56 protein-coding genes, 2 tRNA genes and 1 other RNA gene (2 of these 59 only partly in view) are annotated in these 55,574 nt (G+C 68.6%); 23 read left to right on the top strand and 36 right to left on the bottom strand.

The features are described from left to right. The 5 genes from AC2DGY_RS07130 to AC2DGY_RS07110 all read right to left on the bottom strand — a co-directional run. Positions 1-911 carry the 5' portion of a sugar ABC transporter ATP-binding protein gene (locus AC2DGY_RS07130; RefSeq protein WP_484509000.1) on the bottom strand. The gene continues 616 nt to the left of window position 1, outside the view, so the window shows 911 of its 1,527 coding nt (coding positions 1-911); the start codon lies at positions 909-911; its stop codon lies beyond the left edge, outside the window. A gap of 58 nt (positions 912-969) precedes the next feature. Then, the gene (locus tag AC2DGY_RS07125; protein WP_484508999.1) at positions 970-2,139 is read right to left on the bottom strand and encodes a substrate-binding domain-containing protein; all 1,170 of its coding nucleotides are present in this window, start codon (positions 2,137-2,139) and stop codon (positions 970-972) included. A gap of 91 nt (positions 2,140-2,230) precedes the next feature. Continuing rightward, positions 2,231-3,202, bottom strand: coding sequence for an ABC transporter permease (locus AC2DGY_RS07120; protein ID WP_484508998.1), 972 nt, complete (start codon positions 3,200-3,202; stop codon positions 2,231-2,233). Further along, the gene (locus AC2DGY_RS07115; RefSeq protein WP_484508997.1) at positions 3,199-4,137 is read right to left on the bottom strand and encodes an isoaspartyl peptidase/L-asparaginase; all 939 of its coding nucleotides are present in this window, start codon (positions 4,135-4,137) and stop codon (positions 3,199-3,201) included. The genes AC2DGY_RS07120 and AC2DGY_RS07115 overlap by 4 nt, the downstream gene beginning before the upstream one ends. Position 4,138: 1 nt before the next feature. Next, complete coding sequence (locus AC2DGY_RS07110) at positions 4,139-5,245, bottom strand: LLM class flavin-dependent oxidoreductase (RefSeq protein ID WP_484508996.1); 1,107 nt, start codon at positions 5,243-5,245, stop codon at positions 4,139-4,141. Between the two features lie 182 nt (positions 5,246-5,427). Here AC2DGY_RS07110 and AC2DGY_RS07105 point away from each other — a divergent pair, with 182 nt between their 5' ends. Continuing rightward, complete coding sequence (locus AC2DGY_RS07105) at positions 5,428-6,186, top strand: FadR/GntR family transcriptional regulator (RefSeq protein ID WP_484508995.1); 759 nt, start codon at positions 5,428-5,430, stop codon at positions 6,184-6,186. Positions 6,187-6,233: 47 nt separating this feature from the next. Here the strand turns inward: AC2DGY_RS07105 and AC2DGY_RS07100 are convergent. The 7 genes from AC2DGY_RS07100 to AC2DGY_RS07070 all read right to left on the bottom strand — a co-directional run bounded on the left by AC2DGY_RS07100 (position 6,234) and on the right by AC2DGY_RS07070 (position 14,324). Continuing rightward, a tRNA-Gln gene (locus AC2DGY_RS07100) sits at positions 6,234-6,305 on the bottom strand. A gap of 69 nt (positions 6,306-6,374) precedes the next feature. Continuing rightward, positions 6,375-7,892 (bottom strand): glutamate--tRNA ligase, encoded by a 1,518-nt coding sequence (gltX, locus tag AC2DGY_RS07095; protein ID WP_484508994.1) that lies wholly within the window; start codon positions 7,890-7,892, stop codon positions 6,375-6,377. Positions 7,893-8,463: 571 nt separating this feature from the next. Next, on the bottom strand, positions 8,464-9,723 hold the full coding sequence (locus AC2DGY_RS07090; protein WP_484508993.1) for an MFS transporter: 1,260 nt from the start codon (positions 9,721-9,723) through the stop codon (positions 8,464-8,466). Continuing rightward, on the bottom strand, positions 9,716-10,480 hold the full coding sequence (locus tag AC2DGY_RS07085) for a fumarylacetoacetate hydrolase family protein (protein ID WP_484508992.1): 765 nt from the start codon (positions 10,478-10,480) through the stop codon (positions 9,716-9,718). The genes AC2DGY_RS07090 and AC2DGY_RS07085 overlap by 8 nt, the downstream gene beginning before the upstream one ends. Positions 10,481-10,563: 83 nt before the next feature. Then, positions 10,564-11,670: a branched-chain amino acid aminotransferase gene (locus AC2DGY_RS07080; RefSeq protein WP_484508991.1), complete on the bottom strand. Its 1,107-nt coding sequence runs from the start codon at positions 11,668-11,670 to the stop codon at positions 10,564-10,566. Between the two features lie 52 nt (positions 11,671-11,722). Then, positions 11,723-12,775 (bottom strand): 3-isopropylmalate dehydrogenase, encoded by a 1,053-nt coding sequence (locus AC2DGY_RS07075; protein ID WP_484508990.1) that lies wholly within the window; start codon positions 12,773-12,775, stop codon positions 11,723-11,725. A gap of 25 nt (positions 12,776-12,800) precedes the next feature. After that, positions 12,801-14,324, bottom strand: coding sequence for an MFS transporter (locus tag AC2DGY_RS07070; RefSeq protein WP_484508989.1), 1,524 nt, complete (start codon positions 14,322-14,324; stop codon positions 12,801-12,803). A 90-nt stretch (positions 14,325-14,414) separates the two neighbouring features. Here AC2DGY_RS07070 and AC2DGY_RS07065 point away from each other — a divergent pair, with 90 nt between their 5' ends. Beyond that, complete coding sequence (locus AC2DGY_RS07065; RefSeq protein ID WP_484508988.1) at positions 14,415-14,966, top strand: TetR/AcrR family transcriptional regulator; 552 nt, start codon at positions 14,415-14,417, stop codon at positions 14,964-14,966. Positions 14,967-14,972: 6 nt separating this feature from the next. Here AC2DGY_RS07065 and serA read toward each other — a convergent pair whose 3' ends face one another. The 10 genes from serA to AC2DGY_RS07015 all read right to left on the bottom strand — a co-directional run bounded on the left by serA (position 14,973) and on the right by AC2DGY_RS07015 (position 25,642). Next, positions 14,973-16,577 carry a phosphoglycerate dehydrogenase gene (gene serA, locus AC2DGY_RS07060; RefSeq protein WP_484508987.1) on the bottom strand — a complete coding sequence of 535 codons (1,605 nt, stop codon included), beginning with the start codon at positions 16,575-16,577 and terminating at the stop codon, positions 14,973-14,975. A gap of 131 nt (positions 16,578-16,708) precedes the next feature. Then, positions 16,709-17,053: a bacitracin resistance protein gene (locus tag AC2DGY_RS07055; RefSeq protein ID WP_484508986.1), complete on the bottom strand. Its 345-nt coding sequence runs from the start codon at positions 17,051-17,053 to the stop codon at positions 16,709-16,711. After that, positions 17,050-17,553: a DNA polymerase III subunit gamma/tau gene (locus AC2DGY_RS07050; protein ID WP_484508985.1), complete on the bottom strand. Its 504-nt coding sequence runs from the start codon at positions 17,551-17,553 to the stop codon at positions 17,050-17,052. Before AC2DGY_RS07050 ends, AC2DGY_RS07055 begins: the two co-directional genes overlap by 4 nt. Before the next feature lie 60 nt (positions 17,554-17,613). Next, the gene (locus AC2DGY_RS07045) at positions 17,614-18,228 is read right to left on the bottom strand and encodes a cyclodeaminase/cyclohydrolase family protein (protein WP_484508984.1); all 615 of its coding nucleotides are present in this window, start codon (positions 18,226-18,228) and stop codon (positions 17,614-17,616) included. 72 nt (positions 18,229-18,300) lie between these two features. After that, positions 18,301-19,326 carry a ketol-acid reductoisomerase gene (ilvC, locus tag AC2DGY_RS07040; RefSeq protein WP_484508983.1) on the bottom strand — a complete coding sequence of 342 codons (1,026 nt, stop codon included), beginning with the start codon at positions 19,324-19,326 and terminating at the stop codon, positions 18,301-18,303. A 36-nt stretch (positions 19,327-19,362) separates the two neighbouring features. Further along, entirely contained in the window at positions 19,363-19,872 is a 510-nt protein-coding gene (ilvN, locus tag AC2DGY_RS07035; RefSeq protein WP_484508982.1) for an acetolactate synthase small subunit, read from the bottom strand. 4 nt (positions 19,873-19,876) lie between these two features. Further along, positions 19,877-21,679: an acetolactate synthase large subunit gene (locus AC2DGY_RS07030; protein WP_484508981.1), complete on the bottom strand. Its 1,803-nt coding sequence runs from the start codon at positions 21,677-21,679 to the stop codon at positions 19,877-19,879. A gap of 40 nt (positions 21,680-21,719) precedes the next feature. Continuing rightward, complete coding sequence (ilvD, locus tag AC2DGY_RS07025) at positions 21,720-23,420, bottom strand: dihydroxy-acid dehydratase (RefSeq protein ID WP_484508980.1); 1,701 nt, start codon at positions 23,418-23,420, stop codon at positions 21,720-21,722. 9 nt (positions 23,421-23,429) lie between these two features. Continuing rightward, positions 23,430-24,212, bottom strand: coding sequence for a trehalose-phosphatase (gene otsB, locus AC2DGY_RS07020; RefSeq protein WP_484508979.1), 783 nt, complete (start codon positions 24,210-24,212; stop codon positions 23,430-23,432). Next, positions 24,209-25,642: an alpha,alpha-trehalose-phosphate synthase (UDP-forming) gene (locus tag AC2DGY_RS07015; protein WP_484508978.1), complete on the bottom strand. Its 1,434-nt coding sequence runs from the start codon at positions 25,640-25,642 to the stop codon at positions 24,209-24,211. The genes otsB and AC2DGY_RS07015 overlap by 4 nt, the downstream gene beginning before the upstream one ends. Positions 25,643-25,755: 113 nt before the next feature. Here AC2DGY_RS07015 and AC2DGY_RS07010 point away from each other — a divergent pair, with 113 nt between their 5' ends. Both AC2DGY_RS07010 and AC2DGY_RS07005 read left to right on the top strand, forming a co-directional pair. Then, on the top strand, positions 25,756-26,010 hold the full coding sequence (locus AC2DGY_RS07010; RefSeq protein WP_484508977.1) for a hypothetical protein: 255 nt from the start codon (positions 25,756-25,758) through the stop codon (positions 26,008-26,010). 71 nt (positions 26,011-26,081) lie between these two features. Further along, positions 26,082-26,960 (top strand): AraC family transcriptional regulator, encoded by an 879-nt coding sequence (locus AC2DGY_RS07005; protein WP_484509984.1) that lies wholly within the window; start codon positions 26,082-26,084, stop codon positions 26,958-26,960. Positions 26,961-26,967: 7 nt separating this feature from the next. Here AC2DGY_RS07005 and AC2DGY_RS07000 read toward each other — a convergent pair whose 3' ends face one another. Then, complete coding sequence (locus tag AC2DGY_RS07000) at positions 26,968-27,765, bottom strand: class I SAM-dependent methyltransferase (protein WP_484508976.1); 798 nt, start codon at positions 27,763-27,765, stop codon at positions 26,968-26,970. A 216-nt stretch (positions 27,766-27,981) separates the two neighbouring features. Here AC2DGY_RS07000 and AC2DGY_RS06995 point away from each other — a divergent pair, with 216 nt between their 5' ends. The 5 genes from AC2DGY_RS06995 (at position 27,982) to AC2DGY_RS06975 (ending at position 34,602) form a co-directional block, all read left to right on the top strand. Further along, the gene (locus AC2DGY_RS06995; protein ID WP_484508975.1) at positions 27,982-29,676 is read left to right on the top strand and encodes a catalase; all 1,695 of its coding nucleotides are present in this window, start codon (positions 27,982-27,984) and stop codon (positions 29,674-29,676) included. 246 nt (positions 29,677-29,922) lie between these two features. Then, the gene (locus AC2DGY_RS06990; RefSeq protein WP_484508974.1) at positions 29,923-31,644 is read left to right on the top strand and encodes a glycosyltransferase family 2 protein; all 1,722 of its coding nucleotides are present in this window, start codon (positions 29,923-29,925) and stop codon (positions 31,642-31,644) included. Further along, complete coding sequence (locus tag AC2DGY_RS06985; protein ID WP_484508973.1) at positions 31,641-32,372, top strand: HlyD family efflux transporter periplasmic adaptor subunit; 732 nt, start codon at positions 31,641-31,643, stop codon at positions 32,370-32,372. Before AC2DGY_RS06990 ends, AC2DGY_RS06985 begins: the two co-directional genes overlap by 4 nt. Then, positions 32,369-34,375, top strand: coding sequence for a glycosyl hydrolase (locus AC2DGY_RS06980; RefSeq protein ID WP_484508972.1), 2,007 nt, complete (start codon positions 32,369-32,371; stop codon positions 34,373-34,375). The genes AC2DGY_RS06985 and AC2DGY_RS06980 overlap by 4 nt, the downstream gene beginning before the upstream one ends. 80 nt (positions 34,376-34,455) lie before the next feature. Next, positions 34,456-34,602 (top strand): hypothetical protein, encoded by a 147-nt coding sequence (locus tag AC2DGY_RS06975; RefSeq protein WP_484508971.1) that lies wholly within the window; start codon positions 34,456-34,458, stop codon positions 34,600-34,602. Positions 34,603-34,678: 76 nt separating this feature from the next. Here the strand turns inward: AC2DGY_RS06975 and AC2DGY_RS06970 are convergent. Beyond that, positions 34,679-34,751, bottom strand: a tRNA-Lys gene (locus tag AC2DGY_RS06970). 105 nt (positions 34,752-34,856) lie between these two features. Here AC2DGY_RS06970 and AC2DGY_RS06965 point away from each other — a divergent pair. Both AC2DGY_RS06965 and AC2DGY_RS06960 read left to right on the top strand, forming a co-directional pair. Continuing rightward, entirely contained in the window at positions 34,857-35,699 is an 843-nt protein-coding gene (locus AC2DGY_RS06965) for an inositol monophosphatase family protein (protein ID WP_484508970.1), read from the top strand. Continuing rightward, positions 35,696-36,265 carry a hypothetical protein gene (locus AC2DGY_RS06960; RefSeq protein WP_484508969.1) on the top strand — a complete coding sequence of 190 codons (570 nt, stop codon included), beginning with the start codon at positions 35,696-35,698 and terminating at the stop codon, positions 36,263-36,265. The genes AC2DGY_RS06965 and AC2DGY_RS06960 overlap by 4 nt, the downstream gene beginning before the upstream one ends. 7 nt (positions 36,266-36,272) lie before the next feature. Here AC2DGY_RS06960 and AC2DGY_RS06955 read toward each other — a convergent pair whose 3' ends face one another. Beyond that, complete coding sequence (locus AC2DGY_RS06955) at positions 36,273-36,983, bottom strand: TetR/AcrR family transcriptional regulator (protein ID WP_484508968.1); 711 nt, start codon at positions 36,981-36,983, stop codon at positions 36,273-36,275. 108 nt (positions 36,984-37,091) lie between these two features. Here AC2DGY_RS06955 and AC2DGY_RS06950 point away from each other — a divergent pair, with 108 nt between their 5' ends. Then, positions 37,092-38,546, top strand: coding sequence for an MFS transporter (locus tag AC2DGY_RS06950; RefSeq protein WP_484508967.1), 1,455 nt, complete (start codon positions 37,092-37,094; stop codon positions 38,544-38,546). Positions 38,547-38,575: 29 nt separating this feature from the next. Then, on the top strand, positions 38,576-39,151 hold the full coding sequence (locus AC2DGY_RS06945) for a ribonuclease H family protein (RefSeq protein WP_484508966.1): 576 nt from the start codon (positions 38,576-38,578) through the stop codon (positions 39,149-39,151). A 30-nt stretch (positions 39,152-39,181) separates the two neighbouring features. Here AC2DGY_RS06945 and AC2DGY_RS06940 read toward each other — a convergent pair whose 3' ends face one another. After that, complete coding sequence (locus AC2DGY_RS06940; protein ID WP_484508965.1) at positions 39,182-39,319, bottom strand: hypothetical protein; 138 nt, start codon at positions 39,317-39,319, stop codon at positions 39,182-39,184. Positions 39,320-39,558: 239 nt separating this feature from the next. Here AC2DGY_RS06940 and AC2DGY_RS06935 point away from each other — a divergent pair, with 239 nt between their 5' ends. Together AC2DGY_RS06935 and AC2DGY_RS06930 are read left to right on the top strand one after the other, a co-directional pair. Further along, positions 39,559-39,987 carry a MarR family transcriptional regulator gene (locus AC2DGY_RS06935; protein ID WP_484508964.1) on the top strand — a complete coding sequence of 143 codons (429 nt, stop codon included), beginning with the start codon at positions 39,559-39,561 and terminating at the stop codon, positions 39,985-39,987. Next, the gene (locus AC2DGY_RS06930) at positions 39,984-40,964 is read left to right on the top strand and encodes a zinc-binding dehydrogenase (RefSeq protein ID WP_484508963.1); all 981 of its coding nucleotides are present in this window, start codon (positions 39,984-39,986) and stop codon (positions 40,962-40,964) included. Before AC2DGY_RS06935 ends, AC2DGY_RS06930 begins: the two co-directional genes overlap by 4 nt. A 114-nt stretch (positions 40,965-41,078) precedes the next feature. On the opposite strand, the gene AC2DGY_RS06925 is transcribed toward AC2DGY_RS06930, so the two are convergent. Continuing rightward, on the bottom strand, positions 41,079-41,294 hold the full coding sequence (locus AC2DGY_RS06925; protein ID WP_484508962.1) for a putative acetyltransferase: 216 nt from the start codon (positions 41,292-41,294) through the stop codon (positions 41,079-41,081). After that, the gene (locus AC2DGY_RS06920) at positions 41,291-42,769 is read right to left on the bottom strand and encodes an SDR family NAD(P)-dependent oxidoreductase (RefSeq protein WP_484508961.1); all 1,479 of its coding nucleotides are present in this window, start codon (positions 42,767-42,769) and stop codon (positions 41,291-41,293) included. The genes AC2DGY_RS06925 and AC2DGY_RS06920 overlap by 4 nt, the downstream gene beginning before the upstream one ends. 48 nt (positions 42,770-42,817) lie before the next feature. Between AC2DGY_RS06920 and AC2DGY_RS06915 the strand changes: the two genes are divergently transcribed. After that, positions 42,818-43,231 (top strand): NUDIX hydrolase, encoded by a 414-nt coding sequence (locus AC2DGY_RS06915; protein WP_484508960.1) that lies wholly within the window; start codon positions 42,818-42,820, stop codon positions 43,229-43,231. A gap of 126 nt (positions 43,232-43,357) precedes the next feature. On the opposite strand, the gene AC2DGY_RS06910 is transcribed toward AC2DGY_RS06915, so the two are convergent. The 4 genes from AC2DGY_RS06910 to AC2DGY_RS06895 all read right to left on the bottom strand — a co-directional run bounded on the left by AC2DGY_RS06910 (position 43,358) and on the right by AC2DGY_RS06895 (position 45,564). Continuing rightward, positions 43,358-43,627: a hypothetical protein gene (locus tag AC2DGY_RS06910; RefSeq protein WP_484508959.1), complete on the bottom strand. Its 270-nt coding sequence runs from the start codon at positions 43,625-43,627 to the stop codon at positions 43,358-43,360. 125 nt (positions 43,628-43,752) lie between these two features. Further along, entirely contained in the window at positions 43,753-44,553 is an 801-nt protein-coding gene (locus tag AC2DGY_RS06905; RefSeq protein ID WP_484508958.1) for a M23 family metallopeptidase, read from the bottom strand. Further along, positions 44,550-44,900, bottom strand: a complete 351-nt coding sequence (locus tag AC2DGY_RS06900) for a hypothetical protein (protein ID WP_484508957.1) — start codon at positions 44,898-44,900, stop codon at positions 44,550-44,552. Before AC2DGY_RS06900 ends, AC2DGY_RS06905 begins: the two co-directional genes overlap by 4 nt. Before the next feature lie 328 nt (positions 44,901-45,228). Then, positions 45,229-45,564, bottom strand: a complete 336-nt coding sequence (locus AC2DGY_RS06895) for a hypothetical protein (protein ID WP_484508956.1) — start codon at positions 45,562-45,564, stop codon at positions 45,229-45,231. Between the two features lie 100 nt (positions 45,565-45,664). Here AC2DGY_RS06895 and AC2DGY_RS06890 point away from each other — a divergent pair, with 100 nt between their 5' ends. The 4 genes from AC2DGY_RS06890 to AC2DGY_RS06875 all read left to right on the top strand — a co-directional run bounded on the left by AC2DGY_RS06890 (position 45,665) and on the right by AC2DGY_RS06875 (position 49,153). Continuing rightward, positions 45,665-46,231: a hypothetical protein gene (locus AC2DGY_RS06890; RefSeq protein ID WP_484508955.1), complete on the top strand. Its 567-nt coding sequence runs from the start codon at positions 45,665-45,667 to the stop codon at positions 46,229-46,231. Between the two features lie 183 nt (positions 46,232-46,414). After that, positions 46,415-47,479: a hypothetical protein gene (locus AC2DGY_RS06885; RefSeq protein WP_484508954.1), complete on the top strand. Its 1,065-nt coding sequence runs from the start codon at positions 46,415-46,417 to the stop codon at positions 47,477-47,479. Positions 47,480-47,596: 117 nt separating this feature from the next. Next, entirely contained in the window at positions 47,597-48,118 is a 522-nt protein-coding gene (locus tag AC2DGY_RS06880; RefSeq protein ID WP_484508953.1) for a hypothetical protein, read from the top strand. A 126-nt stretch (positions 48,119-48,244) separates the two neighbouring features. Beyond that, positions 48,245-49,153, top strand: coding sequence for an oxygenase MpaB family protein (locus tag AC2DGY_RS06875; RefSeq protein ID WP_484508952.1), 909 nt, complete (start codon positions 48,245-48,247; stop codon positions 49,151-49,153). Positions 49,154-49,320: 167 nt separating this feature from the next. On the opposite strand, the gene AC2DGY_RS06870 is transcribed toward AC2DGY_RS06875, so the two are convergent. Further along, positions 49,321-49,734: a hypothetical protein gene (locus tag AC2DGY_RS06870; RefSeq protein WP_484508951.1), complete on the bottom strand. Its 414-nt coding sequence runs from the start codon at positions 49,732-49,734 to the stop codon at positions 49,321-49,323. Positions 49,735-49,934: 200 nt separating this feature from the next. Between AC2DGY_RS06870 and AC2DGY_RS06865 the strand changes: the two genes are divergently transcribed. Continuing rightward, entirely contained in the window at positions 49,935-51,638 is a 1,704-nt protein-coding gene (locus AC2DGY_RS06865) for a hypothetical protein (protein WP_484508950.1), read from the top strand. 155 nt (positions 51,639-51,793) lie between these two features. On the opposite strand, the gene AC2DGY_RS06860 is transcribed toward AC2DGY_RS06865, so the two are convergent. Beyond that, the gene (locus tag AC2DGY_RS06860; protein ID WP_484508949.1) at positions 51,794-52,360 is read right to left on the bottom strand and encodes a hypothetical protein; all 567 of its coding nucleotides are present in this window, start codon (positions 52,358-52,360) and stop codon (positions 51,794-51,796) included. A gap of 542 nt (positions 52,361-52,902) precedes the next feature. Between AC2DGY_RS06860 and AC2DGY_RS06855 the strand changes: the two genes are divergently transcribed. Next, the gene (locus AC2DGY_RS06855) at positions 52,903-53,856 is read left to right on the top strand and encodes a tyrosine-type recombinase/integrase (protein WP_484508948.1); all 954 of its coding nucleotides are present in this window, start codon (positions 52,903-52,905) and stop codon (positions 53,854-53,856) included. 124 nt (positions 53,857-53,980) lie between these two features. Here AC2DGY_RS06855 and ssrA read toward each other — a convergent pair. Further along, positions 53,981-54,349: a transfer-messenger RNA gene (gene ssrA, locus AC2DGY_RS06850) on the bottom strand. 169 nt (positions 54,350-54,518) lie between these two features. Here ssrA and AC2DGY_RS06845 point away from each other — a divergent pair. Then, complete coding sequence (locus AC2DGY_RS06845; protein WP_484508947.1) at positions 54,519-55,169, top strand: SIMPL domain-containing protein; 651 nt, start codon at positions 54,519-54,521, stop codon at positions 55,167-55,169. 3 nt (positions 55,170-55,172) lie between these two features. On the opposite strand, the gene smpB is transcribed toward AC2DGY_RS06845, so the two are convergent. Beyond that, positions 55,173-55,574: the 3' portion of an SsrA-binding protein SmpB gene (smpB, locus tag AC2DGY_RS06840; protein ID WP_135067402.1), read on the bottom strand. 75 nt of this gene lie beyond the right edge of the window; 402 of the gene's 477 nt are visible here — the last part of the coding sequence; its start codon lies off the right edge, out of view — the gene reads right to left on this strand; it ends in the stop codon at positions 55,173-55,175.

The following is a 55,574-nucleotide window of genomic DNA, read 5'->3' as shown; positions in this document are numbered from 1 at the left end:
AAAAGGCCCCGTGCGAGACGGGACCGACCCGACCCCTGCAGCCCGGCGACGCCGACGATCTCGCCCGCGCGCAAGGTCAGATCCACCGGCGCGGCCAGCCCCGCGATCTCCAGCCCCCGCGCCTCGAGGATGGGCGCGCCGGGCGACACCGTCGCCGTCGGGAACAGCTGGGTGATCTCGCGCCCGACCATCATGGAGATCAGATCGTCGGCGGTCGTTTCCGCGAGTTCGCCCTCACCGCTGTTTCGGCCGTCCTTCAGCACCGCGTACGTCGTGCAGAGCGAGAAGACCTCCTCGATGCGGTGACTCACGTACAACACCGCGACGCCCTCGGAGGCCAGTTTGCGGATGACACGGAGGAGCGAGGCCAGCTCCTCGCCGGAGAGCACGGCGGACGGTTCATCCAGCGCCAGCACGGTGACGTCACTGGCCAACGCCTTCGCGATCTCCACCAGCTGGGCCTCTGCCACGCCGAGCGTCTCGACCAGGGCACGAGGCGAGACCTTCGCGTGCACCCGCTCCAGGAGTTCCGCACTTCGGGCGTTCATCTCCGCGCGCCCCAGAACCCCCATCCGATGCCGCTCGCTCCCCAGGAAGATGTTCTCGGCGACCGTCAGCGAGGGAATCAGGGAGAACTCCTGGTGGACGATGGCGATGCCCAGGTCGCGGGCGTTCTTCGGCGAGTGCCGGCGAGGGTCCACTTCCTGACCGAAGACGCGGATCTCGCCCGCGTCCGGCCGAACGACGCCGGTGAGGATTTTCAAGAGCGTGGATTTCCCCGCCCCGTTCTCACCCATCAGGGCGGCCACCTCACCCGGCGCGACCCGCAGCGAGACGTCGTCCAGCGCGCGGACAATGCCGTAAGCCTTCGAGATGCCTCGCAACTCGATGGCGTGTCCAGTCCCGGTCATGTTCTCTCGTTCCCGAGCGACCGGCGGGAGACGGTGGTCTCCCGCCGGTCGCCACGAATCACTTGCCGAATCCGGCGTCCAGGTAGACGCTGTCGTCGGCGACCTTCGGGCCGACGAAGTCATCGTTGAAGTCCGGCTCGTACCAGGTCTTCGCCTCCGACTCGTCGTACGGCGCCGTGCCCTCCATGACGTCGATCACGTCGGTGTACTTGGCCACCGGCTCACCCGCGAGAACCTGGAATACGGTGTTCACGCACTCCTGCGCGGCAGCGGCCGGGAAGGGCGCGACGAAGAACTCCAGGTCCTCCTCGATGGCGAGCCGGAGGAAGCCGTTGGTCGGGTTGGTGCCGCCGATGAGCGGCAGCTCGACACCGGCCTCCTGATAGGCCTCGATCACGGCGGGTCCCATCTCGAGGCCACCGACCCACACCGCGTCCACGTCCGGCGTCTGGGCGATGACCGTGCGCATCACGTCCATCGCCTCGGCAGCCGACCAGTTGGCGTACTGCTCGCTCACGATGTCGATCCCGGGATACTGCGAGAACGCGGCTTCTGCCCCCGACTTCCAGAACTCGGCGGCGTCGGCCCCGGCGATGCCGTGCAGCATCACGACCTTGCCTTCGCCGTCCAGCCGCTTGGCCATCTCGTCGGCGGTGCTGAATCCCATCATGGGGATGTCGCGGCTGACCTCGGCGGTGTACGCCTCGCTCTGCACACCCGCGAGGCACGTGACGACGGGGATGCCTGCTTCGGTCGCCCTCTCGACGGCGGAGACAAGTCCCGCCCGGGAGAGCGAGGTGAGCAGAATGGCGTCGACGTCCGCGGCGATCGCGTCCTCGACGCCCTTCACCTGGTTCTCGGTGACGAAGTCCCACGGGACGTACATCAGGTTGCCGACCTTGCCGGACTTCTCGAACGCGTCTCTCATCACGGCGTCGAAGGTGGTGCCCCAACCGTTGGTCGGACCCTGAACCACCGCGGCGATGTCATAGGGAGCATCCGCGACGAAGGCGCTCGTGTCCACCGTGACCCCCGCCGCCGCAGTCACCTGCGCCGAGTAGGCGTCCTCGAGCACGGGACGACCGTTCTCGTCCATCTCGAACTCCACGGCGCCGGCGGGTTCGGCCGGTGCCTGCTGGGCGTTGCAGCCCCCCAGTCCCAGAGCCGTCGCCCCGATCGCGGTTATCGCCAGCCACTTTCGAGCGGCCGTCCATCGCATGTCTGTCATGAGTATCTCCTCGTGATCAAGAGAGCCGGGCGACTCTCCGAGTGGTGCAGGGGGAAGGGGCAACGAGGTCGCCGGCTGGCAGAGCGCCGTTTCATCGGCGGCGCTCGGGGAGGTGGAGCGTGAGGGCGAGGATCAGCACTACGCCCTTGAGGACGTTCTGGAGTGCGGGCGGGAGGCCGAGCACGACGATGAGGGTGAACAGCGCGCTGAGCACCAGCACGCCACCCAGCGCTGCGACGAACGACCCTTCGCCCCCCTTGAACCTCGCTCCGCCGAGGAGAGCGGCGGTGATGGAGTCCAGCTCCATCCCCACGCCGATGTTGCGGTCGATGTACCCGCTGAACCCGGTCTGCAGGGCGCCGGCGACGACCGCCAGAACGGCCGCCAGCGTGAAGGCCAGCCACTGCAGCCTGCCGACAGCGACTCCGGAGAGGGCCGCCATCCGGGGGCTCGCCCCGGAGAAGACGAGGTCGCGGCCGGATGCCGTCCTGCTCGTCCAGAAGGCCGCGAGGACGGACACGATGATCCAGATGAGGAAGATCATCGGCACCGGGCCGAGCGAACCGCGGGCGAAATCGATCAGCCCCTGAGGGGATTCTCCGCTCAGCGCCCCTCGCGTCCACAGCAGCTTCGCGCCCTCGAGAACCATGACCATGCCGAATGTCGCCACGAACGCAGGAACCCCCCGCCGCACGACGAGCCAGGAGTTGGCGCTGCCGACCACGATCGCGATGCCCAGCGCGAACGCGATCCCGGTGCCGATGTCGGGCGTGTTGGTCAGGGCGACACCGGTGATCCCCACCATCGCCGCGACCGACAGGTCGACGCCGCGCACCATGAGCACGAGCATCTGGCCCACTGTGAGGAGACCGAGGATGGCGGCCCGCCGGAGCGTGCTGCCGATGTTCACCGGTGCGAAGAAGTTGGGCGCAAGAATCGCCGCGACGATCAAGATCAGCGCCAGCGCGATGAAGATCCCCTTGCCGGAGAGCGCTGCCTCGACACCGCGCCGCACGGGGGCCAGTCGCTCAGCCGCTGAGGGGGCTGTCCGTGTGGCGCTCATCGATCGCCTCCGGACGGACGGCCGGCTCTGCCGAGCCGGGCGGAGACCCCGGCGCTGCGCACCACGACCGGGAAGCTTGCGCCGTTGTGGGCGGTGACGACCTGCCCGCCGACCGCGTCGACGGCGACGATGGCGCAGGTCGTTGTTCCAGAAGTCATCATCGCCTCCAGTTGCTGCTGCACGGCGGCGGCGAGTCCCACCTCACGCGCTCGGGCCGCCACCGACCGTGCGAGGCCACGGCCCAGCGCCGCCTCGCCCGAACCCGAGCACAGGACGCCGAACCGGTCATCGGTCCAGAAACCCGCGCCGGCAACGCAGGCGTCGCCGACCCGTCCCGGGAGCTTCCCGAGCAACCCACCCGTGCTGGAGGCGCTGGCGATCCGGCCTGCGTCGTCGACCGTGATGCAGCCGACGGTCTCGCTGGGGACGCGGCCGGTGAAGACGCTGCGGGTCGGATCGGCTGTGTAGGCCTCGAGCGCGAGGCGCTGCTCTTCCGTCACGAGATCGTCCGCCGGCATCCCCAGCGCGGCGGCGTACTCGGCCGCCTGGCCACCCACCAGCAGGACCGCGTTCTCCTCCCGCATCAGGCGGTAGGCGAGGCGGGCGGGATGACGGAGCCCCGGCACGGCGCCGACGCCGACGGCCGCTCCCGTCGCACCGCACGACACGGCGCCATCGGTCTCCACGGTGCCGGCCCGCGTCAGCACGGACCCGTAACCGCAGTTGAAGGCTTCGTCGTCTTCGAGGACGGCGACGGCGGCGAGGGCTGCTTCGATGCCGCCGTCGAATCGCTGATCCTGGGCCGCGGCGCCGGCGCTCTCCAGAGCACGGTAGGTCGGGTCGGAGGGCTCCATGTCGACCCCGCCGTGGGTGACCACGATCGGCAGCGCGAGCGCGGTGAGCTGCTCCGTGACGATGATGCGCGAACGATCCATGTCAGCCACCCACCCGCGCGGCAGCCCGGGCATTCGCCATCCGGGGCACGACGTGATTCATGAACGTGGCAGGTCCGGTGCGGAAGTCGGGGAACGACAGCACCGCGTTGGAGACCCCTGCCTCGTCCTCGAGCGCGCCCAGATAGGCCGCGACACGGTCGTACGATCCCACGAGGTGCGGGTGGAAGAAGCACGGACGCTGCACGACGGCCGCGCGGGTGGGATGGTCGAATTCGATCTGCTCGATCTCCTGCTGCGTCGCGAAGCGGCCGACCGCATGGCCCTGCTTATCGGTCGCGGCGGCGTTCTTGAGCCCGCCGGCGGCGTGATGATCGGTGTACCGCATGTACTCGTGGGCCTCCGCGAGAGCCTCGTCATCCGTCGCGGCGGTGATCACGCCGTACAGCGAGGCGCTGTCCACCGTGCGGCCGGCGACCGCCGCGGCCTCGAGCAGGTCGCGGCGCGCAGCGCCGACGGCGCTGAGGTCGCCCATGATGAAGTTCATGTCGGCCAGCTGGGCCGACAGGTCCAGTGAATTGCGTGACTGCCCCGGCACGATCACCTTCACTCCGTGCGCCGGGGTGGGCTGGACGAGGCAGTCGTCGAGACGGAAGAATTCGCCGTCCAGGGTCATCCTGCCGTCGGACCACAGACCGCGGAGCACGGTGATGTACTCCCGGGCGTACCGGTAGCGGTCGTGATGGTAGTTCTCCGGCCACAGCCCCATCTGCGCGTACTCGGCCTGATTCCACCCGGCCACGATGTTCAGGGAGAACCTGCCGCCGCTGGCATCGTCGAGCGTGGCGGCCATCCGCGCTGCCATCGCCGGGTGAATCGTGGGGGCAGCGACCGAGCCCCACAGCTCGAGCGTCGTGGTGGCTTCGACCAAGCCCGCGACCAGCCCGATCGGATCGACGCTGTAATCCCAGAAGCCGCTTCCATCGCCGTAGCCGCGGAACTTCGTCATGGCGAGCACGAACGAGAATCCGCGCTCCTCCGCGTCGACGGCGACCGATCGGTTCAGCTCATACGTCGGCTGGAAGGTCGGCGAGGCGCTGGAGAGGATGTAGCCGTCGTTCGTCGTCGGCATGAAGATTCCGAATCGCACGTCTCGCCTCTCTCCGGGCAGCGCCGGCACGCACCGACTCTCAGAAGATAGGTCTGTTGTCAGACATCTGGCAAGTCGGCACCGTTGGTTTTACACAGTCGTAACGCGGCGGCCGTCACCCCGCCAGCTCGCGCATTCCACGTCATGCGGGTCTTTCGGATGGCCGGTGTAGCATGTGCCGCGTGATCTCCACCGGGCAGTTGCGAGACGGACGTGCCCTCCCGGAGATGATCGCCGATCGCCTGCTCGAGGCGGTGGCGGACGGCCAGCTGAAGCCCGGCGAGCAGTTGCCGATGGAGACCGAACTGGCGCGTCAGATGGGCGTCGGTCGCACCTCTCTGCGAGAGGCCATTCAGAAATTGCGGGCGATGGGTGTGCTCGAAGTCCGTAAGGGCCGGGGCACCTTCGTCGTTGAAAGCACCCGTCTCGAACCCGTGCATGCCTTCGTCCACTGGTCGATCGAGAACGAGTTCGAGGTGACGGAGCTGCTGGAGGCCCGCATGTCCCTGGAGACGACGGCGGCCGGGCTCGCCGCCGAACGGGCGAGCGCGGGCGACCTCGCACGGCTTCGAAAAGCGTCGGCACGGCACATCGCGGCGCGCAGCATCGACACCCTCATCACGACCGACGAGGCGTTCCACGTCGCTTTGATCGACAGTGGCCGCAATGCGCTCATCGCGAAGCTCTACGCGATGCTCGTGCCCGGTCTACGGGACTTCCGCCGCATGTCACTGGCGATCCCCGCCTCCGCCGAGCGCTCCCGCGCCACGCACGAAGACATCGTCCGCGCCGTCGCATCGCGGGACGTGCGCGCCGCGCGGCAGGCGACGGCTGAGCACCTGTGGCCGCTCTACTCGTCGGTGACGAGAGCTGCCAACCGGGGGCAGCGACGCGGAGAAGCACATGCCAGTACCGACCGGACCGTGTGGTTCCTAGACTGATTCGCCGGGGCGGGTGCAGAGGAGCGCCGCTCGCACAGAGAATCTTGCTGGGGTACCTGGACTCGAACCAAGAACAACGGTACCAGAAACCGCCGTGTTGCCAATTACACCATACCCCACCGGTTCACAACCGAAGCCGTGCCGACGATCCAGTCTAGACGACCGCGGGACCCTCGCCAAACCGGCGGCTACCTCCCGAGGTGCCGGACCAGGGCCTCCAGGCGCCGGATGCTGGCCGCCTTGCCGAGGAGTTCCATCGACTCGAACAGGGGCGGCGACACGCGACGGCCGGTGAGCGCCACCCGCGGCGGGCCGAAGGCGACGCGCGGCTTGAGCCCCAGTTCCTCGACCAGCGCGGTGGACAGTGCCTGCTGCACGGCGGCGGCGGTGAACTCCGCCTCGGGAACGAGCTCGAGTGCGCCGACGGAGGCGACGAGCACCTCTGCCGCGTTCGCGGGCAGCGACTTGAGGGCGTCCTCTTCGTAGGAGACGTCGTCGACGAAGAGGAATCCCAGCATGCCGGGCACCTGTCCGAGCAGCTGGACGCGCTCCTGCACGAGGGGCGCGGCGGCGTCGATGAGCGCCTGCTGGTCGGGCGTGGGCGGAACCTGCACGAGACCCGCCTCAGCCAGGTAGTGCACGATGCGCTCCGCGAAATCAGCGGGCTCCAGCATCCGGATGTGGTCGCCGTTGATCGACTCGGCCTTGGTCTGGTCGAACCGCGCCGGGTTCGGGTTGACGTCGGCGATGTCGAAGGCGGCGACGAGCTCCTCGAGCGAGAAGACGTCGCGGTCCGGCGCGATCGACCAGCCCAGGAGGGCGAGGTAGTTCAGCAGCCCCTCGTGGACGAAGCCCTTCTCGCGCTGAAGGAACAGGTCGGCCTTGGGGTCGCGCTTGGACAGCTTCTTGTTGCCGGTCTCCCCCAGCACGAGCGGCATGTGGCCGAACCGCGGGATGACCTGGGTGACACCCGCGTCGATGAGCGCGCCGTACAGCGCGAGCTGGCGCGCGGTCGAGGGCATGAGGTCTTCACCGCGGATCACGTGCGTGATGCCCATGAGCGCGTCATCCACCGGATTCACGAAGGTGTAGAGCGGCACTCCCCCGGCCCGCACGATCACGAAGTCGGGGAACGTGCCGGCGGGGAACGTCACCTCGCCCCGGATGAGGTCGACATAGGTGAGGTCTTCGTCGGGCACCCGGAGGCGCCAGGCCGGCTCGCGGCCCTCGGCCCGGAACGCGGCCTTCTGCTCGTCGGTGAGCGTCCGGTCGTAGTTGTCGTAGCCCAGCTGCTTGGCCCGGCCGTTCGCCTCGTTGCGCGCGTCGATCTCCTCGGCGGTGGAGTAGCTCTCGTACACCGCGCCGGATGCCACGAGCTTCGCCAGCACGTCGCGGTAGATGTCGTGCCGCTGCGACTGCCGGTACGGGGCGTGCGGACCGCCGACCTCGACTCCCTCGTCCCAGTCGATGCGCAGCCAGCGCAGCGCATCGAGGAGCTGCTGATAGCTCTCCTCGCTGTCGCGCGCCGCATCGGTGTCCTCGATCCGGAAGACGAGCTTGCCGCCGTTGTGCCGCGCGTACGCCCAGTTGAACAGGGCCGTGCGGATGAGTCCGACGTGCGGCAGCCCCGTGGGGGACGGGCAGAAGCGGACGCGGACGTCGGCGCCGGAGGCGGTGGTGGTACGGGGATCGGGTGTGGCAGGCATCCCACCGATCCTAGTCGCCGCCGAGTCCGCCGCCCCGGGCCGCCAGGACTCCGCTATGAGCTTCAGAGTGGCACCCCCTCGCCCGCGCGCAGGCCGAGTTCACCGGAGGACGGGACTACCTCGCCGCGTGCACGACGGGCCTCCCCCCGCGAGGCACCGTCGAGGCCGTGCGGTCCGACCCCGAGCGGGCGGCGTCCGGGCACCCCGACGTGGCCGCCGCATCCGCAGCGACAGAGCGTGCCCGGGCCGCCTACGTCCGGCTCGTGCGGGTGCGCCCGGACGACGTGGCCCTCGCGTCGCAGACCTCGGTCGCGGTGTCGATGGTCGCCGCCTCCGTGCCCGACGGCGCGGCGATCCTGTGCGGGTCACACCGTGGGACTGGCGGCGGCGTTCCAGAGCGGCCTCGACCTTCCCGCGCCGGCCCGGGAGTCCGCGATCGTGACGTGGCCCGATGCCGACGGCGCGGACCTTGCTCGCCTCTCCACCGCCCGGATCATCGCCTCGGGGCGCCGCGGCCGGGCCCGGGTGGCCTTCCGCCTCTTCAACGCCACGGATGACGTGGAGCGGGCGATCAGCGCGCTGGGTCGTTGCCGGCCGTTCGCGCGGTCCGGGAGAGCGGCAACCCGACGCACACCGCCACGACGACGACCAGTGCGGCCAGCGCCAGCCCGCCGTATCCGATCCACCCGAGGACGAGGCCGGCGAGCACGGCGCCGGCCGCGCCCACGAGGCTCATCGTGAAGTCGCTGACACCCTGACGCCGCGTGCGCACGTCCTCGGCGGACGCCTCGGTCAGCAGGGCCGAACCGGCCACGGTCGTCGCGCTCCACCCGAGCCCGAGGAGCACCAGCGCCACGGTGACGGCCGTCATGCTGTCCGGCGACAGGGCAGCGAGGATCAGCGACGCGGCCAGGAGGGCTTGGCCCACGAGGATGGTGGCTCCGCGGCCCACGCGGTCGGAGAGGACGCCGAACACCGGGGAGAGCGCGTACATCCCGGCCACGTGCAGGCTGATGGTGAGTCCGATGACCGACAGGGTGGCTCCGTGGTGCATCAGGTGCACGGGCGTCATGGCCATCACCGCCACCATCGCGGCGTGGGCGGCGGCCACCGCGAAGATCGCGAACCGGGCTGCTCGCGGACGGTCGGGGTGGGCGACGGCGACAGGAAGCGAACCGTCCGCGACCCGGCCCGCGATCCTCTGGGCGAGGAGGAGCGGATCCGGCCGCAGCCCCACCAGATAGACCGCGACGGCGAGGATCTGCGCGACGACCGTGAACACGTAGGGGCCCGTGAGTCGGGGCAGGCCGAGCAGGGCCCCCAGCTCCTCTCCCGGTCCGACCAGGTTGGGCCCGAGCACCACCCCGATCGTGGTCGCCCACACCACGAGCGAGAGCGCCCGCCCGCGGGAGGCGTCGGGGGCGAGGTCGGTGGCGGCGAACCGCGACTGCAGGTTCGTCGCTTGGCCTGCCCCCACGAGGGCGAACGCGACGAGCAGGAGCGGGAAGACCCGGGCCGCCGTGGCGGCGAACACCAGCAGGACGCCGGCCAGGGCCACAAGCATCCCTGTCGTCAGACTCAGGCGTCGTCCCCGACGCCGGGCGAGAGCTGCCAGGGGAATCGCGACGAGCGCGGTACCGAAGGTGATGGCAGCGGTGGCCAGACCCGCGAGGGACTCGTCGCCCGAGACGTCGGCGGCCAGCAGGACGCCGATCGACAGCGTTGCGCCGAAGGCCACGCCCCCGAGAACCTGCGCGGCGGCAAGCACCGCGACGGTGCGGCGCTGGATACGGGGAAGGTCGGCGGTGGAGGGAACCGCCGTCTCAGGCATCGCGTGCCGCATTGCGCAGCACTCCGATGCCCGAGATCTCGACCTCGACGGTGTCACCGGCGGTGAACGGGCCGACGCCGGCCGGCGTGCCGGTGAGGATGACGTCGCCGGGGAGGAGCGTGAAGGCGGCCGAGGCGTAGGCGATTATGTCGGCGACCGAGAAGATCATGTCGGTCAGCGGCGCCTGCTGCTTCACGTCACCGTTGAGGCGGGTCGTGACGGTGGCGGACGCGGCGTCGAACTCGGTTTCGATGACGGGGCCCAGCGGGCAGAACGTGTCGAACCCCTTCGCCCGCGACCACTGGCCGTCGCTGCGCTGCAGGTCGCGAGCGGTGACGTCGTTGGCGACGGTGTACCCGAAGACGTAGTCGAGGGCGCGCTCGGCCGGGACGTTCTTGGCGATGCGGCCGATGACGGCGGCAAGCTCGCCCTCGAAGTGCGTGTTCTGCGACTGCGGGGGGCGCACGATGACATCGCCGGTCCCGATGACGGCCGTGTTGGGCTTGAGGAACAGCAGCGGCTCGGCGGGCACGTCGTTACCGAGCTCGGCGGCGTGGTCGGCGTAGTTGCGACCCACGCAGACGACCTTGGAGCGAGGGATGACCGGCGCCAGCAGCGCGGTGTCACCGATCGGCACCCGCTCCCCCGTCGGCTCGAACCCCGCGAACATCGGATCACCGGCGAGCACGACCAGGTCGTCGTCATCGACGATGCCGTAGCGGATGGCGTCCTGGTGGCTGAACCGCGCGATCTTCACCCGCCCAGCCTACCGACCTCGCCTTCCCCCTGCCCGTCCGGCCCAGCGCCCACGGATTCTCGCGGTTCGGCGGCGGCGAGGGGTCAGGCGTCGAGGCGCGTGAGCCAGCCGTGGCGGTCTTCGATGCGGCCGTACTGGATGTCCGTCAGCTCCTGGCGCAGCTCCAGCGCGAGGGTGCCGGTGGGCTGCACGTCGATGAAGTCCCGGCCCTTGAGCACGCCGATCGGCGTCACCACGGCGGCGGTGCCGCACGCGAACACCTCGGTGATGTCACCGGATGCGACGCCCTCACGCCACTCGTCGAGGGAGACCGACCGACCCTGCACCTTGTGCCCGCGGTCCTTCGCGAGCTGGAGGAGCGAGTCGCGCGTGATGCCCTCGAGGATGCTGGGCGACTCGGGTGTGACGATCGTGCCGTCCTTGAAGACGAAGACCACGTTCATCCCGCCGAGTTCTTCGACGTTGCGCTTCTCGTCGAGGAAGACCACCTGGTCGCACTCGTGCTCGTACGCCTCGGACTGCGGCAGCAGGCTCGAGGCGTAGTTGCCGCCGGTCTTGGCCGCCCCCGTGCCGCCGCGGCCGGCGCGCGCGTAGTCCTCGCTCAACCAGATCGACACGGGCTTCACGCCGCCCTTGAAGTAGGCGCCCGCGGGGCTCGCGATCAGGTAGTACGCCACCTTGTTCGCCGGTCGGACGCCCAGGAACGCCTCCTTGGCGAACATGAAGGGCCGCAGGTACAGGCTCTGGTCCTCGCCGGAGGGCACCCACGCCCCGTCCACGGCGACGAGCTCTCGCAGCGACTGCAGGAAATACGTCGCCGGCAGCTCCGGGAGCGCGAGGCGCCGGGCACTGCGCTGCATCCGCCGCGCGTTCTGGTCGGGCCGGAAGGTGTGGATCGATCCGTCGGCGTGACGGTAGGCCTTGATGCCCTCGAAGACCTCCTGCCCGTAGTGCAGCACGGCCGCGGCGGGGTCGAGGGAGATCGGCCCGTACGGCGAGACGCGGGGGCGGTGCCATCCGCCGCGCACCGACCAGCAGATGTCGACCATGTGGTCGGTGAAGTACGTGCCGAAGCCGGGGCTTGCGAGGATCTCCTCGCGCTGGGCCGGAGATTTCGCGGCAAGGTTTCGGGTGACGGCGAAGTCGAGGGGCTCGAGTCCGGTGTCGGGGTCGCTGTCGATGAGAGTCATGTTGGTCCTGGCGGGTCGGGGAGCAGGGCGGCAGTGCTCGCGCGGGTCCAGACTACGCCTGGAGCCGGGCGAGGATCGCGTCCCCGATCTGGGTGGTGGTGCGGGCGGTGCCACCCCGGGAGGCGATGTCCTCCTCGACCGCGGAGGTGATGCGGTCGGCCTCCGCACGCAGCCCGAGGTGATCGAGCAGGAGCGAGACGGACAGGATGGCGGCGGTGGGGTCGGCCTTCTGCTGCCCGGCGATGTCGGGCGCCGACCCGTGGACGGGCTCGAACATCGACGGGAAGTCGCCATCGGGGTTGATGTTGCCCGAGGCGGCGAGGCCGATGCCACCGGTCACCGCGCCGGCCAAGTCGGTGAGGATGTCGCCGAAGAGGTTGTCGGTGACGATCACGTCGAAGCGGCCCGGGTTCGTGACCAGGAAGATCGTCGCCGCGTCGACGTGCAGGTAGTCCACGGCCACGCCGGGATGCTCCGCCGCCACGGCATCTACGATGCGTTTCCAGATGCCACCGGCGTGGACGAGCACGTTGGTCTTGTGCACGAGCGTGAGCTTCTGCCGGCGCCGCTCGGCGAGGTCGAACGCGTAGCGCACGACGCGCTCCACCCCGAAGGCGGTGTTGACGGATGTCTCGTTGGCGATCTCGTGCGGGGTGCCGCGGCGGATGGATCCGCCATTGCCGACGTAGGGCCCTTCGGTGCCCTCACGGACGACGACGAAGTCGATGTCGCCCGGCTCGGCGAGGGGGCCGGGCGCACCGGGGTAGAGCGTGGAGGGACGCAGATTCACGTAGTGGTCGAGCTCGAAGCGCAGCGTGAGAAGCAGACCGCGCTCGATGTTGGCGTCCTTGAGCCGCGGGTCGCCCGGCACGCCGCCGACCGCGCCGAGGAGGATCGCGTCATGCGCGCGGATGGCGGCGAGGTCGGCGTCGGTCAGGGTGTCACCGGTCTCGAGGTAGCGACCGGCGCCGAGCGAGAACGGCGTGCGCTCGAAGGTGACGTCCCCGCCGGCGGTGACGGCGTCGAGCACCTTCACGGCCTCGTGGATGACCTCGGGGCCGATGCCGTCACCAGGGATGACGGCGAGCTTCACGACGCGCGACATGCTTCTCCTTGCAAGGAAGGGCGCGTCAGGTCTTCGCGCCTCGGGTTCCCCCCAGGCTAGCGGCCGCGATCACCCCGGCCACGACGATGAGCCCCGCGCCGATGAGGGCCGTGACGACCACTCCGGAGTCGAATGCGTGGGACGCCGCGTCGTGCAGCGCCGCACCGAGTTCCGGCGGCAGCGATCCGGCCGCCGCAACGGCACCGGCAAGTGTCTCGCGCGCCGCATCCGCCGCTGCCTCCGGGACGCCCTCCGGGATGACGAGCTGCACGCGGTACATCGCGGTGAGGATGCCGCCGAGCACCGCGGTGCCGAGCACCGCGCCGAGTTCGTACGCCGTCTCGGACACCGCGCTGGCGGCACCGGCCTTCGCCGAGGGAGCGCTGGAGAGGATGAGCTCGTTCGATACGGTCTCGGCCGCACCGATCCCGATGCCCAGCGCCACGAAAGCGCCGATGAGGGCCGGCAGGTGGCCCGTGGCGAAGGCCACCACGAGGTAGGCGGCCACCGCGAACAGGAGGGCGACGGGCACCACGATGCGTGGTGGGTAGCGCTTGGCGATCGGAACGACGAGGAGACCCGACACGATCATCGCGGCGAGCCCCGGGACGAGCGCGAGTCCCGCGTCCAGGGGCGAGAGCCCGACGACCAGCTGCAGGTGCTGGGCGACGAAGTACAGGAAGCCGACCAGGCCCACGACGCTCAGGAGATTGGCGAGGATGGCGCCCGAGAAGCTGCCCTGCCGGAACAGGCTCATATCCAGCATCGGCGTCTCCAGGCGCAGCTGCCGGCGGACGAAGAGGACCCCGAAGACCGCGCCGAGCGCGAACATCCACGGCGCGAGGCTCACCGGTCCGTGCACGGCGAGTTCCTTGATGCCGTAGACGATCGGGACCATCGTTCCCAGCGACAGCAGGATGCTGACCGGGTCGATGCGGCCGGGGCTGGGGTCGCGGCTCTCGGGAACGAGCAACGGAGCGAGGATGAGAAGAGGGATGAGCACGGGGACGGCCAGCAGGAACACCGACCCCCACGTGAAGTGCTCGAGCAGGAGCCCGCCGACGATGGGGCCGAGGGCCGAGCCTGCCGAGAATCCCGTCGCCCAGATGGCGATGGCGATCCGCCGCTGATCGCGGTCGCGGAAGATCGTCCGCAGAAGCGACAGCGTCGAGGGCATCAGCATCGCCCCGAAGACGCCCAGGAGCGCCCGTGCCGTGATGAGGAGCGCGGCCGTGGGGGCGAAGGCGGCCAGCGCGGAGACGACTCCGAACCCGGTGGCTCCCAGCAGCAGCATCCGCCGACGCCCGAACCGGTCGCCGAGGGTTCCCATCGTCACGAGCAGGCCGGCGAGCACGAGCGGGTAGGCGTCGATGATCCACAGCTGCTCGATGCTGGTGGGCGCGAGGTCGAGGGCGATCGCCGGCAGTGCGAAGCTCAGCACGGTGTTGTCGACCGACACCAGGAGCACGGGCAGCATCAGGACCACCAGCGACACCCACCCGCGCCAATCGGCGCGGACGATGGGTACGTTCGAGGTGGGATGTGTCATCTGAAGCATGGGTGCGCGGGGCCTAACTAAACCGTCCAGCCGGTATAGTAACACGTGTCCCTGCTCCTCGCCCCCGGATACGATCGGACCATGAGCCGCCCACCCCGCGCCCGCGAAAGCGTCCTCGACGCGTTCGCCCGCATCCTTGCCGACGACGGCGAGCGCGCCGCGACGATGGATGCCACCGCGCGCGCAGCGGGGGTGTCCAAGGGCGGGCTCCTCTATCACTTCGCCTCCAAGGAGGCACTGGAAGCGGGACTGCTCGAACGACTGGAGGCGCTGGCCGCCGACGACATCGGCCGCATCAAGGAGTCGCCGGAAGGTGCAGCCGCGGCCTTCATGCGCACGTCGCTGCACACCGGCACGCCGCTCGACAACGCGATCGTCGCCGCCTCGCGCCTCGCGCAGAACGGCAGCGCGCCCGCGATCGCGGCGCTCCGCCGCGTCCGCGAGCTGTGGGAGGACGCGATCCGACCCGACACCCGCGACGAGACCGCATTGCAGCTGGTGCTGCTCGTCAGCGACGGGCTCTACTTCAACAACGCCCTCGCCGTGGGGTCCGTCCCGGGGCCGGTGCCCTCCGGCGCCGCGCTGGACGCGCTCATCGACCTCGTGCGCGACGCGACGCGGCCCGACGCGTGACCGGCGTCAGGACTCGGTGATCTCGATCTGACGGAAGAGTGCGGCGTCGATGTCGGCGCGGACGCGCTCGAGCAGGTCGTCGGGCACCGGCGAGTCCACGGTGACCACCGACAACGCCTGGCCGCCCGCGGCCTGCCGGGCGATCTGCATCCCGGCGATGTTGATCCCGGCCTCACCGAAGCGCTGCCCGTACACCGCGACGATGCCGGGGCGGTCGGTGTACAGCATCACGATGTGGTGCTTCTCGATCGGCAGCTCGACGGCGTACCCGTTGATGCCGACGAGCTTCTCGATCTGCTTCGTGCCGGTGAGCGTTCCCGACACCGACAGCTGCGACCCGTCGGCCAGCGCGCCCCGGAGCGTGATGACGTTGCGGTACTCGTCGCTGACCTCGTCCACCAGGAGGCGCGCGTCGACGCCGCGCTGCTCGGCCAGCAGCGGCGCGTTCACGTAGGACACGGTCTCGCTGACGATGTTGGTGAACACGCCCTTGAGCGCGGCGAGCTTGAGCACGCTCACGTCGTACTGGCTGAGTTCGCCGTGCACCTCGACGTCGAGGCTCGTCAGCGGGCTGTGGGCGAGGGAGGCGAAGATCTGGCCGAGCTTCTCCACCAGCGCGATGCCGGGGCGCACGTAGGGGTCGATCACGCCACCGGCGACGTTCACCGCGTCGGGGACGAGTTCCCCGCCGAGCGCCAGCCGCACCGACCGGGCGACCGAGACGCCGGCCTTCTCCTGCGCCTCCTCGGTGCTGGCCCCCAGGTGCGGGGTGACGACGACGTTGGGGAGGTCGAGCAGCCGGCGCGCGGGGCCGTCTTCGGCGGGCGGCTCGGTGCTGAACACATCCAGCCCGGCGCCGGCGATCTCGTGGGTCGTGAGCGCCTTGTAGAGCGCGTCCTCGTCGATCAGGCCACCACGGGCGACGTTCACGACGAAGGCGCTCCGCTTCATCCGGCGCATCTCATCGATGCCGATCATGCCGGTGGTCTCGGGGGTCTTGGGCATGTGGATGGTGAGGAAGTCGACCTGCTCGAGCAGCTCGTCGAGCGTGACCAGCTGCACACCCAGCTGCTGGGCGCGGGCGCTCGTGACGTAGGGGTCGTACGCGATCACGCGCATGTCGAACGCCTGCAGGCGCGCGGCGATGAGCGCTCCGATGCGGCCGAGGCCCACGATTCCGACGGTCTTCTCGAACAGCTCGGTGCCCGTGAAGGCGCTGCGCTTCCATTTCCCCTCCGCCAGCGATGCGTGGGCGGCCGGGATGCGGCGGGCAAGGCTCAGGATGTGGCCGATCGTGAGCTCGGCGGCCGAGACGATGTTCGAGGTGGGAGCGTTGACCACCATGACACCGGCGGTCGTCGCGGCCTTGATGTCGACGTTGTCGAGTCCGACGCCGGCGCGGGCCACGACCTTGAGCACGGGAGCTGCGGCGATCGCTTCGGCATCCACCTTCGTCGCCGAGCGGACGAGGATGGCGTTCGCGTCGACGAGCGCGGCGAGCAGCGCCGAGCGGTCGGTGCCGTCGACGTGTCGCACGTCGAAGTCGGGACCGAGTGCGTCGAGGGTCGCGGGCGAGAGTTCTTCGGCGATGAGCACGACGGGCTTCGTCACAGGGCAATTCCTTCGGGCGCGCGGGCAGAGGAGCCGCGCCGCCGGGATCCCCCGCCTCGGGAGGCGTGGCGAGGCCTCAACCAGCCTAGCGCGGGCGCCGAAGTGCCCGAGACCGTGTGACGGCCCGCGGGTCAGCCGCCATAGAGCGCGAAGGAGGTCACCGCGTAGGCGAGGATGTTCACCCAGAACGCCGCCGCCACGGCCAGCCCCGCCAGGAGGGTCAGTGCGAACTCCCACGCCCTGCGCCGCCAGCCCAGGGCGAAGGCGACGCCGAACGCGACCAGCGGGAACACGATGGGGAGGATCTGGACGAACCAGCCCCAGCCGTTGAGGCCCAGGGGTCCGGTTGCCTGGCGGACGAGGAGGTCGACGGCGCTCCACACCAGGTAGGCGTAGAACAGCCCGAACAGCCCGGCGATCGCCACCGTGCTCCACGCGGGCTGTGCGCGGGCCGGGCGTGTGGTGTCGGCGGTCATCCGAGGGCTCCGGTGGCGAGGAAGGGCCAGGGTACGAGCAGCACGACCCCGGCGAGGAGCCAGGCGAACCGCACCCAGGTCTTCGCGCGGCGGGTGAGGGCGAACACGGCCGCGAACCAGATCAGGGGCGCGGCAGCGGCGGCCAGGGTGATGACCACGAGAGCCGCCTCCGGCACGGGCAGTCCCGCAACTCCCCGCAGGCGGAAGCTGACGATGAGCCAGCCCACGGAGAACAGGATGAACGCGGCGGCGACCATCCCGACGCCCACGAGCCCCGCGTTGCCGAGCGGGGCCGGCGCCGCCGCGGGGGGCGGGTTCTTCGGCCGCGACCCCCGCGCGGGCCTCGGCCGGCTCCCCCGTCCGACGGGGGTGAACCCCGGCGGAAGGTCGGGCTCATCGCTTCGCCGTTCGGGAGTTGCAGCGGTCTGGGCGCGGGCCTCGAGCGTCGGGTCGTCGTCGCCATCCCAGCTCAGCGCGTCGTCGTCGCGTCCGTTGCTCACTCCCCCAGCGTATCGGCGGGCCGGCATCCGCGCGGGGGCCTCCGCCAATGCCCGACGACGTCAGGACAGGGGAAGGCTCGCCAGCACCGCATCCACCTCACCGCGGGCTGCCTCGCCGCGGTCGCTCACGCCCGTGAGCGCGTCGAGACCGTCGGCGGCATCGCCGTCCGCATGGGCCTCGGCGAGGCGGACATTGGCGCGGAGGTTGATCAGTGCCGCGCCCAGGCCCGCGCGCAACGCCTCCCCCGCCACGCCCGTGTCGGCCACGAGATTGCGGTTTCCCACGACGGCGACCGCGCGGAGTTCACCACCGAGAGCGATGCCGATCTCGGCGAGCCGCGCCGAGGATTCGGCCGCAGCAATGGCTGCCGCGTGCAGGTTGGCGCTCCGGTCCGCGCCCTCGGCCGCCAGGGCCTCCCCCAGGGCGACCGAGCGGATGCCGTCCTGGTACGCGGCGTCCAGGCACTGTGCGCGGAGCACGCGAACGCGCTCCGCCGCGCGATCCGCCTCCGGGTCGTCCCGCGTGTACCCGCACACCATGTGCAGGAGCGCGGCGGCCAGCGCCATCATCACCCCGGCCGCCGACCCTCCGCCGGGCGCCCCGGTGGGTTCGGCCAGGCGGTCCAGCCACTCGTCCAGTGCGAGCGAGGCGGGTACATCGGGGTCGGTCTGCATGCGCCCACGATAGCGACGGAGAACGACGGATGCCCCGGACCGTGACGGTCCGGGGCATCCATGCAGGAGAGGTCAGCGCGCGGCCGAGCCCTCCACGTAATCCGAATCGGCCTGCTTCCACGCGAACAGCGACCGCAGCTCCTTGCCGGTGGCCTCGATGGGGTGGTTCTGCTCCTTCTCGCGCAGCGCGAGGAATTCGGGCGCCCCGGCGTCCTGGTCGGCGATGAAGCGCTTGGCGAACGCGCCGGACTGGATGTCGGCGAGGATGCCCTGCATGCTCTCCTTCACCGCCGGCGAGATGACGCGCGGGCCGGAGACGTAGTCGCCGTACTCGGCGGTGTCGGAGATCGACCAGCGCTGCTTGGCGATGCCCCCCTCCCACATGAGGTCGACGATGAGCTTCAGCTCGTGCAGCACCTCGAAGTACGCGATCTCGGGCTGGTATCCGGCCTCGGTGAGGGTCTCGAATCCGGCCTGCACCAGGTGGCTGACACCGCCGCAGAGGACGGCCTGCTCACCGAACAGGTCGGTCTCGGTCTCCTCGGTGAAGGTCGTACGGATGACACCGGCGCGCGTGCCGCCGATGGCCTTGGCGTACGACAGCGCGGTGTCCCACGCGGTACCCGACGCGTCGCGCTCGACGGCGATGATGTCGGGGATGCCGCGGCCGGCGACGAACTCGCGGCGCACGGTGTGACCGGGGGCCTTGGGAGCGACGAGGATGACGTCGACACCCTCGGGCGCGTCGATGTAGCCGAAGCGGATGTTGAACCCGTGCGCGAAGGCGAGGGTCTTCCCGGGGGCCAGGTTGTCGCGGATGCTCTCGGTGTAGATGTGCCGCTGATGCTGGTCGGGCGCGAGGATCATGATGAGGTCGGCCCACGCGGTGGCGTCGGCGACCGAGCGAACCTCGAACCCGTCCTCCTGCGCCTTCGCCGCCGACTTCGAGCCGTCCTTCAGCGCGATGGCGACCTCGACGCCGGAATCGCGAAGGTTCTGCGCGTGCGCGTGACCCTGCGAGCCGTAGCCGACGATCGCGACTTTCTTGCCCTGGATGATCGAGAGGTCGGCGTCGTCGTCGTAGAAGATCTCTGCCATGGGGTTGTTCTCCTTGATGGGGGGTCGAACGGAGGGCTAGTTACGCAGTACGCGCTCGGTGATGCTCTTACCCCCGCGGCCGATCGCCACGAGGCCGGACTGGGCGAGCTCCTTGATCCCGAACGGTTCGACCGCCCGGAGGAAGGCCTCCACCTTGCCGTGGTCGCCGGTGATCTCGACCACGAGGGCGTCAGGCGCATAGTCGACCACCGACGCGCGGAAGAGGTTCACGACCTCGAGCACGTGTGATCGGGAGGCATTGTCGGCGCGCACTTTCACCAGCATATGCTCGCGCTGCACGGATGACACCGGGTCGAGCTCGACGATCTTGATGACGTTGATCAGTTTGTTCAGCTGCTTGGTCACCTGCTCCAGCGGAAGATCCTCGACGTCGACGGCGACCGTGATCCGGGACAGCCCGGGGATCTCGGTGACGCCCACGGCGAGCGAGGTGATATTGAAGCCGCGGCGGGCGAACAGGCCCGCCACGCGGGTGAGCAGACCGGGTTTGTCCTCCACGAGGAGGCTCAGCACATGGTGCGGCATGTTCTCAGCCCTCCTGGTCGAAGGTCGGCGCGTGATCGCGGGCGTACTGGATGAGGCTGTTGCTCTTCCCCTGCTGGACCATGGGCCACACCATGGCGTCGGCGCTCACGACGAAGTCGATGACGACGGGGCGGTCGTTCGTCTCCAGCGCCGTCCGGATGGCCGCGTCGACGTCCTCCTCCTTCTCCACGCGCAGCGCGAGGCAGCCGTAGGCCTCGGCGAGCTTGACGAAGTCGGGGATGCGGACGGTGCCGTGGCCGGTGTTGAGGTCGGTGTGGGAGTGCCGGCCGTTGTAGAGCAGCGTCTGCCACTGACGCACCATGCCGAGGGAGGAGTTGTTGATGATGGCGACCTTGATCGGAATGTTGTTGATGACGCAGGTGGCGAGCTCCTGGTTGGTCATCTGGAAGCACCCGTCGCCGTCGATCGCCCACACCACCCGGTCGGGTTCGGCGACCTTGGCGCCCATCGCGGCGGGCACGGCGTAGCCCATGGTCCCCGCTCCCCCGGAGTTCAGCCACGAGTTCGGCCGCTCGTACTTGATGAACTGGGCAGCCCACATCTGGTGCTGGCCGACCCCGGCCGCGTAGACGGCCTCGGGTCCGGTGAGCTCTCCGATGCGCTGGATCACGTACTGCGGCGACATGTGCCCGTCGGTCGGCTGGGTGTACCCCAGCGGGAACTCCGCCCGCAGCCCGTCGAGGTAGGCCCACCACTCCTCGGTGTCGGGAGTCGCTGTGCCCAGCGCCTCCCGGTACGCCGCATCCAGGTCGACGAGCACATCGCGAAGATCCCCCACGATCGGAACGTCGGCGGAGCGGATCTTGGAGATCTCGGCCGGGTCGATGTCGACGTGCACAACCTTGGCGTTCGGGGCGAAAAGCGCCGCCTTGCCCGTCACCCGGTCATCGAACCGCGCCCCGAGCGACACCAGCAGGTCGGACTCCTGGAGGGCGAGCACCGCCGGGACGGTGCCGTGCATGCCGGGCATCCCGAGGTGCTGCTGATGCGAATCGGGGAACGCGCCCCGAGCCATCAGCGTGGTCACGACCGGTGTACCGGTGGTCTCAGCGAAGGTGAGCAACTCCTGCGACGCCTTCGAGCGGATGACGCCGCCGCCGACGTACAGCACCGGCTTCTTCGCGCCGGCGAGAAGCTGAGCTGCGGCCTGGATCTGCTTGCCGTGAGCCTTCGTCACCGGCCGGTAGCCGGGCAGGTCGATCTTGGGCGGCCAGATGAAGGGCGCCTTGGCCTGCTGGGCGTCCTTGGTGATGTCCACGAGGACGGGGCCGGGACGGCCCGTGCCGGCGATCTCGAAGGCGGCCGCGATGGCCGAGGGGATCTCCTCGGCCCGCTTGACGAGGATCGAATGCTTGGTGATCGGCATCGTGATGCCCACGATGTCGGCCTCCTGGAACGCATCCGTTCCCATCAGCGTGGAGAAGACCTGACCGGTGATGCACACGATCGGCACGGAGTCCATGTAGGCGTCGGCGATCGCGGTCACGAGGTTGGTCGCGCCCGGTCCCGACGTGGCGATCGCCACACCCACGCGCCCGGAGGCGGCGGCGTACCCTTCGGCCGCGTGGCCGGCGCCCTGCTCGTGGCGCACCAGGATGTGGCGCACCTCGGAGGTGTCCATGAGCGGGTCGTAGACCTCGATGATCGCGCCGCCGGGCAGGCCGAACACGTCGGTGACCCCCAGCATCTCGAGGGAGCGGACGACCGCCTGCGCGCCCGTGAGCACGGGCGCTGCGGCGGTGCGAGCGGGTGGTCGGGGAACGGCCGGAGCGGATTCGGCGGGCATGGTGATTCCTCGGGACGGGGATGGATGACGGGAACGCCGGTTACCCCGTGACCGCGCCCTCCGCAGCGGAGTGCACGAGCTTGGAGTACTTGGCCAGGACGCCACGGGTATAGCGCGGGGGAAGCGGCTCCCAGCCAGAACGGCGGGAGCTCAGCTCGGCCTCGTCGACGAGTAGGTCGAGAGTGCGAGCCGCGATATCGACCCGTATCAGATCACCATCGCGCACGAAGGCGATGGGACCTGCGTCCACCGCTTCGGGTGCTATGTGGCCGATGCAGAGGCCGGTTGTGCCGCCGGAGAATCGACCGTCCGTCAACAGTAGTACATCTTTTCCGAGGCCTGCGCCCTTGATGGCGGCGGTGATGGCGAGCATCTCGCGCATGCCGGGACCGCCCTTGGGCCCCTCGTAGCGGATGACGACGACATCGCCGGCGGCGATCTGTCCGGCCTCGAGCGCGTCCATCGCGGCCCGTTCGCGCTCGAAGACACGCGCGGGGCCCTCGAACACGGCGGCGTCGAACCCGGCGGTCTTGACGACGGCGCCCTCGGGGGCGAACGACCCGTGGAGGATCGTGATGCCGCCGGTGGCGTGGATGGGGTTGTCGAAGGTGTGGATGACCGTGCCGTCGATCGGGTCGGGGTCGAGGTCGCGGAGGTTCTCGGCGAGCGTCTTGCCGGTGACAGTGAGCGCGTCGCCGTGCAGGAGCCCCTCGTCGAGCATCGCCTTCATGACGACGGGGATGCCGCCGTGCCGGTCGACATCGTTCATGACGTACTGTCCGAACGGCTTCATGTCGGCCACGTGCGGGACCTTGTCACCGATGCGGTTGAAGTCGTGGAGGTTCAGCTCCACCTCGGCCTCCCGCGCGATGGCGAGGAGGTGGAGGACGACGTTGGTGGACCCGCCGAGGGCCATCGCCAGCGCGATGGCGTTCTCGAACGCCTCCTTCGTGAGGATGTCGCGCGTCGTGATGCCCAGGCGCAGGAGGTTGACGACGGCTTCGCCGGAGCGGTGCGCGAAGTAGTCGCGTCGGCGGTCGGCCGACGGCGGCGCGGCGGAACCGGGGAGGCTCAGCCCGAGCGCCTCGGCGACGGAGGCCATCGTGTTGGCCGTGTACATGCCGCCGCACGCTCCCTCGCCGGGGGCGAAGGAGCACTCGATGCGCTTGAGGTCCGCCTCGCTCATCCGGCCCGCAAGGCACGCACCGACTCCTTCGAAGGAGTCGATGATCGTGATCTCCTTCTCGGTGCCGTCCGAGAGCTTGACCCAGCCCGGGGCGATCGAGCCCGCGTACAGGAACACGCTCGACAGGTCGAGGCGGGCGCTGGCCATCAGCATCCCGGGAATGGACTTGTCGCAGCCGGCGAGGAGCACCGAGCCGTCGAGGCGCTCGGCCATCATCACGGTCTCAACCGAGTCGGCGATCACCTCGCGCGACACGAGAGAGAAATGCATGCCCTCGTGGCCCATGGAGATGCCGTCGGAGACCGAGATCGTCCCGAACTGCAGCGGGTATCCCCCGCCGGAGTGGACGCCCTCTTTGGCACCCTGCGCGAGCCGGTCGAGGCTCAGGTTGCAGGGGGTGATCTCGTTCCAGCTGGACGCGATGCCGATCTGGGGCTTGTCCCAGTCCTCGTCGCCCATACCCACGCCGCGGAGCATTCCGCGGGAGGTCGTGGCTTCGATGCCATGGGTCACGACGCGGCTGCGCGGCTTGATGTCGATGGTGCTGTCGGGCATTCTCGAAGTCTATTGCCGCCGCGCCGCTCTCGCCTCCGCGAGCACGTCGAGCAGATCGGCGAAGGCGGGGATGTCCGCGACGGTCACCGTCGCCGCCGTCTCCCCCGCGCCCACGCGGACGCCGAGGTCACCGTGTCCGAGCGAGCGCAGCGCGTCCTCGTCGGTCACGTCGTCGCCGGCGAAGAGCACGGCGGTGGAGTCCGTGCGCTCGCGCAGCGTCCGCACGGCGGTGTCCTTGCCCTCGTGCCGGAACGCGTACTCGACGATGTTGTGGCCGGAGCGCCGGCGCCAGGCGGGCGCCTCGGCGCGGACGATCTCGTCGACGAGCCTGTTCGCCTCTGCCGCCGTGGCCGCGTCGGCCCGGCGCGTGTGGACGCCGACACCGAACGTCTTCGGTTCGATCCAGACGCCGGTGAGGCCCTGCGTCGCCTCTTCGGCCAGGGCGCGCAGCCGATCACGCCGCGCCACCTCGTCGGCGTCCTCCGCCGACTCGATCGTGCCGACGCCGGGCTGCCAGTACTCCGCGCCGTGGGAGCCGGCGAGCCACAACCGCGACGTGTCGTCATGCTCCGCGATGATGCGCAGATCACGGAGACTGCGGCCGGAAACCAGCGCCACCACCGTGTCGGGCAGTGCGGCCAGCCTCTCGACGGCGCGGCGCGCTGCCGGCAGCATCCGGGCGTCCATCGGCTCGTCGGCCAGCGGGGAGAGGGTGCCGTCGAAATCCAGGGCCACCAGCAGGCGTGGCGTGGCGGCGAGGGGGGCCAGGGTGTCCTCGGCGACGGTGGTCATGACGTCACCGGAGAGGGGCCGTGGTGGAACGCCGCGAGGGCCTCGAGGAAGTCCTGCGACCAGTCCTCGACGTCGTGCTCGCGCACGCGCCGGCGCAGTGCCCGCATCCTGCGTCCCTGCTCGGCTCCCGGCATCGCGATCGCGCGCATGATCGCGTCTTTCAAGCCGTCGATGTCATGCGGGTTGATGAGGATGGCGCTGCCGAGCTCATCCGCGGCCCCCGCGAACTCGCTGAGCAGGAGAACGCCGCGGTTGTCCACCCGGCTGGCGACGTACTCCTTGGCCACGAGGTTCATCCCGTCGCGGAGCGCCGTGACGAGCATCACGTCGGCGGCCAGGAACAGGGCCACCATCTCCTCGCGCGGGTACGCCTGGTGGAGGTACCGGATCGCGGTGTGGCCCATCGTGTCGTAGTCGCCGTTGATGCGCCCGACGGTCAGCTCGATCTCATCGCGCAGCTGGATGTACGCCTCGACGCGCTCACGACTCGGGCTCGCGACCTGGACGAGGGTGACATCGTCCACGCTCACCTGCCCGTCCTCGAGCAGCTCCCCGAACGCTTTGAGACGGTGCCGGATGCCCTTGGTGTAGTCGAGCCGATCGACGCCGAGGAGGATCTTCTTCGGGTTCCCCAGGCTCTCCCGGATCTCCGCCGCCCGAGCACGGATGTCGGGACGATGAGCGAGCTCGATATAGGAGTCGGCGTCGATGGAGATCGGGAAGGCCTTCGCCAGGGCGGTGCGGGTGCCGCCGGCTTTGTCGGGTACCGAGATGCCCGACGCCTTCGTCTCGTACCGCAGCTGTCGGCGGACCGCGCGGGCGAAGTTCCCCGCATCGGCCACCCGCTGGAATCCGATCACGTCGGCGCCGAGAAGTCCTTCCAGGACCTGGCGCCGCCACGGCAGCTGCGAATAGAGGCCGTAGGCGGGGAACGGGATGTGGTGGAAGTACCCGATGGTCAGATCGGGCCGCGACTCGCGCAGCATCCGCGGGACCAGCTGGAGTTGATAGTCCTGCACCCACACGATGGCGTTCTCCGCGGCGACGGCGGCTGCGGCATCCGCGAACCGCTGGTTCACCGCGACGTACGCCTCCCACCACTGCCGCTTGAACCGCGGGGCGGCGATGACGTCGTGATAGAGCGGCCAGATGGTCTCGTTGGAGAACCCCTCGTAGTAGTTCTCGACGTCGTCGGCCGACAGGGTGACGGGCACGAGGTGCGTGCCCTCGAATTCGAACGGCTCCAGGTCCAGGTCCGGTTGGCCGGCCCAGCCCACCCATGCCCCCTCGGCCTTGCGCATGACCGGCTCGAGCGCGGTGACCAGGCCTCCGGGCGACCGACGCCAGGCGTCTTCGTCGGCGGCATCCGCGTCCGCGATGCGGTCCACGGGAAGTCGGTTGGCGACGACGACGAACTCTGCCTGGGTCACGCGGGCTCCTCGGTGGGGGGTCACCCCAGGCTAACAGCGGGATGCTCGCCGCCCGGGTGCCCCGCGTGTCAAGCCCGCCCGTGGCGCCCCGCGCGCACCGCTAGCGTTGGCTTATGCGCAAGTACCTCTTCGGCACCGGACTCATGACCGCGATCACGGGTGGTCTGACGTTGCTGCGGAGCCTCCGCAGCAACGAGGTCTTCACGTGGCGCACCGCGCTGGCCCTCGTGAGCTGGGGTATCTCGCTCGCCCTGGCCATCGGGTCCGTCGTCGACACCCGCCGGGCACGGCGAGGCGGCATCGTCCCCTCCGACTCCCCCGTTTCGGGCAAGGAGCAGAAGCTCCTGAAGAAGCGCCTCCGCTCCTAGCCGCAAGCCGGCGCCCGTCCCCCGCGGCCGCCCGTGGCTCGCGCCACCGGGGTTAGCGTTGGCGCGTGGACATGGTTAGTGAGGCGCTCCGCGGCGTTCGGATCGGGCGTGCGGAGGCATGCTCCGTGCGGGAGTCGGGTGCGTGGGGGTGGCGCTACCCCGCCTTTCCTGGCAGCGGCTTCCACCTCGTCCTGGAGGGCGATGCGTGGTTGGCCGTCTCCGACGCAGCGCCGCGGCGACTCTCTCCCGGTGACGTCGTCTTCACCCCCTCGGGAGCCGAACACGGCCTGAGCCACGCGCCACGCGCGCTGCGCGAATTGACGCCCTCGGCGGCCAAGCAGGATTTTCCGGGTCCGGCCGAGGCCGACGTCGCCTTCCTGTGCGGCGCGTACCGGCTTCAGCATGGCCCGGTGCCGCACTTCTTGCGTTCTCTCCCCGAGGTGATCGCGATCTCCCCCGACCATGACCGTTATCCGGAGCTGAGCCCGCTGTTGACGCTGGTGCGGGCGACCCTTGCCGATACCGGTCCCGGGGCGCGGGTCACCCGCCCGGCACTGCTCGACCTGGTCTTGACGCACCTGTTGCGCCAATGGCTGGCGGACAACCGCAGCGCCGAGGTCGCGGGTGTCTCCGACCCGGCGATCGTGGACGTGCTCGAACGCATTCATGCGGCCCCCGATCACGCCTGGACGGTTCCGGAGCTCAGCGCCATCGCCCGCCTGTCGAAGACGACCTTCCTCGAACGCTTCACGACCGCCGTCGGTGAGCCGCCGAGGCGATATCTCACCGCGTGGCGACTGTCCTACGCCGCCCGTCTGCTCCGCGAAACCGACGCTCCGCTGGCCGTGATCGCGCACCGGACCGGCTATTCCACCGAATTCGCTCTCAGCCACGCGTTCCGGCGCGAGTACGGCATCCCGCCCGGCCGCTTCCGGACTATCGGCAGCTGAGCGGTCGTCATCGTCGAGCGCTGATGAAGCGTGCCGTCGACGGCAGAGCGTAGCCGCCCGAGGCGGTCCGGTGCTCCTCCATCTCACTGAGCATGAGGTGGCGCGCCGCGGTGCGCTGGTCCTCGTCGAGGGCACCGAAGAACCCGGCGAGTGGCCCGAACCCGGTGTCGAACTCCCACCACGACCGGAAGTCGGGATACGTCGTGTCCCAGTGCGACCAGGAGGCCTCGATATCCTGGAAGCCCGCTGCAGAGAGGAACCCCTCGAAGACGCCGGGTTCGCCCACCTCGCGGAACGGCGCATCCATGTCGGGAACCGATCCTTCCGGGAGGATCCGGCGCAGCACGGAGATACCGATCCGGGTGTAGGGGCTGCCGTCCAGGGTGCTCCACGTGGCGATGCTCAACGACCCGCCAGAGCGCAGAATCCGCGCGGCCTCCTGCGCCGCCACAGCGAACGGGGCCGTTCCCGGCAGGAACAGACCCATCCGGGAGATGACCGCGTCGACGCTAGCGTCCTCGAACTCCAGCGCCGCCATGGACATGAGGCGGAAGTCGACGCCGAGGCCGTCCCGGTCCGCCTCGGCACGTCCGGCGTTCAGTACGGCCGGATCGATGTCGATAGCCGTGATCCGCAGATCCGGGCGTCGACGGGCCAACGTCAGGCTCAGGCCGCCGGTGCCGGAGGCCAGCTGCACCACGTGAGCACCCTTCGGCAGGCCCTCCACGGGGCGGAGCAGGGGGTCGGCCAGTCCCGTCAGCAATCTCATGACGTTGGCGGTGGGGTCGGTTTCGGTGTAAGCCACTGAGTTCCTCCAGGAAACGGCGCACTGGTTGTGTGCGCCTCTGGATGCAACCAGGCCACGCAGCGGTACACCATGCTCCCCCGCCCGCCGTACATACGATTGCGCGCAGCGGCCGCGCGGCTGGGCACTATAGCTCCCGGTGACATCGTCTGCGAGGGGGGTAGATCCCTCTCTCCGACAGCGGAGGCTGGAAGGGAACCAACGAGAGGACCCGCCATGAGCGATGTCGCGAACGAACCGCCCGCACCCAGCGAAGAAGACCGCCCGATCCTGACCAACCGGCAGGGCCATAGCGTCTACGACAACCAGAACTCGCGCACCGTCGGGGACCGCGGCCCGGCCACGCTGGAGAACTACCAGTTCCTCGAGAAAATCAGCCACTTCGACCGCGAGCGCATCCCCGAGCGGGTCGTGCACGCCCGCGGTTTCGTCGCGTTCGGACATTTCGAGGCCACCGGCAAATGGGGCGACGAGCCGATCGAGAAGTACACGCGCGCGAAGATTTTCAACACGCCCGGCAAGAAGACCGACCTCGCGATCCGCCTCTCCAGCGTCATCGGCGGGCGCGACTCCTCGGAAACCGCGCGGGATCCGCGTGGCTTCGCCGTGAAGTTCTACACCGAGGACGGCAACTGGGACCTGGTGGGCAACAACCTCGCGGTGTTCTTCATCCGTGACGCCATCAAGTTCCCCGACGTCATCCACTCCCTCAAGCCCGACCCTGTGACATTCCGTCAGGAGCCGGCCCGGATCTTCGACTTCATGTCGCAGACGCCCGAGGCCATGCACATGCTGGTGCACCTGTTCAGCCCGCGCGGAATCCCGGCCAACTACCGCACGATGCAGGGGTTCGGCGTCAACACGTACAAGTGGCTCAACGCCCAGGGCGAGACGAAGCTGGTGAAGTACCACTGGCTGCCGCGTGCAGGGGTGAAGAGCCTCACCGAAGCGGATGCCGCGAACATCCAGGCCACCGACCTCGGACACGCGTCCAAGGACATCTACGAGGCCATCGAGTCCGGCAATTACCCCCAATGGGACCTCTACGTGCAGCTCATGAGCGACGACGAGCACCCCGAGCTGGACTTCGATCCGCTCGATGACACCAAGGTGTGGCCCGAGAACGTCTTCGAGCCGAAGCTCGTGGGAACCATGACGCTGACCGGCAACGTCTCGGACCACCACAACCAGAACGAGCAGATCGCGTTCGGCACCGGAGTGCTGGTAGACGGGCTCGACTTCTCCGACGACAAGATGCTGGTCGGTCGGACGTTCTCCTATTCCGACACCCAGCGGTACCGGGTGGGTCCGAACTACCTGCAACTGCCGGTGAACAGCCCGAAGAATGCCCGGGTGGCGACCAACCAGCGCGGCGGTCAGATGTCGTACGGCATCGACCTCGGCGAAGGCCAGAACCCGCACGTCAACTACGAGCCGTCGACCATGGGCGGCTTGCGCGAAGCGCAGTACGCGACCAAGGACGAGCAGGGTCCTGTGATCAGCGGGCGCCTCACCCGCGCGCGCATTCCTCGCACGAACGACTACATGCAGGCGGGTCAGCGCTACCAGCTCATGGAGCAGTGGGAGAAGGACGACCTGGTCCACAACTTCGTCACGCTGATCAGCGAGGCGACTCCGCAGGTGCAGCAGCGGATGGTGTGGCACTTCCTCATGGTCGACGATGAACTCGGCCTCCGCGTCGGCGAAGGTCTCGGTATCACCGTGGACGACGTGAAGGACCTCCCGCCGCTGCAATCCCAGACGCTGAACGAGGAGGAGCTGCAGCGCCTGCAGAACCTCGGCAGCAACGGCCCGCGCGACGTCTCCGGTCTCACCATGACCCACGTCGTTCCGAACGAGCACGTCGTGGTGGACCGGCCCGGGGCCGTCCCCGCCACCACCGGCGCCTAGCCCGCGCCCGCTGAACCTCGTGTGGCCGGACCCGTCGGGTCCGGCCACACGTGTATGGGCGCCCGCGGACGCCGGATTCAGGCGATCGTCATGCAGCGTTCACACGTGGGGAACCCAATCGACGCAGGAGGCGCGCAGCATTGACTAACCGTTTCGAGCTCTGGGGGCTCGAAACCCGGGTAGGGATCCATGCGTGCCGACGGCGCTGCGGGTGGGGGCACCGCCGTCCATGGGGAAGGGAACCCAATGGCACGCATTTCATCCACGCACCAACGCCGCCACGGCCACGGCCACTCGCCGGAGCATCCGGAGAAGGGCGGGGAGCCGACACCGGTCATGATCCTGCTCGTCGTGATCGCGACCATCGGGGTACTGGCGTACTCGGGGTTCCTGCTCGCCCCGGGCAGCCGCGGCGATCTGCTCCCGTATGTCATGATCATCGTCGCCGAGTCCGTCCTCGTATTGCAGGCGCTGCTGTCCATGTGGACGATCCTCTCCAGCGGCCGCAACCCCCGGGACTACGCCGCACACGACGCCGCCGCGCACCTCCTGCCACGTCTGGCCCGCGACGACGACCGGATCCACCTGGGTGGGCGTCCCGTCCTGATCGACGTGCTCGTGACGGTGTACGGCGAAGACCTCGACACCGTCCGGCGCACGGTCACGGCCGCCGTGGGGCTGCAGGGAGCGCACCGCACGTGGGTCCTCGACGACGGCCGCTCCGATGACGTGCGGGCTCTGGCCGAGGCCGCCGGCGCCCGTTATGTACGCAGGCTCAGCTCTCACGGGGCCAAGGCCGGGAACATCAACCACGCCCTGACGCTGGCGAAAGGCGATTTCTTCGCCATCTTCGACGCCGACTTCGTCCCGGTGCCGACGTTCCTGCTGCAGACCATGCCGCTGTTCGTCCACGACGACGTCGCGTTCGTCCAGACCCCGCAGGTGTACGGAAATCTGCACACCGTCGTGGCGCGCGGAGCCGCGTACATGCAGACCGTCTTCTACCGATTCGTCCAGCCCGGGCGCAACCGGTTCAACGCGGCGATCTGCGTGGGGACGAACGTCGTCTTCCGCCGGTCCGCGATCGATGAGGTCGGCGGCATGTACACCGATTCGAAATCCGAAGACGTGTGGACGTCCCTCCTCCTGCACGAGAAGGGGTGGCGTTCGGTCTTCCTCCCCGACGCCCTGGCGGTCGGGGAGGCGCCCGAGACCATCGAGGCGTACAGCAAGCAGCAACTGCGCTGGGCGACCGGGGGCTTCGAGATCCTCATGCGCCACAACCCGCTGAGCCTGCGACGCCGGCTGACGATGGATCAGCGCATCCAGTACCTGGTGACGGCGACCTTCTACCTCACCGGTATCTGTCCGCTCCTGCTCCTGCTCGTGCCCCCGCTCGAGATCTACTTCGACCTTCGGCCGATGACCCTCGAGACCACCGTTTTCACCTGGGCGCTGTACTACGGCGGGTTCTACGCCATGCAGATCCTGCTGGCCTGGTTCGCCGTGGGCTCGTTCCGGTGGGAGACGCTGACCCTGGCGACGGTCTCGTTCCCGATCTACGCCAAGGCGCTGTGGAACGTTCTGCTGGGGCGCGACGTGGGATGGCACGTCACCGGGTCTTCCTCGCGCCGCTCGCCCTTCAACTTCGTGATCCCGCAGACCCTGTTCTTCGTCTTCCTCGCGCTGACGACACTCGTGGCCGCCTGGCGCGACATCGACAACGGCGCCCTCACTCTCGCCACGGCCTGGAATGCCACCAACACCGTGATCCTCGGGGCCTTCCTGGTAACGGCGCTCCGCGAAGCGCACGCGCTGGCTCGTCCGCAGCAACGCACGGCCTCCGCCGCGGCGCCGGTTGTGACGGCGCCGCTGACGATCGTCGCGCGACCGCTCCCCCTCGCTGCCCTCGGCACGGAGCCCACCACCGAAGAACCCACCCTCGTGTCCGCGGGAGGTGCGCGATGACGTGGGCGAACCGGCTCAAGATGGCCGGCGGCATCCTGATCGTGGTCGTCCTCGTGGCCGCCTTCACGGTCGTCTTCAACCAGCGGCAGCAGCGCGTTCTCTCCACGAGCGCCACGATCGTCGCGGAGAGCTACCCCGTGGGCACCGATTACGGCGGCATCGTGACCCGGCAGTACGTCGAGGTGGGCGACGAGGTGTCGGTGGGCCAGCCGCTCTTCGACGTGCGGAGCCTGCACCTGCAGCGCGACATCGCCACCGGCCAGGTCGCCGACCCGGCGTTGGCGGCAGGCGTCTCAGCCGACGGCACCTCGACCATCGCGGCGACAGTGGACGGCACGGTGCGGGAGATCGCCGTCCCGCAAGGCGGCTTCGCCCAGGCCGGGGGCATGCTGGCGACCGTCGATGAGAACTCTTCGCTGTTCGTGGAAGCGGAGTTCGAGCTTTCGGCGCGGGATTACGCGCGCATCGCCGAGGGAAGCGACGTCGAGCTGCTGCTGCCCAATCGGGCGGAGCTGGCGGGCGAGGTCGTCGGTATCGAGGTGACGACCGTCGACGGGCAGGCGCTGTCTGCCGTGCGGATCGAGAGCGCGGAGCTGGCTGACAAGCGAGCCACCGGCATGTTCCAGGCCGGGACCCCCGTGCAGGCGACGCTGCAGCTGCGCGAGGACGGGCCTCTGGCCGGGGTCGGGGATGCTGTGCGCGATCTCCTGCGGAAGGTCGGGCTGTGACCGCCCGCCGGCTGCTGACGGCGCTGGCGCTCGGCGCGGCGCTCGTCTTCACCGGATGCACCGCCGCGACACCCCCCGAGGAGGGGGCCGCAGCGGGCCCGGTCGCCGCCCAGCCGTCGGCGTCGATCGCCGCGCTGCCGGTGGAGAACATGGCCGACATCGGCGACGCTCGCCTGGCCGAGGATCTCATCCCGCCGACCAACCGCTGGTACTCCGGCCTGATCTTCGGCGCGGAACCGCAACCGGTCTACCCGTTCCCCATCGCCTTCGCCGCCGACGACGACGCGTTCACCATCGACCTGCCCACGGTGAATGCGACGGAGAAGACCATCGGCGCCTCCTTCGGCGCCGGCCTGCGTGTCGGGCTGGACGCCGACCGCTTCGCGGCGGTGCGGGCAGATCCGGTGTCGGTCACCCTGCGCTGGTCGGATGGCGACGCTCCGGTCGGCGACGTCACCATCGCCGAGGGGTCGCCCGTCGTGGGCTTCACCGCCGCACGCGAGAGCGCGCTGGTTCCCGCCGAGCCGCTGCGCTCGGCCGGCGATGGCGTGTGGACGGCCGCCACAGACGGAACGAGCTTCGGGGTCGTGGCGGCCGGTGCGCGCTGGGACGGTGAGAAGCTGATCGTCCCCGAGGGGGGTCATGCGCAGTGGTTCGCCCTACCGGAAGGTGCTGAGGTGACCGAGTGGGCCGACGCCCTGGACGCGCCCATCGAGGCGGTGGACGTGGAGTCCGGCACGACCGGCACGGATTCGTCGACACGCGTGACCTACACCGGGACGGAAAGCACCGTGCTCGTGCCGTTCCCCACTCATGCCGACGCGGGTTCGGACTGCGAGCTGGGCACTTTCTCTACCGCCTATGGCGAGGCGGAGGCGTGTCGCGGCACGGAGCTGGCATGGACGGTGCCCGAGATCTCGCCGCGCGCGTCGTTCGATCTCGACGGGATCGACGGCGACACCCGCGCCGCCATCGTGGCGCAAGTCAGCACGGATCTGGATGCCACCCCCGCGCTCCCCGCCGACACCTACTACGGCGGCAAGGCCCTCGCCCGGCTCGGCGCGCTCCTCACCCTCGCGCGCGACCTCGGTGACACCGCACTGACCGAACGCGTCGCAGAACGGTTGTGGACAGAGCTCGCCCCGTGGGCGGAGGCCGATGGGTGCCGCGAACGTGACAGTCGCTGCTTCGTCTACGACGACGCGTTGCGGAGCGTCATCGGGATGACACCCTCCTTCGGCTCGGAGGAGGGCAACGATCACCACTTCCACTACGGGTACTTCCTGTCGGCCTCCGCCGCCCTGGTCTCCGCCCAGCCGGACAAGGCCGACGCACTGGCACCGGTGATGGACGCTCTCGCCGCCGACATCGCCGCCGGCGCGGCGGCGGACGCACTGCCACCCCTCCGCGTGTTCGACCCGTACCGCGGGCACTCGTGGGCGTCGGGGCTGTCTCCCTTCGCCGACGGGAACAACCAGGAGTCCAGCTCCGAAGCGGTCGCGGCATGGAACGGCCTGGCGCTGTGGGCCGAGACCCGCGGGGACGATGAGCTGGCACAGACTGCCGCGTGGCTGCTGTCGGCGGAAGTGGCCGCCGCGCGCGCCCTGTGGCTCGAGCCCGACCCCGTCACCCTCGCCGACGGGTTCTCCCATCCCATCGTGTCGCTGACGTGGGGCGGCAAGCGCGACTACGCCACGTGGTTCAGTCCCGAACCGTCGGCGATCCTCGGCATCCAGGTACTGCCGCTGACCCCCGTCACGCTGGATTATCTCGGGCAGGACCCCGACCGCGTCGCCGCGAACGTGTCCGACGCCGGCCCCCAGGCGTTCAGCGGCCCGCTGGGCGAGTACGTGCTGATGTATTCGGCGTTGGGCGGTCCCGACCCGCACGCCGCCGCCACGGAGGCCCTCGGGACCCTGCCCGCCGACGGCGTGGACGACGGCAACTCGAAGGCTGTCATGCTGGCGTGGCTCGCCGCGATCGAGGCCGCACCCGGGCAGTGACCCACCTCGCTCGTCAAGGCTCCCGCTCGCACGGGGACGGCGCAGTATCGTGGCGGATCACCGACGAGAGGACGACAGCGATGAGCGGATCAGCGGACAGGGGCGCCGAGAGCGAGGCGCCTGAGCCGAATGCGTCCGACCCGGCCGACACGACCGGAGACCGGCACGACGACGACGTCTACGAAGAGCAGCAGATCGTCGATCCCCCGGACCTCGACCACGCCTGATCGCGGGGCTGCGCGGGACGACAGGCGGAAAGTGAAACAGCCCCGGTAACTGGCGAGAGTTACCGGGGCTGATCCGTGCACCCCCAGGGACTTGAACCCTGAACCCACTGATTAAGAGTCAGTTGCTCTGCCGATTGAGCTAGAGGTGCGCGCGGCGCCGGGGCGTGATGAACCGGGCGGGCCGAGGGATCACATTACCATCCCGATCCGTCACGCCGCCAATCGCCCGCCCGGGCGCCTGTACCCTGGACGACGTGTCCCCTGCCGACGCTGCACGGTCTTCGCTGACCGGTCCCTACGCCGACGACCTCGCCCTCGCACTCCGGCTGGCGGATGCCGCCGATGCCGTGTCGATGGCGCGCTTCGACGCGGCCGGCCTCGATGTCTCGGTCAAACCGGACGCCTCGTTCGTCACGGAAGCAGACCTCGCCACGGAACGGGAGATCCGCGCCATGCTCGCGGCCGAACGCCCCGATGACGGCGTCTTCGGTGAGGAGTTCGGGTCCGCAGGGTCCGGCGCGCGGCGATGGATCATCGATCCGATCGACGGCACGCACAACTACCTGCGCGGCATCCCCCTGTGGGCGACCCTCATCGCTCTCGCGGTCGAGGGGAAACCGGTCGTGGGCGTGGTCAGCCAGCCGGCGCTGGGTCGCCGGTGGTGGGCAGCCCAGGCCGCAGGAGCATGGACCGACTCCCCCGACGGTGAGCGCCGCATCCGCGTCTCCGATGTAGCGACGTTGGACCGGGCGAGCATCAGTTTCCAGAGCATCCAGCAGTGGGATGACGCGGGCCACCTCCCCGCGCTGCTCGATCTCTCGCGAACCGTGTGGCGCGACCGGGGGTACGGCGACGCGCTGCCCTACATGTGGCTGGCGGAGGGCCGGCTGGAGATGGTGGCCGAGTTCGACGTGAAGGAGTACGACGTCGCCGCGCTCGCCCCGATCGTCATCGAGGCCGGAGGCCGGTTCGGCTCGTACGATGGGAGCGACTCCATCGCCGCGGGCTCCTCCTTGGCGACCAACGGCGTTCTGCACTCCGACTTCCTCGCTGTGCTGCACGCCGCCGACGCCCGCTCCGCTGAAAGTGCCGAATGAACATCCTGCGCCCGGTGGCCTCCGTCGCCCTCGTCATCTCACTCGTGGTCCTCGCCGCCTGCTCGGCTCCCCAGACGCCCGAGGTCACACCCACCACTCCGCCACCCGTCTCGACGGCGCCCCCCTCCCCCGCCCCGACGTCATCGGGCGAGGCGGCCGACCCGGACGAGCCGACGTGCGAGACGATCATCCCGGCGGCGACGGTCGCCGACTTCGAAGAGGCCGGATGGACCGCCCAGGCCGAGGTGTTCCGCATCGGTGGCGAAGAGGTGCCGGGCGGCATCGAGTGCAGGTGGGGCGACTTCTCCGTGGCCACCGATCATGTGCAGATCTACGGATGGGCGCCGATCGAGCCCGCGGAAGCCGATGCGGCGCAGAGCGAGCTGGTGCAGTCGGGATGGCGCCGGGAAGAGGGCGAGGGGGGCTTCTACGTCACCGAGAGCGCCGAAACGGCCATCGCCCCCGATAAGAACGGCTACGGCCTCACCTACTTCTTCGGAGACGGCTGGGTGACCCTCGCCGACACGAAGCAGACTCTCGTGCTCGTGGAGTGGCCGATCGGCTGACGGCCGCTCAGCCAGCCGGCGACAGCGGCGCCACGGCCGCGCTCGAGCGCTCCGCAGGGTCGGGCTCCCCCGGCATCGGTGACGCTTCGCCGCGCACGCCCGTGATGGCGGCCTCGACGACGGCCGCGGCGAGCGCGTCGATCACCGCCGGCGGCTGCCACTGCAACGGCCCATGGACGGCGATGTCGGCGAAGCCGTGGACCGCCGACCAGCAGGCCCACTCCGCATGCGGGCGGCGTTCCACCGCGAGCGTCCCGGCCTGCACCATCGCATCGAGTGCGTCCAGCAGCAGCCGGAACGGCTCCACCACCTCGCCGCCGAGGGTCACGATGGCGTCGCTGGGCTTCTCGTCGTGCACGGCGAAGGCGAGTTCGAACCAGCCCCGCTCGGACCGCGCGAAGTCGATGTAGGCCAATCCGATGCGTCGGAGTCGTTCGATGGACGCCTCGGCAGGCGCGATCCCGCGGGGCGTCTCATCCACTCGTGCCGTGATGGCCGCCGCCAGGGCGAACTGCGCCTCCGCCGCAGCGGCTCGCACCAGGTCGCCCCGGTCGGCGAAGTGACGATACGCCGCGTTGGGCGAGACTCCGACGGCGCGGGTGACCTCCCGGAGCGTGACCGCATCCGGGCCGCCCGTGCGTGCCCGCCGGAATCCTTCCTCGATCAGCGCACGTCGGAGGTCGCCGTGATGATAGGTGCGCGTGTCGGAACTCGTCATTGCATCGCCCAACGTCGGTGTGTACGGTGTGAACATCGTCGATGTGCACGGCGTCCACATGGAGCGTACCCCTCCAGTCCTGAAGCCGCCGCGCGGAAGGAAGCCCGCATGGCCGAAGAGGTCTCCCCCTCGAGGAAGGTCGACGAGCCTGCGCAGATCCATCCAGGACCGCGCACGGTGCGCGCGTTCTACCAGGTGCTCGCCAACACCGCCGTCGCGAACGTCACGTCGAGCTACCTGTGGTGGGCGCTGACCTTCTGGGCGTATCTGGAGACGCGTTCGGTGCTCGCGACCGCCATCATCGGCGGCTCGTACATGCTTCTGGTGGCCGTGCTCGGCGTGGTCTTCGGAGTCATCGTCGACCACCTGAAGAAGAAGGCCGTCATGGTGCTCTCCAGCGTCGTGACGCTGTCGACCTATCTCTTGGCCGGCGCGCTGTACCTGTCGTTCCCCGAGAGCGTCCTGGTGAACTGGGGCGGGCCCTGGTTCTGGGTGTTCGCCGGCGTCATCCTCATCGGCGGTGTGGTGGAGAACCTCCGCAACATCGCACTGTCGACCACCGTGACGCTCCTGGTGCCGGCAGACCGCCGTGACAGGGCGAACGGGCTGGTGGGCGCCGTTCAGGGCATCGCCTTCATGGTGACGAGCGTCTTCTCCGGACTCTCGGTTGGGCTCCTCGGCATGGGGTGGACCGTCGTCATCGCCATCGTCGCCACCGCAGTCGCCCTCATCCACCTCCTGTTCGTCCCCATCCCCGAGCGGGGCGTCGTGCACGTGGAGGGCGAGGCCCCCCAGGGTTTCGGCTTCCGCGAGGTCATCCCCGCCGTCATCGTGGTGCCCGGTCTCCTGGCGCTCATCCTCTTCTCGACCTTCAACAACCTCGTGGGCGGCGTGTTCATGGCGCTCATGGACCCCTACGGCCTCACCCTGTTCTCGGTGGAGGTGTGGGGCATCGTGCTCGGCATCTCGAGCGTCGGCTTCATCCTGGGCGGCGGGCTCGTGGCGCGATTCGGGCTCGGGAAGAACCCGGTGCGCACCCTCCTCCTCGTCAATGTCGGGATCGCCGTCCTGGGCATGACGTTCGCCATCCGGGAATGGTGGTGGGTCTACGCGCTCGGGATCCTCGTCTTCATGTGTCTCATGCCGATCGCCGAGGCATCCGAGCAGACGATCATCCAGCGCGTGGTCCCTTTCGACAAGCAAGGGCGCGTGTTCGGGTTCGCCGCGAGCATGGAGTCGGCCGCCGCGCCGATCTCGTCGTTCATCATCGGTCCGCTCGCGCAGTTCTGGCTCATCCCGTTCATGAACACGCAGCCCGGGCGTGACTCGCTCGGCTGGCTTCTCGGACCGGGCGAGGCGCGCGGCATCGCGCTGGCATTCGTCGCCGCGAGCTCCGTTCTGCTGGTCGTGGTGCTCCTGGCCTTCGTCTCCCGGCCATACCGCCGACTGTCTGCGGCATACGCGTCGGCCCCACCCTCCCTGCCCTCGGCGGAGGGCGAGGCCGACCCCGATCCGTCTCCCGCGGTCGATGCGGCGGATGCCGAATCGCACACCGGGACGTGAATGATCCTGGGCGTGAAAGGATTTTGGACGTGCCACAGAGTTCCACACCCCCAGATCCGGAGTACATCGTCGCCACCGACGGAGCCTGCAAGGGCAACCCGGGACCGGCCGGGTGGGCGTGGGTCGGCATGGATGGCGAGTGGGCAGCCGGGTCGGTGCCCGAGGGCACGAACAACATCGGCGAGCTGCTGGCGCTCCTCCGCGCGTTGCAGTACCACGCCGATGTACCGAACCTGCGGGTGCAGGCCGACTCGAAGTACGCGATCGACACCTACTCGTCGTGGATGGACGGCCACCGGCGCCGGGGCTGGAAGACGTCGACCGGAGCGCCCACGAAGAACCGCGAGATCCTGGAGCTGCTGATCACCGCGCGAGATGCTCGCCAGGCCGCGGGGCTCCCGCCGGTCACGCTCGAGCACGTGCGCGGTCACGCCGGGCATGTGCTCAACTCCTGGGCCGACAACCGCGCGGTCCGGGCGTCCCACCACGCCGCATCCGGTCTGACGCACGAATGGGCCACCCGCGGGGGTCAGGAGCGGCTCGACGTGGGCGCGATGCCGCCGAAGTCCGGCGAGGACAAGCCCGCGCGGGCACGGAAGAACTGACCCCACCGGGACGCCGCGACACGCGCGGAGTCAGCGGAAGGGATTCTGCGTGCTGCCGTCGCCGGCGTCCATGACGCCGGCCGCGTGGCCCTGGTCCCACGCGTCGCCCCGGGCCTCGAGATCCCGCGACAGGGCATCGGCATCGAGCACGCGCCTGGCCAGGCGCACCCAGTCTCCCCACGACGCCTCGACGACAGTTCCGCCCGCACCGACCTCTCACCGCTCGGGAACCTCCGCGGGCCGGAGGGAGAGAGTACCGACGCTGATCGTGCGCCTGCGCGGGTCGGGCATGGTCGACCTTCCTGGTGGGCCGGGCGGAGAGTTGCTCTCCCCATGCTCCCGCACGACGGACGAACCGGATTTAGCTTCCCAGGAATATAATTCCGCTGCATCCAGTTGCCCCCTCCATGGACTTCTTCGACACCCTTCTGCGCTACGAGGTGACCCTCTGGGACGCGGTGGAGGCCGCGCTCCGCCGCGAGGGACAGATCAGCGCGGCCCAGATGCAGGCGCTCACCGTGATCCATCGCCACGCGGGCGCTGCGCGCGTGGCGGACGTGAGCGAGAGCATCGGCATCACCGTGGGCGCCGCGAGCAAACTCGTCGACCGGCTCGAGCGTGGCGGGCTGATCATCCGGCGCCCCAATCCCGTCGACCGTCGGTCATCGCTCGTGGTGCTCACCGACGCCGGCGATGCCGCGTACGAGAACGCGACTCGGGTGCGCGAGCACACGCTCCGCGAGCTCCTCGACCCCGAGGCCGCCGATACGGCCAGGGAAGCACTCCTCATCCTGCAGGCCCGGCTCGAGCGCGCGCGGGACGGGGTGAACGCATGACCGGGACGATGCGGGCCGTGGTCGTGGACGCGCCCGGAGCGCCCGACGTGCTGCACGTCCGCACCGTGCCGCGCCCCGTGGCACGCACCGGCGAAGTCCTGGTCAGCGTGCGCGCGTTCGGCGTGAACCGCTCCGAGCTGCACTTCCGCCAGGGGGTCGCCTACACCGGCTCCTTTCCACGGATCCCGGGGATCGAAGCGACCGGCGTCGTGGCCGACGCGCCCGGCGGCGAGTTCGAGCCCGGAACCCGGGTGATGACGATGATGGGTGGGATGGGCCGCGAGTTCGACGGCGGCTACGCGGAATTCGTCGTCGTCCCCGCCGCCCAGGTCATCCCGTTCCAGAGCGACCTGCCGTGGGAGGCGCTGGGCGCCGTGCCCGAGATGGTGCAGACGGCAAGCGGCTCGCTCACTGTGGGCCTCGACGCGCGGCCGGGCGACAGCATCCTCATCCGGGGCGGCACGTCGTCGGTCGGCCTGGCGCTGGCCGTGCTCGCCAAGCTCCATGGAATGACGGTGTTCGCGACGACGCGGCGCGAGGCCGCTCGAGCACAGCTCGAGAGCGTGGGCGTCGACCACGTCCTCCTCGATGACGGCGACGTCGCCGCGCAGGTACGCCGGATCGCGCCGGACGGCGTGGACGGCGCCGTGGAGCTCGTGGGGGTCGATGTCCTGAAAGACACCCTCCGCTCGGTTCGCAGCGGGGGCACGGTCTGTTTCACCGGCATGCTCTCGGACCAGTGGACCATCGGCGAGTTCTATCCGATGGAGTGGCTGCCCAACGGCGTGCGCCTCACCGCGTACTCCGGGGAGGCCGCCGATCTGTCGGCGAAGGCCCTCCAAGACTTCCTGGATGCCGTTGCCGAGGGCCGTGCGACGATCCCGATCGGCCGCGTCTACGCCCTGGACGATATCGTGCAGGCGCACCGGGACATGGAAGCAGGAATGGTCGGCGGTAAAGGGGTGGTTCTCCCGTGATCCCGCCGCTGGAGATCTATCACGCGCAGTACCTGGCTCGCCGCGCGGTCCCAGACGCCGACGCGGGGAGCGGCCCTCCGGAAGGCCAGGAGAGCGGGCCGAGGCGCGCGGCGTCTACTGCGGCGCGCGGCGCAAGCGCGGCTCCGGTGGCGGCGGCACTTCCTTCGCGGCGATGATGTCCGACACGGCGATGCGCTCGATGCCGCGCTTTCCGTCGACCACGACCACCGACGCGTCGGCGCTCAGCAGTTCGCCCAGCGCATCCGTCGCCTGTCCCGACGGCAGCAGATAGCGCACGACGACGCGGCGACCCGGCGCGGGGAGGTTCACCAGGCGCCGGGTGCGTAGTCCTTGAGGAACACCCCGAACACGTCTTCGCCGGCTTCTCCCCGCACGATCGGGTCGTACACGCGCGCGGCACCGTCGACGAGGTCGAGCGGGGCGTGGAAGCCCTCTTCGGCCAGGCGCACCTTGGTCGGGTGCGGGCGCTCGTCGGTGATCCAGCCGGTATCGACGCTGGTCATGAGGATGCCGTCGGTCTCGAACATCTCGCGCGCGCTGGTGCGCGTCAGCATGTTCACGGCGGCCTTGGCCATGTTGGTGTGCGGATGCCCCGGACCCTTGTACCCGCGGCCGAAAACACCCTCCATCGCACTGACGTTCACGATGTAGGTGCGCCGGGCGGGGCTCGCCGCGAGCGACGGGCGGAGCTTGGACACCAGGAGGAACGGCGCCGTCGTGTTCGCCAGCTGCACCTCGAGCATCTCCAGGGGGTCGACTTCCTCGACGCGCTGGGTCCACGAGTTCGCATCGTGGAGGTCGGGGATCAGCCCGCCGGCATCGATCGCGGTTCCCGCCGCGAGGCGCTCGAGCGAGCTGGAGCCGGCCGCCATCGCCTGCTCGGTCAATTCGTCGGCGCGCGCTGCGGCGGCGGCGAGGATCGGATGCCCGGCGACGGAGCGCTCGAGAGCCTGCGGGTGCTGGTCGTTGGTGTGACCGAAGGTGAGGAGTTCGGGGAGCGGCCCGTCGGGGAGCGGAGCAAGTTCCGCATCCACGAGCGGCTGGTACGCGCCGGGTGAGCGCCGAACCGTCTGGGTCGCGTTGTTGATGAGGATGTCGAGGGTCCCGGCCGCCGCCACGTCGTCGGCCAGCCCGATCACCTGGGCCGGATCACGCAGGTCGATCCCGACGACCTTGAGGCGGTGCAGCCAATCCGACGCATCCGGGAGGCTGCTGAAGCGACGCACCGCGTCGCGAGGGAAGCGCGTCGTGATGGTGGTGTGCGCGCCGTCGCGGAGAAGCCGCAGCGCGATGTACATGCCGATCTTCGCGCGGCCGCCGGTGAGCAGCGCGCGCTTGCCGGTGAGGTCGGTGCGCGCCTCGCGCTTCTGGTGGCTCATCGCCGCGCAGGCGGGGCACAGCTGGTGGTAGAACGCGTCGACGACCGTGTACGGCTGCTTGCAGATGTAGCACCCGCGCGCCTTGAGCAGCGTGCCGGCGGTGGGCGCGGTGGTCGCGGTGGTGATCGGGATTCCGCGCGTCTCGTCGTCGATCCGGTCGGCGGCACCCGTCGCCGTGGCGGCGACGACCTCGCGGTCGGCCTGGGCGATGGCCTCGCGGATCTCGCGGCGTCGTTCCTTCTTCACGGCCTTGAACATCCGGGCGGTCGCCTGCCGCACGGCGATGAAGTCGGGATGGGTCGCGTCCAGCCCCGCCATGCCCTCGAGGACGCGGAGGGTGGTCTCCAGGTCTGCCGGATCGATTCCGCTCGGGGTCAGAGCAGGGGCAGAGGTATCGGGAAGCACACCCGATGGTACTTCGACGGGATGCGTGGATGCTGTTACCGTGCGACGGTGCACTCCTCCCCCGTTCCTCCGGAGCCCCGCCGCATCCACGTGTCGGCGGCCGTGATCCTCGATACCGAGGATCGACTGCTGCTCGTGCGCAAAGAAGGCACCTCCGCGTTCATGCAGCCCGGTGGCAAGCCCGAACCGGGCGAGTCGGCGAGCGAGACGCTCCGCCGGGAACTCGCGGAGGAGATCGGGGTGCAGGTGGGCCCGGATGACCTGCGAGCGCTCGGCACCTACACGGCCGCGGCGGCAAACGAGCCGGGATTCCTGGTGATCGCCGAGGTGTTCGGCGCCGACATCGGGTCGCAGCATCCGGAGGTGGGAGCCGAGATCGCCGAGCTCCGGTGGGTGTCGGCGGCCGATGCCGAGCACCTGGAGGTAGCGCCGCTCGCGCGCGAGAACTTCCTCTCCCGCTGACCACGCCCCTCGACGACGCGACGCGTCGCCGCCTGCTGGCCGCGCTGACGCAGAGCGAGCGCACCGCAGGCGAGCTCGCCGCCCTCGAGCCGATCAGCCGCCCCGCGGTAGCCACCGCTCGCCGACCTACCAGACGGTGCCGCCGCCGATCGAGATACCGCCCCACGTGAGCGCGATGAAGATCCCGGCGAACACGACAGGCGCGATGCCCTTGCCGCTGCGCGCGAGCCCCTTGAGAAGGGCGATCACGGCGAGGATTGCGGCGATGATCGAGAGGCCGCCGCCGAGAATCAACCCGATGAACAGCGGAATGGGCATGAGCACGAGGCCGGCCAGCGCGACCCAGAACGCGGCCCAGGCAGACGGGTTGGAGCGGCGTTCGACAGAGGAGGACATTCATCCATTATCCCGTCGAGCGCCGGTGCACCAGCGCCGGCCCGAGCGCCTTGTTCATCACCTGTCGAATGCTGGACCGGAGCAGTCCGCTCGCCTCCGCGCGACGCTCCGCAGTGACGTGGGCGTCAGTTCGGGTTCACCCCGTGCATGTTGCAGAGGAAGATGAACGTCTCCCAGGAGACGGTGGCGACTTGTTCTAGCGGCGGCATGGGCATCATGTTCGTACCGCCACGGGCGCGGAGGAAGTTCACCTGGTCACGGAACGAGTTGTATTGAGCGACGTTGGTGAAGTTGACCTTGGCACCGGGGCTGATGTGGACGACCGTTCCGTTAGGGGCAGAGACCACTGTCTGCATTTCGACTTCCTCCATTGGGCTAGGGGACGGCGCGGGGTTGGAGCCTGGTAGCAGACTGTTGTTATTGACGTAAGGAGCAGGGTCAAACGCGGTCCCGCCGGGCCTCGTGCGCATCTCGAGATGAAGGTGAGTGCCTTCCGAAGCTCCGGTGTTGCCCATGAGGCCGACTTGCGTTCCGCGGGTGATGCGGACGCCACGCGACACCGACTGAGCTCGCAGATGGGCGTAAAAACTAGACCATCCGTTGTCGTGTTCGATCTCGACGAAATGGCCGTAGTTGACGTGGGTCGAAACATTGTTGATGACACCATCGGCCACGGCGTACACGGGTGGTCCCGACGAATCCGGGTAGTCGATTCCCGCGTGAAGGCGGCCACTCCGCATCCCAAACCCGTAGCTCGGGGTGATGTACCGGGCGAGCGGAAAGCCCCATACGACATCGGCCTGAGCGCGGTCAGGGAAAAGCCAGCTCCCGCCGAGGGCCGCGGCGGATACGACGGCGCTTCCGATGATGAAGCCGCGCCGTGAGGGCCCTGAGCCAGCCTCAACGCCGGGGGTGTCCGCGCTCATCCGACGTGCTCGTCTTCGTCAAGACCTCCGGGCAACTCTCCACTGAGGTATCGCGCGTACTCGTCACCCGTCAGCGCGGCCACATCACCGTAGAAGACAGCAGTAGAGACATCGCCCGGGTTTGTGTACAGCGCGACGTATGTGCCATCGGCGGCAACGATGGCAGGACTCGTGTCTCGGTAAGGGACGGTGACGAAGAGCCGACCGTCGGATCCGCGCGCCTCGGCGCGCGCCAGGTCGTAGAAAATGGTGCGTCGAGCTTGTTCCTCACGCGCCCGGTCCGACCCGCTCGCGATTAACTCAACCGTCGTTTGGGCGATTTCCTGTGTGGCTACTGGCGTGAGCACTGCGTCAGGGTATCTGACGCGGTCGCTGCTCCCGTGGAGAAGATCAAGCGAGTCGTCAAGATGATGCGTGGATCGGGATTCACCCCGACAGGCCGTCCCTCGCAGGCATTCCGATGCCCTCCTCCCCCGATGCCGGCGTGCATCGCTGTTCGTTTTGCTCGGCTGGCCGCGTTGGGTCTGGATCGTGACTGCCTGGGCCTGGACTCACGTCGGGTGTCGTAGTTAGCGCTCGATCATCGGGCATTCGTGCGGGCGGGTCATCCGTGCGCTGGCGGTGCGGCGTCGATACCGATTTGCCCGTCACAGGACCCGCGCGCCCGAGGATCGGCTACGTGCGCTGCTCGCCGAACTCGCGCTGCACGTCAGCGAACGTCCGGACCTCTTCCTGGAGGCGTCGCGCCAGCCACTCACCGTCGCGCAGCCACTTCTGCAGGTTGCGCTCGCTGTCCCACCCATCGAACGGGTCCGCGTGCGTCTCGAAGAAGGATTGCCATCCCTCGAGATCCTCGGCCAGCTCAGTCGATAACCCGTACGTCTCGGGGGTGGTCGTGTACCCGACATCCCACGTCGGTGTCGAGTTCTCCCAGAGAGGGTAGCGCCGGCCGTAGTCAGGGAACATACGAATGACGCGCCGCTCCGGCGGGAACTGCGGCATCTGCTGCATGACTCACACCGTATCGACCACTGCTTCCGCCCTCAGCGACCGGCGCGATGTCAGCGAGCTGATGCACTATCGAGACGTGCCGTCGTCCTAAGCTCAGCTCATGAGTCGGTTGGACAGGTCGTCATCCGTCCGCTCTTCCCACGAAAGGAAGCCGGAAGCGCTGGGAAGGGCAGGGTTAGCCGCGGTCGCCATGACGCTGTTGTTGCTGCAGCTTGGATGCGCAGCCAGCTCTGTCACCGACGGTGATGGCAGTCGAGCGGTGCTTTACGACTCCATCGATGGCCTCGCGAGCGACAGTACGGCGATTGTGATTGGCACAGTAACCGACCAGCGGACCGACGGTGAAACGACGATCTCCACCGTCGATGTATTGAGCGCGCCGACGTCTCCGCAGCTAGGAGCCACCGCTCCAGAAGCTGAGTCAGTGAGTGCCGGCGACAGCGTCGCTGTCCGGCAGGATCCGTCGTCCCGGCCTCTCCTCGAAACAGGCAAGGAGTACGCGTTGTGGCTGACTCCGACGACGCTGGACGGTGACGCAGCTAACGACTTCTTCATCACCGGATCGAATGCAGGTATGTACCTCGTGGACGGGGACATTGCTCACCGCGTGGCAACGGAAACGGGAGACACGCTGCCCGAGACGATCGAGATCGCGGGGCGACCCTGACGATGCAGCCGTAGCCCGCGTTACCTGTGCAGTGCGCTAGCGAACAGACGTCGATGTGTTCTGGCGTGGCCCTCAAGCCGGCCCCCGTCCGTTCAGCGCCCGTATACGGACCGTTGAAGGAGCGCAACTGATGCGAGCCGGCAGTTGTGGAGGAGATGCGCAACTGTCCGGCAAGCTGGGACGGTGGACGATCTCGCGGATGCCCTGCTGCGTGGTCCGCGCGGTCGCCGGATGTGCCTGGAGTACGCCGCCCGCACCGATGAGACGGTGCATACTGCGTTGTTCTGGCTCGGCCACGAGCTCGATCCGAACCCGGGCACGCTCCTCCGTCTTATTGGGGATACTTCCGACCCGGAACCTGATCCGACGTCCAGCGCCGATGACCTCGCGGCGCTCATCGACGATGTCGACCTGACTCATATCCGTGGAGACATCCTGAGGGAGGCGCTGCAGGCGTCGGTCGATCTCGCGCGCTACTGGCAGGAGCCCGACGGCGCGGATACCGTCGCCACGCTTCCGCCGGTTCTGCACGTGCTCGGCCGTGTCGCGCACCGTTTGGTTACAGCGATGCCCGACCTCGCCGCGCTGTGCGGGTCAGCACAGTGGGCAGTGCAGTGGCGTCCGCTTGCCGACAGCGAACCACTGGTGCGGGATCCCTCAGCCGTGCTGGTCGAGTGGACCCGCGCCCAGCGTGAGGACGAGGAACGCTCAGCACGCGAGCGGCCCCGCGACCCTCACGCCAACTTGTCGGGCACTTGGTGGTCGGTACCGCAGACGCTTCTCGCGACGCGGGGCAGTCCGGCGGATGCTCTTGAGCTGGTGGAAGACTCCCTCGGCTGGGAGGTCGCGACGGTCATCCCCGTGCGCGGAGCGGGGCGGACGCTCGAGATCCAGACGCCGGAGGAATGGGCAGACCTCTGCCGCGAGTACCCGATGGAGGTCACCGCGTCCCGACGACACGACTGGTTCCGGGTTACCGGACGTGACGGGCGGTGGCTGATCCCGGATTGGGAGCGCGTCGCCGCGCGGTGGGATGCCGTGCACCTCACTACGCTCGGGTATCTGTCCACGGCCACCACGTTGATCGACATCGACGAGGAATACGGTTCAGTGATCGGCGGCTGGGCTCCCGACTCCACCATCTGGCTCACCGACGTCGCCCGCGAATGGACTCCGCAGCGACAAGAGTGGACCCGCCCGCAAGACGACTGGCGCTGGAGCCCGCCCGAACTCCCATCGGCCCGCTGAGCGACCCGCTATCGTTCGGCTCGGCGGAGGCACCAATGCTGCCCGCAAGGCAAATCCCCATGTCGGAGGATTGCGCCAGGCTTGCGTCGAACCGTTCACGGGTGGGGAGGAGTTGGGATGTCCGAGGTGATCGCGGCGACGGTGGGCTCTTTGGCTGGCGTGGGTTTGGAAGCGCTGCACGGCGGACGGCGTGATCGTGCGCGTGACGGCCGCGAACGACGTCGAGCCGGCGCGGACGAGATTCTGGAGGCGCTCCGTCCGCTTCACCGGCGAATGCGCAAGGTCCAGTTCTCACGCAACGAAAAGAAGTGGTCGAAAACGATAGATCACGCGCTGAGGACTATCGAGGTCCATCGACACTTGTTGCCCTATGGTTTGCATCTCCATCGAAGCGTTCGGGACGCACTTGGAACCGCTACCGGGCTCGGCTTGCATGAGCTACTCGGCGGGGATCGTCGCAAGCTCGCTTCCTTCGATCGACTCTGGCTTGAGCGTGGAGCGGGCTACGTGGACTATGCGATGTACGTCGTCGAGCGCTGGCGGGCCGCGCACAAGGAGTCCACTGCAAGTCGGGTGAAACTCATGGATTTCGATGCGTGGCTTCGAGAGGTCGAACGACGGTCCACCATCGGACCCTGACGTCGAGCTGCGATGGCGCTGGCACCGGCGTCGCTAGCGAAGAGTCGGCACGGTAAGGGACCCCTCGTAGGCTCGAGATGGGGCGCCCCTGCGCCGGACTTCCAGCGGGCGTGGCACGCTGGAGCAATGAACGGTCCCTCTCTCCGCGCGCGGCTGCTCACGGCGCTTTCGGGCGATCCGGACGGCATGCCCCGGTGGGTGCGTGAGCTCGCCGAGGGCGACGACGACGGGTACTTTCCCGACGGTGGCGCGGTCTGGACGGTCCACGCCGGCACCGCGACCTTCGTCGCCGGCATCCGCGCGCTGCTCATCCAAGCCCTCCACCCCGGCGCGATGGCCGGCGTTCACGACTTCTCGCGCTACCGGGAGGATCCACTAGGCCGACTGACGGGCACCGTGCGGTGGATCATCTGCGTCACGTACGGCTCGACGACGCAGGCGAAGCAGGAGACGGCGCGCGTGGGCCGGCTGCACGAGCGCGTAGCGGGAACCTACTCGACGGATGCCGGGGCTCACGCCTACTCGGCGTCGGACGCCCGTCTCGTGGAATGGGTGCACCTCGCGTTCGCAGACGCGTTTCTGGGCGCGCACGAGCGGTGGGGCGGTCCGATCCCTGGAGGTGCCGACGGATACGTGCGCGAGTGGGCGACCGCTGGGCGTCTCATGCATGTGGAGAATCCGCCCGAGACCGAGGCCGACCTGAGGGAGAGGCTGCGGGGGTTCCTCGACCGTGCAGAGCTCCGCCGCGACGAGCGCGTCGACGAGGTCGTGCGGTTCTTGCGTGACGTGCCCTTCACCGGCTCGATGCGATTTGCCTATCGCGTGCTGTTCGCCGCCGCTGTCGCGAGCCTGCCGCGGCCGTACCGCAAGTTGCTCGGGGTGCGTCGCACCGTCCTGCCCGTCGTGACGGCGACTCGCATCGTGCTCGCGGTATCGCAGCGCGCGCTCGGCGCGGGCCCTCGCGCACAGGATTTCGCTCGAGAGCGGCATCGCCGCCTCGCGCACGAACAAGCCGGGGCCCATCCCGCAGAGTGAGGCTTCGCCTCCCCGGCCGTTGAATCGCCCCGCTCCCCATAGATGAACCACGCCACGCGGCTTCCAGCGTGCAGGGAGCGTCCGTTTGACGACCCTCCTTCGCGCGTCGCCAAATAGACGCTAAGGGGGTTAACGGGCCGGTGGCAACTACGAGGGGCCTCGGCGACTCAACTCGAGAGCGTCGTGATTCCGTTGATTAGGGCGACACATGCAATGGCAATGAACGCCAGGGCCCCCAGGAAGTAGCCGACCGCCTTGTAGGTCGGGCTGCCTTTTAGTTCGCCGACGCCCCGCAGGACCAGGCCGGTGGCGCCGATAGCGACCACAAGGCCGATCCCGATGCCCAGCGATACGGGAGGTGGGAGTGCGAGCGCCGTTCCCCATACGACGATTCCTATCCCGCAGGCCGTCCCACCGAACAGGAGCATCGACGCGAAGATCATGAAGGCGACCTCGCCCTTTGTCAGCGGCAGTTCGACGGCGTCGTCTGATAACGGAGGGCCGAAGATCGGCTCGCCGCGCCTAGCGCGAGCTTTCACCTCGTCGACGATTGCCTTGTTCCGCTTCCCATGCACGACCATGTCTAGATGCTGGCATCGATCGGAGTCTGGGTTCGTTCGCGCCGGATCCAGCAGCCCCATGACCGACCGGCAACCGCACCCGTTCAGATTGATACGGTTTGAGCCGCCATCCACAGCAGAATATGGGCATGGGAAACGGCGAATCTTTCCGAGCTTCTCCCGCCGATGCCGCAGCTCCAAAAAGACCGTACACAGCGTCCGTGGGTTGGGGTGCCCGATCGCGCGACAGTTCGGGCCGATCCTTCACCTCTTACGACGAGGGGTTCCGTGCGTGCTTTGGAACAGCCACGCGATGGGCCGAGCAGATCTTGCTCGACTCACTTCCGACGACTGTCGATGAACAGATCCTCGAGGGTGCACCGGCGTTTGACTATCTGGCGTCGTTGCGGGACACGATGGTCGCCGCGGCGGCAGACTTCGCGGCTGCGTATGACTCCAGCACATGGCTGCAGTTGATTCGCCTGCTGAACCCGGCTGCTGTCAGGGGTGTTGGGCCGCACGGTCCCGAGGACGACTTTCAGTCGCTCTTTCGAGTTGCAGAGAACCTGGTGGGGTCTGCTGATGGCGCGATCGTCACAGCGTTCTCGGAATCGGGCGTAGGTACGGGGGTGTCGATGCAGCTTGCTCGCCTTATCGCGCTCGCGGACATGATTGACAGCCTGGAAAACGGAATCAGAATCTTGAGTAAAGGCGCTCGGTTCCGCGTTCACCGACGACGACGTCCGCGTCTGCTTCGTGATGACGACTTGCGTGAATCGCTAGCCGAATTTGACCTCAGAAACAGGTACAAATCGGTAGAACAGCACGCCTATCTTGAGCAGGGTTCGACTTACGATTCTGGCTGCGGCGACCCGCCCGTTCTGGCAGCGTTCCGGTTAAGGGACGGATTCGGTCTCAACACCACCTGGAGTGGGCCGTTCGAAGAGGCAGAGCTCGTCGACGACTTGACGCAGTTCACGGTCCGGGTGTTTACGACCGGAGATCCGACCAACGCCGTGCTGGGCAAGGGTGCACTCGACGCTTTCGATGATCCCGACGCCACCGCAGCTGTCATCGTCTTCGGTCACGCACTACTGAGGCGCGTTATCCACCGAGACTCGGGAGCGGGTCAGTCGATCACCCGATACGGCACACTCACCATGCAAACTGTCGAACTCGAGAAGGAAGTCGCATCCACGTTGAAGGAACACAACGTGGTCGCTTGGCTCAGCTCGCACGGAAAAGATTCACTCACGACCGGACAGATCATCGAACTCGTTGACGGCATGTTTGAGCCAGGCCGCCGCAGTTACCCAGGTCGAATGATCCACACCCGTGATACAGACAGCGTTATCGATGTCTGGGCGCTCGGTTGGCACCTCGCAGTAGGACTCCGAGTGGATCCATCCGTGGGCGGATCGTTAGTCAATGTGAGCGCAGAGGAGTTCGAGCTCGCGACACAGTCGGTTATCGACCGGACGCCGTTCGCGCCACCTTCAGTGCTGCGACAGTTGCGAGGCAAGACTCTGCGGCTGAAAGGAAGGTCGATCACCGACGTCGATGCTTTAGTTGTCGTCGGCAACAAACTGTTCCTTATCTCCTGTAAGCGCGTTACCCTCCGGGTCGACTACCTAGCCGGCGACTATCGCAGTGTTCGCAATGCGCAGTCGCGCGTTGATGCGGCTCTCGACGAGTGGACGAGTCGCCTGCAGACTCTCCGCGAGTCACCCAGCGGGGACAACTACGACTTCCGAGACTACGAAATCGATGGTTTCATCGTTGTCCCCGAGTTGGTCTACTCGCGGCGTCCTGAGTCCCGCGACTTGCTACGCATCGGTATTGGGCGGCACTTCTTCACACGTGTTGAGTCGTTGGAACAATTGGCGGCGAGCCTCGAGATGGCATCCGCACGCGTTCCCATCTAGGACTTACGCCGAGGCAAAACAAACCCTGTCTTCGCCGAGATGCGTTTTGCCGATCATCGACGCGATGTCAGAACAACGGTGTGTGGTGACGCGAGCCTCGTCCCCCGCACCCTCAGCTGTGCACCCGGCTGCCTCGAGATGCCATGGCTGCGACGCTATCGGTCTTGAACGGGCGCAACAGGCTCCGGAAATTCAATCTCCATCCATCTCTCTCGACCACGAAGTCTCTCGTAGCGCCTGTACTTCCCCGACCGACGAATTCGGTACATCCTGCGCTCTGATACGTACTCATTGGTGATCACGTGCCGGTGCCATCGTCGACCAGCGGCGTCCGTAATCAATAGGAATGCGCCGGCCAGCTCGACTTGCTTCGTCCTCAACAGATCGACCGACGCCGTGGCGTTGGCCTGCGGGCCAACGATTGGCTCTTCCGAATCGATCGTCTCGAAGTAACTCCGTGCTTCTTGAACTCCCGGGACGTCGACGTCGACTCGCGCGTAGGGGATGGGACTGGTCCCCGTGTTCTGTGCCCTGATGGTCAGGATGCTGCCAATGTCCGTATTGGTCGGTACATCGAAGCTGATCTCATACCAGGTGACGAAGGCGTCAGCGTGCGAACGTAGCTGACGCGCGCGATCCAGGAGGAGGATGTACAACGCCAACGCCAGCGTGCCGACGGTGCCGATAGCGGCGAACCAGTCGGCGACGCTACCCAAATCCATGAGCTGACATTACGCGAGGCACTGACCCAAGCAACACTAAGCAGGCGACAGTGCTCACGCTCGAGATCACCGCAGCCGCTTCCGCCGAGTGCAGTACGGGCACCTGCTCGACAGCGGCGACACTCCTCGCGGCGCCAGATGCGCAGAACGACCGTGGGCGACATGGACCGGACGCGCGTAGCTCCCCACAGCGGCCATCGCACCTTCTCGCGCCCGCTAATGGATCCTGAGTGAGCGGCGTTTCCACCAGACACGGCAGCAAGCATCACGTTCAAGACTGCCCACTCAAGGTGTCCGCGCCTGAGCTAGCCTGACGGCGAGGTGAGCATGGCAAGCATCACCGCGTACCAGGCAGCGGCCGCCCGCCGCTACCGTGTTCGCTGGCGCGACGACAGCACCCGTCGCCAGGTCGAGAAGCGCGGGTTCCGACCAAGCGCGAGGCCGAGATCTTCCTCGCACGCACCGAAGTCGCCCGCACCGACGGTTCGTACACCGATCCGGCCGCCGCACGAGCCACAGTCGGCGACCTCGGCGCCGAGTGGATGCGCAACAAGCGTCACTCGCTTAAAGCCTCGTCGTACAGCTCCCTTGAGAAGTCGTGGCGTGTCTACGTCCGCCCGCGGTGGGAAGACACGCGCATCGGCGACATCCGGGCGTCGCAGGTCGAGCAGTGGATCCGCGACTCTCCGAAGGCACGGACGAACCGGACGAAGAGCAGCAGCGTCACCGGAAAACCCCGGTCCGCGACCGTCGTCTATCGCGCGCTCGGCGTGCTCGCCGGCATCCTCGACACCGCCGTCCGCGACGGACGCATCCACCGCAACGTCACCCGCGGCGCGCAGAACCTCCCCACGAAGCGCTCCGAGAAGCCGAGACGATACCTGACCCATGCAGAGGTCGTCCGTCTCGCCGAAGCGGCGAGCACGTCGACCTATCGCACGTTGATCCTCGTCCTCGCCTACTGCGGACTGAGGTGGAGCGAAGCGATCGGCATGCACGTGCGCGACATCAACTTCGAGCGGCAGCGCCTCCAGGTCAACCGCGCCGCCGTCGAGGTCGAGGGTCGCATCGTCGTCGGAACGCCGAAGAACTGGGAGCGGCGGATTGTCCCCTTCCCCGACTTCCTCGAGGCACCCCTGAAGGAGATGTGCGCCGGCAAGGCGCCGGACGATCTCGTGTCCATCGACGACGACGGCAACCACTTGCGACGGGCGAAGACCAGCGTCGGCACGACGTCGTGGTTCGCGGCCGCCCTCGAGCGCTCCGGCGTCGAGCGACTCACACCGCACGACCTCCGGCACACGGCCGCGAGCCTCGCGATCTCGTCGGGCGCGAACGTGAAGCCGGTGCAGCGGATGCTCGGACACAAGTCCGCGGCGATGACGCTCGACACGTACGCCGACCTCTTCGAGGACGACCTCGACGAGTCGCCGCGCGTCTCAATCAGGGCGCTCTCGCCGCCGACGTCATCCGGATCGCTCAGGTATGACCTGTAGGCAAGCCCCGATTCTGTGGGCAAATTGTGGGCAAACGCCCGTTCGACCCATCGTCGACGAAAACGAAAAGGGCCACAAATCCGCGTAATTCCGCGGGTGTGTGGCCCTTCTCTGTGACAGCGGCTGGTGGAGATGGGGGGAATCGAACCCCCGTCCATCGCTGAGATATCGCGTCTTCTCCGGGCGCAGTCTGTGCAGACGTTCTGCTCGGCTCCGACCTTTGTCACAGACACCTAAGTCGACAAGCCCAGCCTGGGAAGAGTCCCGAGCGGCGTCCAGACGCCACCGCTCAGCAAGTCCCCTAGATGACGCCAGAATCCGTAGCGGGGACGCCTACGGTCTGACGGAGTTCAGGCTCGCTTAGGCAGCGAGGGCGAACTCAGTGCGCTTGGTTTCGGCACATATTGTTTTACAGGGAGCGTTTACGAGATAACCCTGTATCCTCGGCCCGCTTCTCGCGAATTCACAGGCGATGTCGAAACCGATCATCCCCGTGATCCTCCGTGTGGAGGGGCCACTGTCACGCTGTGGAGTTGTGTGTCCAGAAGCCGAAGCATCCGGCCTCACAGACTACAACGGATGCTGCGCCGGTGCCATTCCCGAAGGCCCCGCCGTGGGCCCTCCTCCCGCCTGACTCACACGATGCGCCGTATGCTCGCGGCATGAGCGAGGTCGTGGTCACCGTCCGGGGCGAGCAGGAGCGACGCGTTGCACCGGAGCACGCCGTCGTCAGCCTCGCGGTGCGAGCGGACGGCCCGGTGCGCGGGCCGGTCGTCGAGCGGGTCACGACGCTCGCCGAACCTCTGCGGGACGACCTCGTCGCGCACCAGCGCTCCGGCGAGGTGGTGGAGTGGTCGAGCGGTCGGGTGTCGGCGTGGTCCGAGCGCCCGTGGAACGCCGAGGGCCGCCAGCTGACTCCCGTGCACCACGCGTCGATCGACATCGTCGCCACGTTCGGCGATTTCGTCGCCCTGTCATGGTGGATCGGCGAAGTCGCCGAGACCGATGCCGTGCAGGTGACCGACGTCCGGTGGGCACTCTCCCCCGCCACCCGCGCCGAGATCGAACGCGAGGTGGCCGCCGAGGCGGTGCAGGTCGCGGTCGACCGTGCCCGCGCCTACGCCGAGGCGCTGGGTCTGGAGTCGGTGACGCCGTTGGAGATGGCCGACGCGGGGCTGCTGCTGCCGCATCCGGAGCGGGCTCCGGTGATGATGCGGGCGATGGCGGCGGATGCGTCGGGCGCGGGCGTGGCGTTGCAGCCCGCCGACATCGTGGTCGGTGCCGCGGTCGAAGCGCGGTTTCTCGCGCGCTGAGCCTCAGTCGCCGAGGCGGTTGCGCGAACGCATCGCGCGCTCGGCCTCGCGCTTGTCTTCGCGCTCGCGGATCGTCTGACGCTTCTCGAACTCGCGCTTACCCTTGGCGACGGCGATCTCGACCTTGGCGCGGCCATCGGAGAAGTACAGCCGCAACGGCACGAGTGTGTAGCCGCCGGCGGAGACCGCGTGGGAGATCTTGATGATCTCGTCCTTGTGGAGCAGCAGCTTTCGCGTGCGCTTGGTCGCGTGGTTGGTCCAGTGCCCCTGCGAATACTCGGGGATGTGCACGGCGTCGAGGAAGGCCTGACCACCGTCGATGTAGGCGTAACCGTCGGTGAGGTTGGCCCGCCCCTGGCGGAGCGACTTCACCTCGGTGCCGGTGAGGACGAGGCCTGCTTCGTA

This window comes from Microbacterium sp. Z6_144 (assembly GCF_057197625.1).
This window is presented reverse-complemented; position numbering and strand designations above follow the sequence as displayed.

Excerpts from the sequence above, each read along its gene's own strand:
- AC2DGY_RS07030 (WP_484508981.1), bottom strand. The coding sequence starts at position 21,679 with ATGCCCGCCGAATCCGCTCCGGCCGTTCCCCGACCACCCGCTCGCACC.
- AC2DGY_RS07055 (WP_484508986.1), bottom strand. The coding sequence starts at position 17,053 with ATGACCGCCGACACCACACGCCCGGCCCGCGCACAGCCCGCGTGGAGC.
- AC2DGY_RS06890 (WP_484508955.1), top strand. The coding sequence starts at position 45,665 with ATGAGTCGGTTGGACAGGTCGTCATCCGTCCGCTCTTCCCACGAAAGG.
- AC2DGY_RS06995 (WP_484508975.1), top strand. The coding sequence starts at position 27,982 with ATGAGCGATGTCGCGAACGAACCGCCCGCACCCAGCGAAGAAGACCGC.
- AC2DGY_RS07090 (WP_484508993.1), bottom strand. The coding sequence starts at position 9,723 with ATGCCTGAGACGGCGGTTCCCTCCACCGCCGACCTTCCCCGTATCCAG.
- AC2DGY_RS06880 (WP_484508953.1), top strand. The coding sequence starts at position 47,597 with ATGTCCGAGGTGATCGCGGCGACGGTGGGCTCTTTGGCTGGCGTGGGT.
- AC2DGY_RS07075 (WP_484508990.1), bottom strand. The coding sequence starts at position 12,775 with ATGTCGCGCGTCGTGAAGCTCGCCGTCATCCCTGGTGACGGCATCGGC.
- AC2DGY_RS07080 (WP_484508991.1), bottom strand. The coding sequence starts at position 11,670 with ATGACTCTCATCGACAGCGACCCCGACACCGGACTCGAGCCCCTCGAC.
- AC2DGY_RS07070 (WP_484508989.1), bottom strand. The coding sequence starts at position 14,324 with ATGACACATCCCACCTCGAACGTACCCATCGTCCGCGCCGATTGGCGC.
- AC2DGY_RS07065 (WP_484508988.1), top strand. The coding sequence starts at position 14,415 with ATGAGCCGCCCACCCCGCGCCCGCGAAAGCGTCCTCGACGCGTTCGCC.
- AC2DGY_RS06955 (WP_484508968.1), bottom strand. The coding sequence starts at position 36,983 with ATGACGAGTTCCGACACGCGCACCTATCATCACGGCGACCTCCGACGT.
- AC2DGY_RS07125 (WP_484508999.1), bottom strand. The coding sequence starts at position 2,139 with ATGACAGACATGCGATGGACGGCCGCTCGAAAGTGGCTGGCGATAACC.
- AC2DGY_RS07115 (WP_484508997.1), bottom strand. The coding sequence starts at position 4,137 with ATGGATCGTTCGCGCATCATCGTCACGGAGCAGCTCACCGCGCTCGCG.
- ilvN (WP_484508982.1), bottom strand. The coding sequence starts at position 19,872 with ATGCCGCACCATGTGCTGAGCCTCCTCGTGGAGGACAAACCCGGTCTG.
- AC2DGY_RS06855 (WP_484508948.1), top strand. The coding sequence starts at position 52,903 with ATGCGCAACAAGCGTCACTCGCTTAAAGCCTCGTCGTACAGCTCCCTT.
- AC2DGY_RS06845 (WP_484508947.1), top strand. The coding sequence starts at position 54,519 with ATGAGCGAGGTCGTGGTCACCGTCCGGGGCGAGCAGGAGCGACGCGTT.
- AC2DGY_RS06975 (WP_484508971.1), top strand. The coding sequence starts at position 34,456 with ATGAGCGGATCAGCGGACAGGGGCGCCGAGAGCGAGGCGCCTGAGCCG.
- ilvD (WP_484508980.1), bottom strand. The coding sequence starts at position 23,420 with ATGCCCGACAGCACCATCGACATCAAGCCGCGCAGCCGCGTCGTGACC.
- AC2DGY_RS07010 (WP_484508977.1), top strand. The coding sequence starts at position 25,756 with ATGCGCAAGTACCTCTTCGGCACCGGACTCATGACCGCGATCACGGGT.
- AC2DGY_RS06930 (WP_484508963.1), top strand. The coding sequence starts at position 39,984 with ATGACCGGGACGATGCGGGCCGTGGTCGTGGACGCGCCCGGAGCGCCC.
- AC2DGY_RS07045 (WP_484508984.1), bottom strand. The coding sequence starts at position 18,228 with ATGCAGACCGACCCCGATGTACCCGCCTCGCTCGCACTGGACGAGTGG.
- otsB (WP_484508979.1), bottom strand. The coding sequence starts at position 24,212 with ATGACCACCGTCGCCGAGGACACCCTGGCCCCCCTCGCCGCCACGCCA.
- AC2DGY_RS06860 (WP_484508949.1), bottom strand. The coding sequence starts at position 52,360 with ATGGATTTGGGTAGCGTCGCCGACTGGTTCGCCGCTATCGGCACCGTC.
- AC2DGY_RS06985 (WP_484508973.1), top strand. The coding sequence starts at position 31,641 with ATGACGTGGGCGAACCGGCTCAAGATGGCCGGCGGCATCCTGATCGTG.
- AC2DGY_RS06895 (WP_484508956.1), bottom strand. The coding sequence starts at position 45,564 with ATGCAGCAGATGCCGCAGTTCCCGCCGGAGCGGCGCGTCATTCGTATG.
- AC2DGY_RS06870 (WP_484508951.1), bottom strand. The coding sequence starts at position 49,734 with ATGGTCGTGCATGGGAAGCGGAACAAGGCAATCGTCGACGAGGTGAAA.
- ilvC (WP_484508983.1), bottom strand. The coding sequence starts at position 19,326 with ATGGCAGAGATCTTCTACGACGACGACGCCGACCTCTCGATCATCCAG.
- AC2DGY_RS07005 (WP_484509984.1), top strand. The coding sequence starts at position 26,082 with ATGGTTAGTGAGGCGCTCCGCGGCGTTCGGATCGGGCGTGCGGAGGCA.
- AC2DGY_RS06960 (WP_484508969.1), top strand. The coding sequence starts at position 35,696 with ATGAACATCCTGCGCCCGGTGGCCTCCGTCGCCCTCGTCATCTCACTC.
- AC2DGY_RS06910 (WP_484508959.1), bottom strand. The coding sequence starts at position 43,627 with ATGTCCTCCTCTGTCGAACGCCGCTCCAACCCGTCTGCCTGGGCCGCG.
- AC2DGY_RS06935 (WP_484508964.1), top strand. The coding sequence starts at position 39,559 with ATGGACTTCTTCGACACCCTTCTGCGCTACGAGGTGACCCTCTGGGAC.
- AC2DGY_RS06905 (WP_484508958.1), bottom strand. The coding sequence starts at position 44,553 with ATGAGCGCGGACACCCCCGGCGTTGAGGCTGGCTCAGGGCCCTCACGG.
- AC2DGY_RS07120 (WP_484508998.1), bottom strand. The coding sequence starts at position 3,202 with ATGAGCGCCACACGGACAGCCCCCTCAGCGGCTGAGCGACTGGCCCCC.
- AC2DGY_RS06875 (WP_484508952.1), top strand. The coding sequence starts at position 48,245 with ATGAACGGTCCCTCTCTCCGCGCGCGGCTGCTCACGGCGCTTTCGGGC.
- AC2DGY_RS06950 (WP_484508967.1), top strand. The coding sequence starts at position 37,092 with ATGGCCGAAGAGGTCTCCCCCTCGAGGAAGGTCGACGAGCCTGCGCAG.
- AC2DGY_RS06990 (WP_484508974.1), top strand. The coding sequence starts at position 29,923 with ATGGCACGCATTTCATCCACGCACCAACGCCGCCACGGCCACGGCCAC.
- gltX (WP_484508994.1), bottom strand. The coding sequence starts at position 7,892 with ATGCCTGCCACACCCGATCCCCGTACCACCACCGCCTCCGGCGCCGAC.